49 protein-coding genes (1 of these 49 running past the window's edge) are annotated in these 57,671 nt (G+C 32.5%); 25 read left to right on the top strand and 24 right to left on the bottom strand.

Annotation, left to right across the window (positions count from 1 at the left end):
* Positions 1-399: 399 nt before the first annotated feature.
* The 4 genes from ABD816_RS10110 (at position 400) to ABD816_RS10125 (ending at position 4,433) form a co-directional block, all read left to right on the top strand.
* Complete coding sequence (locus ABD816_RS10110) at positions 400-1,671, top strand: hypothetical protein (protein WP_344927005.1); 1,272 nt, start codon at positions 400-402, stop codon at positions 1,669-1,671.
* Positions 1,672-1,703: 32 nt separating this feature from the next.
* A complete protein-coding gene (locus tag ABD816_RS10115; RefSeq protein ID WP_344927007.1) occupies positions 1,704-2,141 on the top strand; it encodes a hypothetical protein in 438 nt (145 codons plus the stop codon).
* Between the two features lie 520 nt (positions 2,142-2,661).
* Positions 2,662-3,924 (top strand): hypothetical protein, encoded by a 1,263-nt coding sequence (locus ABD816_RS10120; protein ID WP_344927009.1) that lies wholly within the window; start codon positions 2,662-2,664, stop codon positions 3,922-3,924.
* 62 nt (positions 3,925-3,986) lie between these two features.
* Positions 3,987-4,433 carry a hypothetical protein gene (locus ABD816_RS10125; RefSeq protein ID WP_344927011.1) on the top strand — a complete coding sequence of 149 codons (447 nt, stop codon included), beginning with the start codon at positions 3,987-3,989 and terminating at the stop codon, positions 4,431-4,433.
* Between the two features lie 250 nt (positions 4,434-4,683).
* On the opposite strand, the gene ABD816_RS10130 is transcribed toward ABD816_RS10125, so the two are convergent.
* Positions 4,684-5,478 (bottom strand): DUF2797 domain-containing protein, encoded by a 795-nt coding sequence (locus ABD816_RS10130; protein WP_344927014.1) that lies wholly within the window; start codon positions 5,476-5,478, stop codon positions 4,684-4,686.
* A gap of 123 nt (positions 5,479-5,601) precedes the next feature.
* On the opposite strand from ABD816_RS10130, the gene ABD816_RS10135 reads away from it, so the two are divergent.
* The gene (locus tag ABD816_RS10135; RefSeq protein ID WP_344927016.1) at positions 5,602-7,134 is read left to right on the top strand and encodes a GH3 auxin-responsive promoter family protein; all 1,533 of its coding nucleotides are present in this window, start codon (positions 5,602-5,604) and stop codon (positions 7,132-7,134) included.
* Between the two features lie 116 nt (positions 7,135-7,250).
* Here the strand turns inward: ABD816_RS10135 and clpX are convergent, their stop codons facing one another.
* The 8 genes from clpX to ABD816_RS10175 form a co-directional block, all read right to left on the bottom strand.
* A complete protein-coding gene (gene clpX / locus ABD816_RS10140) occupies positions 7,251-8,483 on the bottom strand; it encodes an ATP-dependent Clp protease ATP-binding subunit ClpX (protein WP_344927019.1) in 1,233 nt (410 codons plus the stop codon).
* Positions 8,484-8,573: 90 nt separating this feature from the next.
* Entirely contained in the window at positions 8,574-9,248 is a 675-nt protein-coding gene (clpP, locus tag ABD816_RS10145) for an ATP-dependent Clp endopeptidase proteolytic subunit ClpP (protein WP_344927021.1), read from the bottom strand.
* Positions 9,249-9,348: 100 nt separating this feature from the next.
* Positions 9,349-10,671: a trigger factor gene (gene tig, locus ABD816_RS10150; RefSeq protein ID WP_344927024.1), complete on the bottom strand. Its 1,323-nt coding sequence runs from the start codon at positions 10,669-10,671 to the stop codon at positions 9,349-9,351.
* A 158-nt stretch (positions 10,672-10,829) separates the two neighbouring features.
* Entirely contained in the window at positions 10,830-11,177 is a 348-nt protein-coding gene (locus tag ABD816_RS10155) for a phage holin family protein (protein ID WP_344927025.1), read from the bottom strand.
* 82 nt (positions 11,178-11,259) lie between these two features.
* Entirely contained in the window at positions 11,260-12,849 is a 1,590-nt protein-coding gene (locus ABD816_RS10160; RefSeq protein ID WP_344927026.1) for an SGNH/GDSL hydrolase family protein, read from the bottom strand.
* A gap of 7 nt (positions 12,850-12,856) precedes the next feature.
* A complete protein-coding gene (locus ABD816_RS10165) occupies positions 12,857-14,110 on the bottom strand; it encodes an OmpP1/FadL family transporter (protein WP_344927028.1) in 1,254 nt (417 codons plus the stop codon).
* Positions 14,111-14,231: 121 nt separating this feature from the next.
* A complete protein-coding gene (locus tag ABD816_RS10170; RefSeq protein ID WP_344927030.1) occupies positions 14,232-14,999 on the bottom strand; it encodes an alpha/beta fold hydrolase in 768 nt (255 codons plus the stop codon).
* Between the two features lie 9 nt (positions 15,000-15,008).
* Positions 15,009-15,722, bottom strand: a complete 714-nt coding sequence (locus ABD816_RS10175; protein ID WP_344927031.1) for a pyridoxine 5'-phosphate synthase — start codon at positions 15,720-15,722, stop codon at positions 15,009-15,011.
* A 96-nt stretch (positions 15,723-15,818) separates the two neighbouring features.
* On the opposite strand from ABD816_RS10175, the gene ABD816_RS10180 reads away from it, so the two are divergent.
* The 9 genes from ABD816_RS10180 (at position 15,819) to ABD816_RS10220 (ending at position 24,824) form a co-directional block, all read left to right on the top strand.
* The gene (locus ABD816_RS10180; protein ID WP_344927032.1) at positions 15,819-16,475 is read left to right on the top strand and encodes a CBS domain-containing protein; all 657 of its coding nucleotides are present in this window, start codon (positions 15,819-15,821) and stop codon (positions 16,473-16,475) included.
* Positions 16,476-16,512: 37 nt separating this feature from the next.
* Positions 16,513-17,397 (top strand): NAD kinase, encoded by an 885-nt coding sequence (locus ABD816_RS10185; protein WP_344927034.1) that lies wholly within the window; start codon positions 16,513-16,515, stop codon positions 17,395-17,397.
* 100 nt (positions 17,398-17,497) lie between these two features.
* Positions 17,498-18,184 carry a type IX secretion system protein PorG gene (porG, locus tag ABD816_RS10190; RefSeq protein ID WP_344927037.1) on the top strand — a complete coding sequence of 229 codons (687 nt, stop codon included), beginning with the start codon at positions 17,498-17,500 and terminating at the stop codon, positions 18,182-18,184.
* A 1-nt stretch (position 18,185) separates the two neighbouring features.
* Positions 18,186-18,923, top strand: a complete 738-nt coding sequence (gene uppS / locus ABD816_RS10195; protein ID WP_344927038.1) for an undecaprenyl pyrophosphate synthase — start codon at positions 18,186-18,188, stop codon at positions 18,921-18,923.
* 4 nt (positions 18,924-18,927) lie between these two features.
* The gene (locus ABD816_RS10200; protein WP_344927039.1) at positions 18,928-21,552 is read left to right on the top strand and encodes a BamA/OMP85 family outer membrane protein; all 2,625 of its coding nucleotides are present in this window, start codon (positions 18,928-18,930) and stop codon (positions 21,550-21,552) included.
* Between the two features lie 36 nt (positions 21,553-21,588).
* A complete protein-coding gene (locus tag ABD816_RS10205; protein ID WP_344927041.1) occupies positions 21,589-22,443 on the top strand; it encodes an OmpH/Skp family outer membrane protein in 855 nt (284 codons plus the stop codon).
* A gap of 44 nt (positions 22,444-22,487) precedes the next feature.
* On the top strand, positions 22,488-22,997 hold the full coding sequence (locus ABD816_RS10210) for an OmpH/Skp family outer membrane protein (protein ID WP_344927042.1): 510 nt from the start codon (positions 22,488-22,490) through the stop codon (positions 22,995-22,997).
* Positions 22,998-23,332: 335 nt separating this feature from the next.
* Positions 23,333-24,121 (top strand): glutamate racemase, encoded by a 789-nt coding sequence (gene murI / locus ABD816_RS10215; protein ID WP_344927043.1) that lies wholly within the window; start codon positions 23,333-23,335, stop codon positions 24,119-24,121.
* A gap of 187 nt (positions 24,122-24,308) precedes the next feature.
* A complete protein-coding gene (locus ABD816_RS10220) occupies positions 24,309-24,824 on the top strand; it encodes a hypothetical protein (RefSeq protein WP_344927045.1) in 516 nt (171 codons plus the stop codon).
* A 419-nt stretch (positions 24,825-25,243) separates the two neighbouring features.
* Here ABD816_RS10220 and ABD816_RS10225 read toward each other — a convergent pair whose 3' ends face one another.
* The gene (locus ABD816_RS10225; protein WP_344927046.1) at positions 25,244-25,978 is read right to left on the bottom strand and encodes a LytR/AlgR family response regulator transcription factor; all 735 of its coding nucleotides are present in this window, start codon (positions 25,976-25,978) and stop codon (positions 25,244-25,246) included.
* Between the two features lie 84 nt (positions 25,979-26,062).
* Complete coding sequence (locus ABD816_RS10230; RefSeq protein WP_344927047.1) at positions 26,063-28,342, bottom strand: tetratricopeptide repeat-containing sensor histidine kinase; 2,280 nt, start codon at positions 28,340-28,342, stop codon at positions 26,063-26,065.
* 143 nt (positions 28,343-28,485) lie between these two features.
* Here ABD816_RS10230 and ABD816_RS10235 point away from each other — a divergent pair, with 143 nt between their 5' ends.
* Positions 28,486-29,661 (top strand): vWA domain-containing protein, encoded by a 1,176-nt coding sequence (locus tag ABD816_RS10235; protein ID WP_344927048.1) that lies wholly within the window; start codon positions 28,486-28,488, stop codon positions 29,659-29,661.
* Positions 29,662-29,731: 70 nt separating this feature from the next.
* Positions 29,732-30,247, top strand: a complete 516-nt coding sequence (locus tag ABD816_RS10240) for a rhodanese-like domain-containing protein (protein WP_344927050.1) — start codon at positions 29,732-29,734, stop codon at positions 30,245-30,247.
* A 67-nt stretch (positions 30,248-30,314) separates the two neighbouring features.
* Here the strand turns inward: ABD816_RS10240 and ABD816_RS10245 are convergent, their stop codons facing one another.
* Positions 30,315-31,349 carry a PorP/SprF family type IX secretion system membrane protein gene (locus ABD816_RS10245; protein ID WP_344927052.1) on the bottom strand — a complete coding sequence of 345 codons (1,035 nt, stop codon included), beginning with the start codon at positions 31,347-31,349 and terminating at the stop codon, positions 30,315-30,317.
* 515 nt (positions 31,350-31,864) lie between these two features.
* Here ABD816_RS10245 and ABD816_RS10250 point away from each other — a divergent pair.
* From ABD816_RS10250 to ABD816_RS10290, 9 genes are all read left to right on the top strand, one after another.
* Complete coding sequence (locus tag ABD816_RS10250) at positions 31,865-34,540, top strand: TonB-dependent receptor (RefSeq protein WP_344927054.1); 2,676 nt, start codon at positions 31,865-31,867, stop codon at positions 34,538-34,540.
* Positions 34,541-34,727: 187 nt separating this feature from the next.
* On the top strand, positions 34,728-35,519 hold the full coding sequence (locus tag ABD816_RS10255; protein WP_344927057.1) for a class II aldolase/adducin family protein: 792 nt from the start codon (positions 34,728-34,730) through the stop codon (positions 35,517-35,519).
* Positions 35,520-35,641: 122 nt separating this feature from the next.
* Complete coding sequence (locus ABD816_RS10260; protein WP_344927058.1) at positions 35,642-36,487, top strand: bile acid:sodium symporter family protein; 846 nt, start codon at positions 35,642-35,644, stop codon at positions 36,485-36,487.
* 80 nt (positions 36,488-36,567) lie between these two features.
* On the top strand, positions 36,568-37,476 hold the full coding sequence (locus ABD816_RS10265; RefSeq protein WP_344927060.1) for a NifU family protein: 909 nt from the start codon (positions 36,568-36,570) through the stop codon (positions 37,474-37,476).
* A gap of 119 nt (positions 37,477-37,595) precedes the next feature.
* On the top strand, positions 37,596-37,796 hold the full coding sequence (locus ABD816_RS10270; RefSeq protein WP_344927062.1) for a dodecin family protein: 201 nt from the start codon (positions 37,596-37,598) through the stop codon (positions 37,794-37,796).
* A 152-nt stretch (positions 37,797-37,948) separates the two neighbouring features.
* Entirely contained in the window at positions 37,949-39,985 is a 2,037-nt protein-coding gene (locus tag ABD816_RS10275; protein ID WP_344927064.1) for a thioredoxin domain-containing protein, read from the top strand.
* Between the two features lie 391 nt (positions 39,986-40,376).
* Entirely contained in the window at positions 40,377-41,081 is a 705-nt protein-coding gene (locus tag ABD816_RS10280) for a hypothetical protein (protein ID WP_344927066.1), read from the top strand.
* A 519-nt stretch (positions 41,082-41,600) separates the two neighbouring features.
* The gene (locus ABD816_RS10285) at positions 41,601-42,305 is read left to right on the top strand and encodes a hypothetical protein (protein WP_344927068.1); all 705 of its coding nucleotides are present in this window, start codon (positions 41,601-41,603) and stop codon (positions 42,303-42,305) included.
* Positions 42,306-42,473: 168 nt separating this feature from the next.
* On the top strand, positions 42,474-43,184 hold the full coding sequence (locus ABD816_RS10290; protein WP_344927070.1) for a hypothetical protein: 711 nt from the start codon (positions 42,474-42,476) through the stop codon (positions 43,182-43,184).
* Here the strand turns inward: ABD816_RS10290 and tsaB are convergent.
* The 12 genes from tsaB to ABD816_RS10350 form a co-directional block, all read right to left on the bottom strand.
* Positions 43,138-43,800 carry a tRNA (adenosine(37)-N6)-threonylcarbamoyltransferase complex dimerization subunit type 1 TsaB gene (tsaB, locus tag ABD816_RS10295; protein ID WP_344927072.1) on the bottom strand — a complete coding sequence of 221 codons (663 nt, stop codon included), beginning with the start codon at positions 43,798-43,800 and terminating at the stop codon, positions 43,138-43,140. The genes ABD816_RS10290 and tsaB overlap by 47 nt on opposite strands.
* A 67-nt stretch (positions 43,801-43,867) precedes the next feature.
* Positions 43,868-45,154 (bottom strand): efflux RND transporter periplasmic adaptor subunit, encoded by a 1,287-nt coding sequence (locus ABD816_RS10300; RefSeq protein WP_344927073.1) that lies wholly within the window; start codon positions 45,152-45,154, stop codon positions 43,868-43,870.
* Between the two features lie 59 nt (positions 45,155-45,213).
* Positions 45,214-46,584: a TolC family protein gene (locus tag ABD816_RS10305; RefSeq protein WP_344927075.1), complete on the bottom strand. Its 1,371-nt coding sequence runs from the start codon at positions 46,582-46,584 to the stop codon at positions 45,214-45,216.
* A gap of 50 nt (positions 46,585-46,634) precedes the next feature.
* Positions 46,635-47,747 carry an efflux RND transporter periplasmic adaptor subunit gene (locus ABD816_RS10310; protein WP_344927077.1) on the bottom strand — a complete coding sequence of 371 codons (1,113 nt, stop codon included), beginning with the start codon at positions 47,745-47,747 and terminating at the stop codon, positions 46,635-46,637.
* 58 nt (positions 47,748-47,805) lie between these two features.
* On the bottom strand, positions 47,806-49,071 hold the full coding sequence (locus ABD816_RS10315; RefSeq protein WP_344927080.1) for an ABC transporter permease: 1,266 nt from the start codon (positions 49,069-49,071) through the stop codon (positions 47,806-47,808).
* Position 49,072: 1 nt separating this feature from the next.
* Complete coding sequence (locus ABD816_RS10320; RefSeq protein WP_344927082.1) at positions 49,073-50,320, bottom strand: ABC transporter permease; 1,248 nt, start codon at positions 50,318-50,320, stop codon at positions 49,073-49,075.
* Positions 50,313-51,014, bottom strand: coding sequence for an ABC transporter ATP-binding protein (locus ABD816_RS10325; protein ID WP_344927084.1), 702 nt, complete (start codon positions 51,012-51,014; stop codon positions 50,313-50,315). The genes ABD816_RS10320 and ABD816_RS10325 overlap by 8 nt, the downstream gene beginning before the upstream one ends.
* A gap of 475 nt (positions 51,015-51,489) precedes the next feature.
* Positions 51,490-53,814, bottom strand: coding sequence for a GumC family protein (locus tag ABD816_RS10330; RefSeq protein WP_344927087.1), 2,325 nt, complete (start codon positions 53,812-53,814; stop codon positions 51,490-51,492).
* Between the two features lies 1 nt (position 53,815).
* Complete coding sequence (locus ABD816_RS10335; protein ID WP_344927089.1) at positions 53,816-54,580, bottom strand: polysaccharide biosynthesis/export family protein; 765 nt, start codon at positions 54,578-54,580, stop codon at positions 53,816-53,818.
* Between the two features lie 96 nt (positions 54,581-54,676).
* Positions 54,677-55,396, bottom strand: a complete 720-nt coding sequence (locus tag ABD816_RS10340) for a WecB/TagA/CpsF family glycosyltransferase (protein ID WP_344927091.1) — start codon at positions 55,394-55,396, stop codon at positions 54,677-54,679.
* 121 nt (positions 55,397-55,517) lie between these two features.
* Entirely contained in the window at positions 55,518-56,750 is a 1,233-nt protein-coding gene (locus ABD816_RS10345) for a glycosyltransferase family 4 protein (RefSeq protein ID WP_344927093.1), read from the bottom strand.
* On the bottom strand, positions 56,743-57,671 hold the 3' portion of the coding sequence (locus ABD816_RS10350; RefSeq protein WP_344927095.1) for a glycosyltransferase family 4 protein. The gene runs 244 nt beyond the window's last position; only the last 929 of its 1,173 coding nucleotides appear in the window; its start codon lies beyond the right edge, outside the window; it ends in the stop codon at positions 56,743-56,745. Before ABD816_RS10350 ends, ABD816_RS10345 begins: the two co-directional genes overlap by 8 nt.

Genomic DNA, 57,671 nt, shown 5'->3' on the forward strand with positions numbered 1-57,671 from the left:
AGGTGGTAAAAGACTTAACTGATCTTGATCGTAAGTCTTGAAGATTACTTTGCGACTCATAATCTAAATTTACAAATAACCGAAATTTTATACAAAAAAAAGACTGCCTTTTTAGACAGCCTCTTTTTTTTATGCTTATTTCTTATTATCTTGATTGCGGGAAAACTAAAAAAGATTTAAAATTCAATTGGATAAAATTCATATTTTAACCCTTAAAACCCTGTGTCATATTATCATCTCGCAACATTTACCCATTTTCCGCAACATTTTTATTTTTAAAAATTACACTTTTTACACAATTAATTTCTTTAAGACCTGTTAACTATACCTTAACGTTATAGTTTTCTTTACAAGATTAGTGTTATAATTTTATAAAAAAATTAACAACCCCACAAAATTATGAAACCGATAATTTTATTTCAAACGTTTTTACTTTTAGTTCCTATCCTCATTTTTTCTCAACAAGATGTTCATGATAATCAAATGAAATGGTTAGACGGATGGACAAATTTTAGCCCTAATAAAACATTCTATCCGGAAGCTCAAGAACAACTTCCATCAATTATAGATACTGATTTATATTTGCCAAATACAACAACTTATCTTTTATCAGGTAATGTATACGTAACTAATGGAGCTACATTAACAATACAAGAAGGAACCATCATACGTTGTGATTCTAATATTTCTACGAGCCTTATAATTACTAAGGACGCTAATTTTATTGCTAGAGGCCTACAAGCACAACCCATTGTATTTACCTCAGACAAAGAATCTAAATCCAAAAAAAGTGGAGACTGGGGAGGAATTGTAATCATTGGATCAGGACATTCTAATGCCCCATCCGGAATTAATAATGTCGAAGGTGACTACCTTCCGCAATACTCATCGTATGGAGGAAATGACACTATAGAAACAAGTATCATAATGACTTATGTACGAATAGAATATGCTGGGCAAAAGATTAATTCATCAAAAGAACTAAATGGACTGTCATTATATACCGTTAACGCTTCCTCGATTATAAATAATATTATGATCAGTTATAGTGCGGATGATTCCTTTGAGTTTTTTGGTGGAACCTCCAAGCCATATAATTTAGTTTCTTATAAAGCGAAAGACGACGATTTTGATTTCACCTTAGGATATAAAGGAGAATTATATAATATTCTTGCGATAAGACATCCTTATATATCCGATATTAGTGGTTCTTATGCCTTAGAAGTTGATGGATATGAAAAAAAATCAGGGATGAGCTCTAAAGAGTCACTCTCATCAGTTAGCGTAAAAAATGCCACATTAATCAGTTTATCAGATAAAAATAATTACCAGCATACATTAGCTGCCATTTCATCTAAAAACCTTGCTAATATAAATATCACTGATTCTAAAATTTCTGGATTTGCGAATGTTGTCAAATTTGATAAATCGTATCATTCTTACGCTGACCTGGAACAGCATTTTTCTCTTGAAAATAGTGTTTTTAATGTGCATAATGGCACGGTAATGGTTACATATGAACCTAAAACCTCTCCTCATCAACTACTTAAATACAACATGTTTACCACTTATTTTAAGAGTGCAGAGGAGTTTTTGACAAACCCATTACACAATACAAACCCTAAATTCACATTAAAAGAATCAACAGACGATTATACTGTAATGCAATAAGTCTAATTTTTATTTTAATTAATAGTTAACAAATGAAGTCGATTACCATTTTTCTTATTTTTCTTTTTATCACTACCCTAAGTTTTGCTCAAACAGAAAAAAACATTTTTTTTAGTCAACGCACACTAATTACAAAATTTCATACCATCGATGAATTAGAAGGGTTAAAAAAAGGGCAACTTGTTAAGATTTATATAGAAAGAGCAAATGAAATCATTACAGTACTACCTTTTATAGCACTTACTAATGAATCTAATGTTAGTTTATCAGATATTGGTATTAAAGAAAATTCAGATAACTTAAAAACTCTGGATAAACATCACGAAACTACTACAGAGGCTTTTGAAAGTACTAGTAACATTATCTCAGAATTTATTCCTTATGCAGATACAGAGCGTATTATTTGGTCTATCCTATATTATGAAGATATAATTAAAAAAATTAGAATAGGAGTAAATGGCAATTTTTAAAAACTTCTTAACGTGATGATTATCACCTATTATTATAAATCCCAGTTATAAACTAAAGACCCTTTTTATCGTCAAAATACATGTATATTCCGATGTATTACAAGCATAAAAATATAAATGTTAGCTGTTATCTGACTTTTTTTGCTAAATAACTCTTCAGAAAATAAAAAATACTTAGTTTCTAACTTAAACCTTAAATAACTTATAAACATCTAATATACAGTTACTTAAAACTCGTAATTGATTTAAATAAAATTTTGAATCTTTAAACCGCCTTCACAAAACTGTTTTTTATTTCAAAATAACAGTTTTTGTAAAACCACTAAAAACCAATTACTTACAATTTTTAAGTAAGATTTATCCTCATAAATATTTGCCAAATTTTGCATTAATACCGACAAACTTACATATTATACGGTAAAAGCGTAAACATGTTTCCATAAAGCTTAGTATCTTAGCTATGCAAAAAAGGAGGACAGAAATTTCCTCCAATTTACAAACCCCAAAAAATAATACTTTTATGAAATCAAGATGCACTACTTTAATTTTATCTACTTTATTAGTTATTTCATTCTTTAATGTAAATGCACAGGATTTTGACCAAGACCACAACCAATGGACAAAAGGATGGACAAATTTTGATCCAAACACTACCAATTATCCAAAAGCAGAAGAAACTATTCCTACAATAATTGCCGATGATCTTTTTCTTAACAATGATGTCACATATTTATTATCAGGAAATGTATATGTGACAAGTGGAGCAACACTCACAATAGAAGATGGCACTATTATACGATGTGATCACGAAAATCCGGCTAACTTAATTATTACAAAAGGCTCTAAATTAATAGCTGTTGGATCAGAAATTTCACCAATTGTTTTTACCTCTAATAAAGCTCCAAAATCAAGAGCAAGTGGAGATTGGGGCGGTATAGTTATAGCTGGTTCCGGAAAAATTAATTCTGTTTCCGGAAATGGAACTATTGACAGCATTAATCCGCAGTTTTCTCTTTATGGAGGGACTGATGAGAATGAGCAAACTTCAATCATGCGATTTGTAAGAATTGAATTCCCTGGTCGTAAATCTCAATCCAATGGATTATCATTGTATGCTATTGGTTCATCCTCTATAATAGATAATATTATGGTAAGCTATTCTGGTCAGGATTCATTCAATTGGAATGGTGGAATTAATAATATTAGTAAAATGATTTCTTATAAAGCAGAAGACGATGATTTTCAAATATCTGAAGGTTTCAAAGGAGTACTTGACAACCTGATCGCTATACGTCATCCATATATTACAAGTCCAAGAGGATCTTATGCTTTACAAATTAACGGTTACAATAAGGATTTAGGATTAATCCAACCAACTGAATTAACTGATATCACAGTCACTAACTCTACATTTGTAAATTTATCAGATACTAAAAATTATATACACACTACAGCAGCTATTTCTGCATCAAACTCCGCCTTAATCTATATAAACAATAGTAAAATATCTGGCTTCTCTGACGTAGTTAAATTTGATCAGACGTACACATCATTAGCAGTGATAGAAAAATCATTTAATATGGATAATAGTTTTTTTAATATACACGGTGAAGGTGTGCAAGCTGCATATCAGCCTAACACTGGAGTTTTGAATGTCTTGAAGTATAATAGATTTACTCAAAACTTTGTAGATGTAGAAACCCTATTTTCTGATCCTCACAGCAAAGCCGTTCCAAAATTTGGACTTCAAAAGTCATTAAATGCCTATATGGTAATGAAATAAAAAACGGTACTACGTTTTTTAGTAACCTAAAATCGTAGTACCTTATAAAATAAAATGAGATCATGTTATATAATAAGTTAATCATTCTTTTATTGTTGTCACTAGGCGTACAAATATCTTTTGCTCAAAAGAGAGATGATGGAGTCTTTTTTATTAAAAAAGATCAAATAGTAAAATTTCATACTATCGGGGATTTAGAAAATCTAAGAAAAGGGGAATTAATAAAAATTTATCAAGATAGAGTACGCGAAATTATTACAGTAATTCCTTTTTTATCTTTAACTAACGAGCCTGATGTACGCTTAGATGACCTTGGCATCAAAGAAGATTCAGACCATATCAAAATTCTAAAGAAAAATACAGAAGCCATACAGGAAGCATTAATAACTACAGAAGAATCAATTGAAGAACTAATCGCCTATGCAGATACCGAAAAAATTATCTGGACTATTCTTTATTATGAAGATGTTATCAAAAAGATGAGAATAGGAGCTAACGGAAGTTTCTAAATACAACCACTGATAGAATAAAAAAGTAATTGACAAAAATATAGCCTGGCAGATAAACCTCCTCAACCCAAGCAAGGGCAAGAAGTATCAAAAACAAGACCGCTTCGCTATAAGAATTAGGAAATAAGACTTCTTTACCATGATTATATAAGCTACACCCAGACAGAGCCTTTAAGAATTCTGTTGATTAAATTACATAGAACGATTCATATTATATTTTCATCGATTTCAGAAGTTTTCAATCTTTAAATTAACCTATAGTCAATCCAACTACATACCCCTCACTATTACGCACATTAAATACCGTATCATCCTCAAAGATCAGGTATTGTCCTTTAACTCCCTTTAGAATACCAGAAAACACCGGTGTTTTTTCCAGATTTAAACTTTTCAATTTACTAGGATACTTAAGTACAGGAAAATCAATTTCTGTCTCTTTATTAGTTGCGATAAAATATTCCTGAGCTTCTTCTGGTATAAAAGCTTTAAGACGATCACGATATGCTATTAGATCTGCATCTTCGATCTCATTTTTTAACATTTTCCTCCAATTAGTTTTGTCAGCTACGTGATCTTTTAAAGCTACCTCAGTAATTCCTGCAAGATATCTATTTGGAACTTCTACAATCTCTATCGCTTCGTGTGCTCCCTGATCGATCCAACGAGTCGGAACTTGCGTTTTACGTGTTACACCTACTTTGACATTACTAGAGTTTGCTAAATATACTATATGAGGTTGCAATTGCACTTTTTTCTCATATGCAAGGTCTCTATCTTCCACATCCAAATGTGCTGTACTCAGTTCCGGACGCATGATCCAATCTCCTACCTGAGGTTGTTTATAAAAATCATCATAACAATATCCTTGTCTATATATCTTTTTATTCTCTCCACAAGCTAAACATTGATATCCAATGAATTTTATAGAAATTTTCTTATTTAACAACTGATTGATATGAATAAAATCTGATTCAAAAACCAAGTAATATTGAATTGGAGTTCCAATTTCTGTTTTCATTTTAGTGAGAACACCATGGTATTGCATAAAAAGAGGTAGTTATACGTTAAACTATAAAAAGAATGTAATTAATTTACTATTTTAGTTTCCAACAAACGTTGGCCACACAATCAAATTAATATTAATTAAAGTCTAAAGATACATCAAAAAATGCCAATCCCTATAGTTAATTCTATTGCCAGCTGGTTTTTAAAAAAGCGTTTTCATCAAATGGAACTTTTCCTAAAGTATCCTAATGAGGTTCAATTGGAACTACTTCACCTATTATTAGAAACAGCTAAAAATACAGAGATTGGGAAAACATATGACTTTTCGTCCATTCATAATTATGAAACGTTTAAAGAACGCATCCCCGTGCGATCTTATGAAGATTATGAGGACATGATAGAACGTAGCCGATTAGGAGAACATAATATCTATTGGCCTACCCCAATTAAATGGTTTGCAAAATCCAGCGGGACTACAAATGCTAAAAGCAAGTTTATTCCAGTCAGTCAGGAATCATTGGAAAACTGTCACTACGCTGCAGGAAAAGATCTTTTATGTATGTACCTCAACAACAATGAAAACTCTAAACTTTTTACAGGAAAAAGTTTACGTTTAGGAGGTAGTAAAGAGCTCTACAAAGAAAATGGAACCTCTTTTGGAGATTTATCAGCTATAATAATTGACAACATGCCTTTTTGGGCAGAATATAGCTCAACACCAAGTAGTGAAGTTTCTCTGATGAGCGACTGGGAAATTAAAATGGCCGCTATTGTACAAGAAACCATTCAGGAGAAGGTTACCAGTCTGGCAGGTGTTCCATCCTGGATGCTTGTTTTATTGAATCAAGTTTTAGAGACAACTGGGCAGGATAGCATTTTTGAAATATGGAATCATCTGGAAGTTTACTTTCACGGTGGCGTAAGTTTTGAACCCTATATTGATCAATATAAAAAAATATTACCCAGAGATTCTTTTAGGTATTATGAAATCTACAATGCTTCTGAGGGATTTTTTGCTATTCAGGATCGTAATGAATCATCAGAATTACTCCTAATGTTGGATTATGGAATTTTTTATGAATTTATCCCCATGGATACGTATAAGAGAGAGTCCGAACATGTAATCCCCTTGAGTGAAGTTGAAATAGGAAAAAACTACGCTATTGTTATTACTACGAATGCCGGACTATGGCGATATAAAATTGGAGATACTGTACGGTTTACTTCTATCAACCCGTATAGAATTAAAGTATCGGGTAGAACTAAACATCATATTAACGTTTTTGGAGAAGAACTCATCATTGAAAATGCCGAGGAAGCTTTAAGAAAGACAACTAAAGAAACCAATTGCGAAATAGTAGATTATACTGCTGCTCCTGTTTTTATGGAAGGAAAAGAAAAAGGTGCTCATGAATGGATGATTGAATTCAAGAAGCAGCCTGAGGATCTCCAAGAGTTTGCATGTATTCTGGATCAAAATCTTCAGAGCATCAATAGTGATTACGAAGCTAAAAGACTACATAACATCACTTTAAATCCTCTGAAAATAAATCAGGCAAGGTCTCAATTATTTTATGACTGGCTAAAAAAGAATGATAAGTTAGGCGGTCAGCATAAAATACCCAGATTATCTAATTCCCGAAAATATCTGGATGAATTGATACAGTTAAATCGGTTGAACACTATCAAAGTATAATACCCGATTACGTTAAACAAAAAAACCTGTCAAGTCTTTTGAAACTTGACAGGTTTGGATATTTTAGACACATAAGATTTATTACATCTCTTAAAAAAGCCTACTTTTATATTCCTTTAAGAAACTGCCTTTAACTTATTAATAGTAGCTCTATTCAGTTTATTTTCTGCGTAATCCTTTGTTACTGTAAACTCTTTTTCTTCACTTTCTGGCATCTCGTACATCGCATCGGTTAAGATAGCTTCGCATAAAGAACGTAGCCCTCTTGCTCCTAACTTATACTCTACCGCTTTTTCTACAATATAATCCAACGCATCTGGTGTCACCGAGAACGCTATATTATCCATTTCAAAAAGCTTCTGGTACTGTTTTATAATTGCATTTTTCGGCTCCGTTAGAATCGCTCTTAAGGTTGCTGCATCCAGTGGATTCATATATGATAGTACCGGGAGACGTCCAATTATTTCAGGAATTAACCCAAAATCCTTAAGATCCTTTGGTATAATATATTGTAGTAAATTATCCTTTTCGATAGCATCTTCATTTTTAGAAGCACTGAATCCCATGGCTTGCATATTTAAACGTTTTTGTATAGCATTTTCAATACCATCAAATGCCCCTCCAGCTATAAAAAGAATGTTCTCTGTATTTACCTCGATAAATTTCTGATCCGGATGTTTACGACCTCCTTTTGGGGGTACATTTACAACAGTTCCTTCCAATAATTTAAGTAATGCCTGCTGCACACCCTCGCCAGAAACGTCTCTCGTAATACTAGGATTATCTCCTTTACGTGCTATTTTATCAATTTCATCAATAAAAACAATTCCTCGTTGCGCTTTTTCTAAATTATAATCAGCTGCCTGCAGTAAGCGCGTTAAGATACTTTCTACATCTTCTCCTACATAACCTGCTTCAGTCAACACCGTTGCATCTACTATTGCTAATGGTACATTAAGCATTTTTGCAATCGTTTTAGCTATAAGCGTTTTACCAGTACCGGTCTGACCAACCATAATGATATTACTCTTTTGGATCTCGATATCATCCTCTGTAGTAGGCTGCAATAATCGTTTATAATGATTATAAACAGCTACTGCCATCACTTTCTTAGTAAATTCCTGCCCTATAACATAGTCGTCCACAAATTTCTTTATAGCCATAGGCTTTCGAAGCATTAATTCATTGCTCAACTCGCCCGTATCCTCATCTTTTGCTTCTTCTACGACGATACCGTGCGCTTGCACAATACATCGATCACAAATATGAGCGTCTAAGCCAGCAATTAATAAATTTGTTTCAGGCTTTTTTCTTCCACAAAACGAGCATTCTAAATCTTCTTTCGGCATAATTATTTAATTCAAAAAAAAAAACATTTTTCTATCTGATAGAAAATTAAAAGGGAACCAACAAAGGAATCCTTATGATTTTTTATTTTACTATTCTCTTGTTAAAATTTCATCAATCATTCCGTACTTGAGCGCCTTATCAGCTTTCATCCAATAATCTCTATCACTATCTTCATAAACCTTATCATATGTCTGCCCAGAATGCTTGGCAATAATCTTGTATAATTCTTCTTTTAATATCAGAATCTCACGTGCAGTAATTTCTATATCACTAGCCTGTCCCTGAGCTCCTCCGAGTGGCTGATGAATCATCACCCTGCTATGAGGTAATCCGGATCGTTTTCCTTTTTCACCAGCACACAATAATACCGCTCCCATTGAAGCAGCCATCCCAGTACAAATAGTAGCTACATCTGGTTTTATAAACTGCATTGTATCATATATTCCTAGACCTGCATACACACTTCCTCCCGGAGAGTTAATATAAATCTGTATATCCTTTGTAGAATCAACACTCTCCAAAAATAAAAGTTGAGCCTGTATAATATTAGCTACTTGATCATTAATTCCCGTTCCCAAAAAGATGATCCTATCCATCATCAAGCGTGAGAATACATCAAAAATTGCCACATTCATCTGGCGCTCTTCGATAATATTAGGAGTCATCCCTACAGGATACATACTACTGATAATTTTATCATAATAGTTACTGTTAATTCCCTGATGTTGTGTAGCGTATTTTTCGAATTCTTTTCCGTAATCCATATGTTCTTTTTCTGAAATTTATTTTTATAAAAAAGGCGTTAACCAAAACATGATTTAACGCCCTAAATATAGGTATAAATTCCTTATTAGTATCTCTAGATTATTTGTAAACTTCCTTTATAAAATCATCAAAAGAAACTTCTTTGGTTTTTAATTTGACGTTCTCCTTGTAAAATCCTAACATTTTCTGACTCATCAACTGTTCAGAAATTCTTTTTACTTCTTCTTGATTCGATAAAATTCTGGCAGCAATATCTTCCAGTTCCTTATCATCAGGAGATGTTTGTCCAAATTGAGCCATTTGACCTTTGATTAAATCTTTAGCAAAATCTTTTAATTCTTCAAAAGTAACTTGTAAATTATTATCTGTAATTATTTTTCCTTCTATCAACTGAAAACGTAATCCTTTTTCACTTTTTTCATATTCTTCCTTCGCCTGATCTTCTGTCAACTCCTGTTCTCCAGTTGCTTTAATCCATTTTTGTAAAAATGCCGCTGGCAAATCAAATTTAGTATTCTCCAGTACGCTCTCTGTAACATCATTAAGCAACTGCTGATCAGATTGCTGAACAAATTGGCGTGCAGCATCTTCCTTCATCTTTTCTTTAAGCTCTGCAACACTTTTTACAACATCTTTACCATAAATTTTATCAAAAAATTCCTGATCTAATTCTGCTAATTCCTGCTTATTTATTTCTGAAATCGTGAAAACAACTTCAATATTTAGGCCTTCAGCATCATCACGTTCAATTTTTAAAGCATTTATTAAGTCTTGGTCATCAGCAAATAAACCTTTAGTTTTTAATGTAATAACATCTCCTACTTTAGCACCAACAAATTTTTCAAGATTTTTCTTTCCTTTAATTTTATCCAGTGTAATCGTAGTCTGATTATCTATTTCTTTCTCTTCATTGACAAACGTCCCACTAATCGTATCCTCCTTGCTTGCTGTCTCCTGAGGGATTAATTTACCATATTGCTTCTGTGTTGTCTTAATTTGATTTTCAATCATTTCATCACTCGCAACAATGGTATAGTGTGTAATCGCTTTTTTACCATTAAATTGTATATCAAATTTTGGCGCAAGACCTAATTCAAAGGCAAAAGAATAATCATCAGTATCCCAATCAAAATTCTCTTGTTCTTTTGGTAATGGATTACCTAAAACATCTAACTTTTCTTCTGTCAGATATTTGTTTAATGCATCCTGTAGCAACTTATTCACTTCATCTACCAAAACCGCTTTTCCGTACTGCTTTTTTACCAATCCCATAGGCACATGACCTTTTCTAAAACCAGGAATATTGGCATTCTTACGGTAATCTTTCAGGATTCCTTCTACTTTATCAGTATAATCTTCTTTTGCGATATCTACTGTAACTACAGCATTCAACTCGTCTAATTGCTCTTTTGAAATATTCATTATCTCTTCTTTTTTGGACAAAAAATTGGGTTGCAAAAGTAATACTTTTTTACATCCCAACAAAGTTTTAACTCCTTGAAAAACAGTATGTGCTTAGTTAAGTTGAACCTTATGATTAGTCCATCCTCTTATTTTTAAGTGAACATCCAATAAAACCTTTACTTTTTATCTTTCTCCAAAACCCCATATAATATAGATTGCAACACTGATAATAAAACACTAAATATCAACGCCCACAACCATCCATTAACACTAAATCCACTAACAAAATAATCTGCCATTTTTATAATAACGATATTAATAACTAATAAAAACAACCCTAATGTGATGATAGTGACAGGCAGTGTAAAAAAGACAAGTATTGGCTTTATAATTGCATTTAAAATTGCTAGAACTACTGCTACAATAAGTGCACTCATATAACTATCAACCCCTACACCAGGTAAAATGGAAGCTAGTAAAAAAACAGCCACTGCGCTTAATAACATTTTCAATAAAAATCTCATAACACAAATTTATGAATTAAATATAATCAAAAAAACCTGCCAATTACTTAGCAGGTTTTTATATAACTAAAATTTATAATATTTAATTCACTTCATTGCTCAAGGTAATTGTTCCATAATCAGATGGATCTACTCTTGGCAGTTTAGCACCATATGTCGTCTGTATTGCATCAAGCAATTGATTTGCGGTAAATGCATGAGCTCTTGGTGAAGGATGCACTCCATCTAATGTAAAAGCACCACCTGTAGCAAAAGTAGAAGTAATTATTCCTCCATTAATCTCAATTCCTCCATTAGCAACCTGTTCTAGGTCTGATGCTGAGTCATAAAAAGCTAAGCCATTTGCTGCTGCCAGACTCTGGATAGTTGCGTTATAAGAAGCTCTCGCACTTTCTATTGCAGCTTGTTCTGATGGTATCAGGACATATTGATCTGCAAGTGGTAATGAAACCCCTTCTACAGAAAATTGACCTGCCATCTCTTGTGACAATCCAAAACCAACTAATTCTGCAAATCTATCTGTGTTTAATTGACCTATAACACTAGAGCTAGGAAGAACTAACAAGTCTTCTGCTGTAGCTTGTCTAGCCTGACCAAACTGCGCTGCTAAAATTGGTGCCAAAGGACCAAAACTTGGGGTTAATACAGTAGTCAAAGTAGCAGTGATATCGGTAAGTGATTCATCTTTTATAACAACAGCACTTGCAGCAGTTTCTGAAAAAACAATAGATCTTTCAGGAACTCCAATAAAAGCAAACGCTTGGTTTAATCCAGCATAAACTTCATTAAGCGTTGATATTTGAGGTCCAAAATTAGGGTCTAAAGGACTTAATGGATCATAAGGCACTGTTGTAAAGAACGGAAGAGAAGTTACACTAGCCAAATTCAAAAGGACACCCTTTGCTCCATTTGCAGTAAGCTTTGTAACCAATTCCTCATAAGCTCCTGCGAAAACTAAATTATTAGTAATATCATTACCACCGTAAGTAGTAGGATCAAAATTTCCTGCTTCATTCTGATCAACCCCAATACCTCCAGAGGTTGCATAGCCAAGAATATCATTATTACCTATCCATAAACTAAAAAATGTTGGATTCTGAGAAACCGCATCTTCAATCACAGAAGCGGTTGGAGAAGAAGCAATTCTTACAAAATAAGGATTTGAAAGACCTGATGCTACTCCAGCAATATTACCATACCCGGCAGCAGCAGCAGTTAAATGAAAACTTTTTGCTCCCGGCACTCCCATATTATTAAAAGGACCTGCCAAAATATTTCCTATTTCGGTTGTTGGACTAGCACCTGTATAACGTGCAGGACCCGGATTCCCATCCTCATCAAAAGCTAAAACCAACCTGTTTTCCAGAATCTGAGTACCTCCTAACAAAGCACCACCTGTATTATCTGATACAAATGGAGTTGTAAATTCTCCTCCACCTGCTAATGCAAATTGTTGTGAAAGTATATTCGCATACGAATTCTCTTGTCCTGTAATATATAATCCACCACCACCATATCCGGCAGTAATTGAATTACCAAGAGCTACATAATTAGAAAAGTCTGCTGATCCGCTATCATAAGTTCCTTCATCCGAAATCGGATTATCAAATTCTGGCTCACAAGCGACAAGACCTAACGCCAAAATTGCTAAATATTTTATAGTATGTTTCATCTTCTTATTATAATTTATAAGTTAAACCAAGACCCGGCGCAAAAGCACTAGATTTATAAGTACCTCCAAAAGATTCTGTACCTCCAGTTGCATTCGTACCAAAATCGTACGATTCATCGATTTCCTCAAATCTAAGATAGAAGAAGGAAACATCGATACCTAACTTAGGTGTGATCGCATAGCTGAAACCTCCGGAATATCCATCAGAATCATTTCTAGGCGTTTCTGGTGCAAAAAAACCTGATTGTACCGGGGTTTCATCTCTATAATATCCAGCTCTAAGAGTAATTTTAGAGGTAGCTTCATATTGCAAACCAAAACGATATACCGATGAATTTTTATAATTACGTGGATTTACTGATGGCTCAACACCGTTACCAAACTGTATATCTAAAGATTCATATACACTCCAGTATTGTCTGTTATAATCAAATGCAAATAGCCACTTATCGCAAAATTCATAAGAAATACCTACTGTCAATTCTGCTGGTAATGGCAATTCTGCATCAAAAGTAGTGGTTCCATTAGCAGGAACCCCAGGAGAATTAGGGAAATTAGCAAAGGTAGCTTCTCCCCCTTCTGCTTCTAAAATGATTTCACTTCGATAACTAAATCCAATTCTAAAATTTTCAGAAGGATTAAACATAGCACTTAGACTCCATCCAAAATTGGTAACCCCAGAGTCGTCTACCGTTATATTAGAGCGATTTCCTTCAAAATCGCTTGTTGTTCTATTTGCATTACGATTAAAATTAACTGAACCTGATACAAATATAGGCCCTCCTCCAATACTAAAAAACTCGGATAGTTTTATACCAATAACTGGCTGAATATAAATTGCTGATAAGTCTATATTATTGATTAAATGTGATCCTGCCCAGTCTGTAGGCCAGGTTACACCACTACCATAAGGAGTATAGACTCCTAGACCCAGCGCCAACCAATCATTTACTTTATAAGATCCATACACATTAAGCGGTGTCCCTACTCCATTATCAGTTTCTGCAGAAACCCCTAATGCTTCATTTTGAAAAATAACATCAGTAAAAATTCCACTGGCACCAACACTTACGTTTAATTTATTCTCTAAATAGACAAGACCCGCCGGATTAAAGAATACCAGCTCCGCACTGTTTACCACAGCTACACCCGTATGCCCCATAGCCATAGCACGCTGACCTTGCACACTGACTCTATATCCACCTGCATAGGTGACAAAGGTCACCAAAGCAAACAGAACTAATAATAGTTGTTTTTTCATAATTAATAAGTATTGTTTAATTTAGTTTAGGATATTAATAATATAATAATTCAAATTTAATGTAAAATAACAATTATACAATAAATTGATTAAAATATTATGCATACATAGGATTTTTCCATCAAATTTTAAGAAAATCAAATACTCGCATTAAAAATTCTGTCGGATTTTCAGCGTGTAACCAATGCCCCGCATTTGTAATTTCTTCTATTTTCGCATTTGGAAACTGTAGCAGAATCCTTGACTCATCTTCTTTTAAAATATAATTCGACTTACTCCCTTTCAAAAAGAGAGTATTCCCATTAAATATAAACTTTTTTGAAAGCTCCACACCAATCTCAGATGAATTTTTTATCAATGCCTCTAAGTGAATTCGAAGTCCTAACTGTTCTTTCTGTTTCCAATATACATTTTTCATCAGAAATAAGCGCACTCCAACTTCTTTAATATACTGACTTAAGGCATCATCTGTGGCTGCTCTTGTCTTTAGCACTTCAAAATCTAACGAATCTAACCCATCCAGAATATCTTGATGATGTAATGGATAATATTTAGGGCCTATGTCTGCAATTACTAATTTATTAATCGTGGCTGGGTACGTCGCTGCAAATAGCATCGCTGTCTTGCCCCCCATAGAATGACCTAAAAGTATAATATCACTTAAATTACGATCTGTACAATATTCTAAAACATCAGTTACCAGTAACTCATAATTAAATTCATCACTGTGCGGACTGCGCCCATGATTGCGTTGATCCAGTAAATGCATTTGATATCCTTTTTCTGATATCTTTTTTGCAATGGATTTCCAATTATCGCCCATTCCCAGAAAGCCGTGAAGAATTAAAAAGGGCTTCCCTTCTCCAAAGACAGTAGCGTGTAATTTCATTTATACAACTTATTTAAGTTTATGTAAATACATATTGATTACGTTCTCCAGACCAAGATACAAAGACTCACTAATCAATGCATGACCAATCGACACTTCTAATAACTCTGGCACATTATCTTTAAAAAATTTAATGTTTTCTAAGGAAAGATCGTGACCTGCATTCACACCAAGACCTAGATCAATTCCTAATTGTGCGCACAAAGCGTATGGCTTAATAGCATCCATATCTCCTCTACTATATCCTTGAGCAAAAGCTTCGGTATATAATTCAATTCTATCTGCACCAATTTCACATGCTCCCTCAATCATATCTTTAACAGGATCAACAAAGACAGAGGTTCTTATATCATTTCTTTTAAATTCTGAAATCACTTCTTTCAAAAATCCGGCGTGTTTTTTAGTATCCCAACCAGCATTGCTAGTGATTGCATGTTCTTCATCAGGAACTAATGTTACCTGAGTTGGCTTCACTGCCAGTACTAAGTCTGTAAATTTAGGTATAGGATTTCCTTCTATATTATATTCTGTATGGACCACAGGCTTTAAATCATAAGCATCCTGATATTTGATATGCCTTTCATCTGGTCGGGGATGTATTGTGATTCCTTCTCCTCCAAAACGTTGAATATCTGAAGCAACTTTAAGCAAATCTGGTGCATTACCACCTCTAGAATTTCGTAATGTTGCTATTTTATTGACATTAACACTTAATTTTGTCATAGTTTTTGATATACCTTTTATGAAAAAGCAAAAATACGAACTTGAATGTGCCTTGTTGCATATTTTTGATTAATTTGCAATAAAAAGCCCCAGATAATGAAGACGAACTTATACATAGTAAACGAAATTGCTCCATTTAAAACGACAACCGTAGTTGGAGATGCGCAGACATTATTTAATGAACTTACATACACTCATTTTCCTGTGTTACATGAGAACATTTATATTGGCTGTGTCTCTGAAGCTGATATTAGATGTTTTGATGTTGAAAAAACATTAGAACACTACAGGTACGCTACGGAAGGTTTTTATGCAAGAAATGATGCTAATTGGCTGGACACACTAGAATCTTTTGCGCAAAACAACACTAATATTATGCCGGTTCTAGACGATGACAACACATATCAAGGTTTTTTTGAATTAAGAGACATTATGAACATGTTTAATCAAACTCCTTTTTTAGGCGAACCTGGGAATATTTTAATTGTAGAAAAAGGAATTTCTGATTACTCTTTTAGCGAAGTTGCCCAAATTGTAGAATCCAATAATGCCAAGTTATTGGGAGTATTTATTTCTAATATTGAAAACGATGTAGCCCAAATTACATTAAAAATTAACGACAGTGATATTAATAATATAGTTCAAACATTTAGACGATACAGCTATAACATCATATCTAAACATCAAGAAGATTCGTTCTTAAACAATTTAAAAGAACGCTCTTTATATCTAGAAAAATACTTGAATATTTAGTAGTATAACTTAATCCGTTAACACACATCACATCAAAATGAAGATAGGTATTTATGGTCAGTTCTATCACGAAAACTCCGGGATATACATTCAACAATTACTAGAAACACTGGACAAAAACAATGTAGAAGTTGTTATTGAAAAAAACTTTCTAGAACTCATTAATCTTCATGATGATATTGATAAGACATATTCTCATTTTAGTACATTTGAAGAGTTAGATGGTTCTTATGATCTTTTCTTCAGTATTGGAGGTGACGGAACAATCTTAAAAACCATCACATATGTACGTGATCTGGGTATTCCAATTGCAGGTATTAATACAGGAAGATTAGGCTTTCTGGCTACTATCCAAAAAGAAGAAATCAAAGATAGTATTGATCTAATCCTTCACAATCGGTTCTATGTTTCTCCAAGAAGCATTGTAACTATTGAAACAGTTCCGCAAAATGATGAATTTGGAGTGTTAAATTTTGCCATGAATGAAATAGCGGTAAGTAGAAGAAATACAACATCTATGATAACGGTTCACACTAGTCTTAATGGTGAATTCTTAAATTCATATTGGGCAGATGGATTAATCGTCGCGACCCCAACTGGCTCGACAGGATACTCTTTAAGCTGTGGCGGTCCCGTTATGATGCCAGATGCTGAAAGTATGGTTCTAACACCTATTGCTCCTCATAATCTAAATGCCAGACCTCTAGTAATTCCCGATAATCAAGAAATAGAATTACAAATATCCGGAAGAGAAGATACTTATTTAGTATCTCTGGACTCAAGAATTCACACATTACCCAATGACACCACAATCAGGATAAAAAAAGCTCCATTTAAAATTAATATGGTCATTTTAGAAGATGGTAGTTTTATAAAAACCCTTCGAAAAAAGATGCTGTGGGGTGAAGATAAACGCAACTAGACAATAATTTACCGTAAAAAGTGTTTTTAATTTCATACTATTTTACTCAAATTCTTGTGTACTAAAGTTAATTGTTATATTTGCAAACTTTTGAAAATCTATGAGATACTTAGCATCCTTCTTATTTGTTTTAATTTTTATGACATCGGCCACCTCACAAACCTATGAAGTGGGGCTTATGCTTGGTGGCTCTAATTATATTGGTGACGTAGGCAAAACAACTTACATTGCTCCAAATGATATTGCGGTTGGCGCCATTGGAAAATGGAATCGAAGTAAGAGGCACGCCTTTAGAGCTTCCTTTTTGTATGCCGAGTTCAATGCAGATGATGCCAATGGAGACGAAAGAAGAAAAGCCAGAGGGCTAAGCCTTTCTAATTCTGTGAAAGAATTATCCGCAGGATTAGAGTTTAATTTTTGGGATTGGTACCTATATGATGGCACACCACAGTTTACTCCATACCTCTATACAGGTGTCACTGTATTTAATTATGGAGCAAAAGCGATAGACGTCAATGATGACTCGGTCATTAAAACCTATGAAAACCGATGGAATTTTGCAATCCCAATGGTCGTTGGCATCAAAAAGACACTGGGACGTCGTTTTGTATTAGGCGCTGAGATCGGTGCACGATATACTTTTACAGATAATCTTGATGGAAGTAATCCCGGAGAAGGGTTTGAACAAAATAAATTTGGTAATCTTGATAATAATGACTGGTACGTTTTTACCGGAATAACATTATCATACACATGGGGAAGAATTCCATGTTTATGTGCATTTTAAAATGATTAATAAAGAACAACTTAATACCAATATACCAAAACACGTAGCCATCATTATGGACGGTAACGGTCGATGGGCAAAAAACAAAGGTTTTTTCAGAGCTGTTGGCCATGAAAATGGATCTAAAGCAGTTAAAGAGGCTGTAGAAGCTGCTGCGGAAATAGGAATTAAATATTTAACCCTATATGCATTTTCTACTGAAAACTGGAACAGACCAAAACTCGAAGTACAGACGCTAATGAAACTTTTAGTGAGTTCTTTAAAAAAAGAAATAAAGACACTGCAAAAAAATAAAATTCGATTAAATGCTATTGGAAACTTAAAAGCATTACCAGAAAAAGCGCAAAAAGAATTATTGGAAGTCATTGAAAACACTAAGAATAATGACCACATGACCTTATCATTAGCACTTAGTTATGGCAGTCGTGAAGAACTAATAAAAACTATTCAAGAAATAAGTATTAAAGTTAAAAATAATGTAATTTCGCCACATCTTATAAATGAAGGAGTCATTAATGAGCATTTGTATACCAAAGATCTACCAGATGTAGATTTATTGATACGTACCAGCGGAGAACAACGTATCAGTAATTTTCTATTATGGCAGATAGCGTATGCAGAATTATATTTTACAGAGATATTATGGCCGGATTTTAAAAAATCAGATTTATTTGAAGCCATTTTAAATTATCAACAAAGAGAGAGAAGATTTGGAAAAACTAGTGAGCAGCTTAGTTAAAAAGATGTCAAAAAAATTACCCATTACGTATTTTGCATTCATTGCTTTTTTAACAAATACAATAATACTTTCAGCACAAAACTTACCAAGTGTAAACGGAAAAGAGTATATCATTGGAGGCATCGAAGTTACAGGAACTACAACTTACAATGAAAATACTGTTATTACTTTTACAGGTCTAAAAAACGGCGATCGAATTCTTTTACCAGGAGATCGGATAAGCAAAGTAATCAAAAAGCTATGGGATCTGGAGCTATTCAGTGATATCAATTTATACATTTCCAGAATTGAAGGTGAAACTGCATATCTGGAAATTAATATCCAAGAAGTTCCCGAACTTAAAGAAGCCAGAATTGAAGGAGTTAAAAAACGGAAAGCAGAAGATCTTATAAAAGATAATAGCCTAACTCCTGGAGCTAAAGTAACCGAAAATCTCATTACCACAACTCGCAATTTTATTATCAATAAATATCGTAAAGATGGCTTTCTTAATACTAAAGTTGTGATCAATACAAGCCCGATTAAAGATACCGTTCCAACTAACAAGGTAAACATGTTAGTACGAGTAGATAAAGGAGACCGAGTTAAAATTGATGAAATCAATGTGAATGGAAATTCTCAATTGACTAATAATAAAGTTCGCGCAGCGATGAAAAACACAAAGCGCAAAAAATTCTGGAGATTCTGGAAAAGATCGAAATATATCAAAGCAGATTATCAGGAAGATAAAGAGAGTATTATTAGTAAATATAAAGAAAAAGGATATAGAGATGCTAGAATCATAAAGGATTCTCTAATAATCAAGAGCGATAATAGTGTAGCTTTGAATCTCGATATTGAAGAAGGGAAAAAATATTACTTTGGTAACATTACCTTCTTAGGAAACAGTGTATATACGGATCAACAATTAGCCAGACAATTAGTCATTAAGAAAGGTGATGTGTACAATGGAGTGCTTTTAGAGAAGCAAATCGCTGATAACTCAAAACCCGATGCTAATGATTTAACAAATCTATATCAAAACAACGGGTATTTGTTCTCTAATATTGATGCTGTAGAAACAAATGTAAAGAATGACACACTTGATTTTGAGATTAGAATCAGAGAAGGAAAATTAGTTCATTTTAATCATATCACGGTAACTGGTAATGACAAAACCAATGACCACGTTGTATATAGAATCCTTAGAACAAAACCAGGACAGACATATAGCAAAGACCTTGTTGTAAGAACCGTTAGGGAAATAGGTCAATTAGGATTCTTTGACCCTGAATCTTTAGAACCGCAATTTCAAAATGCAGATCCACAAGCAGGAACCATTGATATTAATTATCCTGTTGTAGAAAAAGGAGCAAGTCAGATTGAACTACAAGGAGGCTATGGCGGCGGTGGTTTTGTCGGAACTCTAGGATTAGCATTTAGTAATTTTTCAATTAGAAATATTTTTAACAAAGAAGCATATAGCCCTTTACCTATGGGAGATGGTCAAACACTGCGTGTAAGAGCTCAAGCCAGTCAATTTTTCCAAACCTATAGCTTATCCTTTGTAGAACCTTGGTTAGGAGGAAGAAGGCCTTTTCAACTTTCTACATCCATTTCACATACAATTCAATTTTTATTTAACAGTTTTACTGGTGACGTAGACCGGGATAGCAAATTCCTTATAACAGGAGGTTCTATTGGTGTTGCAAAACGATTAAACTGGCCAGACAACTACTTTACACTATCACAAGCAGTAAGCTTGCAGCATTATAATCTAAAAAATTACAACACAAGTCTTTTTACTTTTGGTGATGGTTTTTCTAACAATCTTGCATATACAATAGGAATAAACAGAAATAACACTTCTGTAAATCCAATATTTCCTACAGCTGGTTCTGATATTAATCTAATTGCTAAATTAACACTACCCTATTCAATCTTTGATGGTGTAGATTATGTACAATTAGCAGAAGACAGACAAGAATTAGTTGATGATAATCCTGGGATTATTAACAGCCCGTCAACATATCCGGATGCCTATGAAGAAATCGGTGAAATTGATCAGAAACGTTTTAACTGGCTTGAATATTATAAAATAAAGTTTGATGCCGATTGGTATACCAGTCTAACCAGAATTGGAAAAAATCCTCTGGTTTTAAAAACAAGTGTCGAGTATGGGTTTCTGGGAGCATATAACCAAAACAGGGGAGATATTCCTTTTGAACGCTTTTTTCTTGGAGGAAGTGGATTAGGCGCTACAAGTCTTGATGGAAGAGAAATTATAGCTCTTAGAGGGTATGAAGATCAATCTGTAATACCATTGAGTAGATCAAACGAAGTAAGTTCTGGAGATGATGGGGCAACAATTTATAATAAATATTCGTTAGAACTTAGATACCCGATAACCCTGAAGCCTTCTGCATCTATTTATGTGTTAGGTTTTATGGAAGGAGGGGCATCTTATGATAGTTTTAAAAACTTTAATCCATTTCAATTAAGCCGTTCTGCTGGAGTAGGTATACGTATATTTATGCCAGCATTTGGTTTACTAGGTTTTGATTATGGATATGGATTTGACCCTACACCAGGAACAAATAATGGTCCTAGTGGATGGCAGCCACATTTTATCATAGGACAGCAATTTTAATTTTGGCACGATTATTTCTATAAACAAAACAGCGTTATGAAAACAAAAGCTCTTTTAGTAATAGCTACTATTATTTGGTTATCTCTTTCCAATACTGCCAGTGCACAGAAAGGAGTAAGAATCGGATATATCGATATGAATTATATATTGGAAAACGTACCCGAATATAATGAAGCTTCTGGAGATTTGGAAAAGAAGGTTCAAAAATGGAAAGTAGAGATAGAGGCAGAACTAAAGGAAGTGGAGCAAATGAGAAAAGATCTCAATAATGAACGTGTGCTTCTCACTAAAGAATTAATAGAAGAAAGAGAAGAAGATATTTTATTTAAGGAAAAAGAAATTTTAGAATACCAACAAAAAAGATTTGGACCAAATGGAGATCTCTTTATTCAGAAAAAAAGATTAGTTCAACCGGTCCAGGATCAAGTTTTTATAGCCGTTCAGGAAGTTGCAGAAAACGGTAACTATGATTTTATTTTTGACAAATCCGCAGATTTAGTAATGTTGTATTCTGCTAATAGACATGATATCAGTGACAAAGTGCTATTAAGAATCAATAGAGCTTCTAAAAGAAAACAAATTGATGGTAAGTCAGAGAAGAAAGCAGTAGAAAGAGCCGAAAAAAGAAACGCTGAACAAGAAAAAGTAGTCACAGAAAGAGAGGAAGCCGTAGCAAAAAAACAATCAGAAAGAGACAAACTGCTTGCTGAAAGAAAAGCAATCAGAGATTCTATTAGAGAGTCGAAGAAAAAAGAATTTGAAGCCAGAAGAGCTCAATTATTAGAAGACCAAAAAAGAAAGAAAGATTCTATACAAAATTTAAAAGAACAATTAAAAGAAAGTACTCCGTCTGATAATGATGGCGAAGTAGAAGAAAGTGAAGACAATTAGAATCATCAATTATTAAATTTATAACATACTTAATATTACTTAAAATGAAAAAGTTTAGAACACTATTAGTAGCTTGTGCATTAACACTAGGAGCATCAAGTTTCGTAAATGCTCAATCAAAAATAGCACATATAGCATCTCAGGAGCTAGTAGAATCTATGCCTGCTTTTAAAGCGGCAAAAAGTGAAATCGAAAAGCTGAACAAAACATATGAAGCCGAAATAAGAAACATGGTTTTAGAGTTACAGAATACAGTAAAACGATATACACAAGAAGCTGAAACAAAAACAGATGAGGAAAATCTAAAAAGACAGCAGGAAATCCAAACTAATGAAAAGAGTATTGGAGAATATAGACAAAATGCGTTACAAGATCTTCAGAAAAAAGAAGTGGAACTTATGAAACCCATCTATGAAAAAGCACGTACTTCTATCCAAAAAGTATCCAGAGCTCAAGGGTTTCAATATGTTTTAGACTCTACTACCGGTACAGGAGTAATTTTAGCTGATGGAAAAGACCTTATGGCAGATGTAAAGAAAGATTTAGGTATTTAATAAAATACTTTTAAATATATGGAGAAGCAGTAAACAAAAGTTTACTGCTTTTTTTGGTTTCTACCTTTATTCTATGATTATAAAGCAAATTTCTTTTAAAGTATTTCAAAACTATTGATTAAAATTAGTAACATAGATTCCATATTTTCATCCAAAAACAAATTTTATAATCATTACGTGCGATAGTAAATAGAGTCAAAAGACTATCAGAATATTCTGAAATATGATATATGATTGAAAAGAAAGAATTTTATATATTTAATTGATTTGAGAAATAGTATAATACTTATATTTAAAAAAACTCTGTTTTATCGCAACCACATCAATTCTAAATAATGAATAATCAAGCTATAGGTATTTTTGATTCTGGTATTGGTGGAACTTCTATATGGCAAGAAATTGCAATTGCACTCCCATACGAAAACACAATTTATCTTGCTGACAGTAAATATGCTCCCTATGGAAAACGTAGTGCAGACGAAATTATCAAACTAAGCATCAGAAACACAGAAAAACTAATTGATTTTGATTGCAAAATTGTAGTCGTAGCTTGTAATACCGCTACCACTAATGCTATAAAAGTACTCAGAGAACGTTTTAGAATACCTTTTATAGGAATAGAGCCTGCGATAAAGCCTGCCGCATTACAAACAAAAACACATAAAATAGGAATCCTTGCTACCCAAGGTACGCTATCCAGCGAACTCTTCGCTTCTACCTCTGATCTGTACACAGATACTACTGAGATTATTGAAGTAGTAGGAACAGGACTCGTAGAACTTATTGAAGACGGTAAAATTCACACTCCAGAAATGCTATCGCTACTTACTTCTCATTTACAACCTATGATCAAAAAAGATATTGATCATCTTGTTTTGGGATGTAGTCATTACCCATATTTACTTCCTGTTTTAAAAAAAATACTTCCAAAAAATATTCAAATTATAGATTCCGGAGAGGCAGTAGCAAAACAAACCAAAGTAATTCTCTCAAAAAATAATTTATTGAATACAAATACCCATGAGGGAACACACACATTTTATACTAATAAGACGCTAGCTATATTAGAAGGTATTTTAAAAAACAGCACAACAACCGTCAATATCAATTATCTCAAATATTAAAAAAGTAAGATTAACACTACAATTTTATTTAAAAATTATACAAAAAGTTAATTTTATCGAATTTTAACACTTTTAATCGTGTATATTTTCAAAATTTTTCTTTTATTTGGAATAATTAATTAACTGATTATCATGATTTTACGCTTGACACATTAGTTACAATTACTTATCCCCTAATTCTGTGATGATGAAAAAATGTTTTTTTATTCTTTTAGTATTATCCTCCACTACCCTACTTACTGCACAAAATGATGTTAAAATTGATGGTCGATTAAAACCTCATTTAGATCAGTTTTTTAAATATTGTGATCAATATAAAATCGACTATTATGATAAGTTGTTTAAACTTAAAAATATAGATATTGTAGACACTTTACATGTAGCTCCAAATGCCTCTACTTTAGGCATGGTAACACGTGATAAAGACAATAACATAGAGAATATTATAATCAATTGGGTTGCTTTGCTGGATGATGAAATTCTTAAAGTTGTAGCCTTTCACGAATTTGCACATTACTTCCTCGAATACAAAGGGCATATTTGTGATGATTGTGGCGAGATCATGGCCGTGGTAAATTCCAGCTATTTTGATATTGTAAGGGATTGGGATCATCAGGTAAAAACATTATTTGAAGACTCTCCCGTTTACAAACGACGTAAAACGGTTGCATACTTAGATACTGACAAAACTTCTGGTAATTAACTAAATTCAAATAATGAACCACCTTGACTCAAGGGTTCTATATGTCATAAACAAAACCGCTTCGCTACAAGAATCAGGAAACAAAACTCCTTTATTCTGATTCTATGTGCTACACTTATGGCAAAGCCTAGAGGAGTTCTACTGATTAAAACAGTCACAAAATTAGGTTCATTACTTGTTAATTTTTACACCTTATTATGGCTCAACTCATATTGTTGTTTTTCAATTTAGTAACAGCATTCACTTGCAAAAAAGAATTTAGCGTCTTTACTTTATTTTTAAAATCTAATTAGTTGCTTATCATTTCTGACCAACAAATAATTTACAACATCAGACTGTGCGGAATATCCTGTCTTAAAACCATATGTAATCAATGTAAAATAATATTAAGTCTATAATGTCAACCCTACAAAGTCTCATTATTTGAAATAGTCCAGTAGCTTACCTTTTTTAGAAGAAGAAACTAAAAGCTCTTTACCAGAAGATAACACAACACTCCCACCTTTTCCTTTTCTGTATCGCACTATACAACTCACATTAACTAGAAAACTTTTATGGATTCTAATAAAGCCTTCATCTGTTAATGAATCTTCAAAATATTTAAGCGTTTTACTAACTAACTTCTGCCCCTTTTCTAAAAAAATCTTAGTATAATTATCATCTGCCTGACAGTATAATATATCCGAAATTTGTAAAACTTCAAAACCATCTTGTTGGGGTATTGTGATTTTTCCCTCTGTTTTTGCAGATACTTTGGGAACTAATACTGTGTCTTGCAACTCTTTCTCTCTTTCTTTAATATGTGTAACGTGATCCACAGCTTTGATTAGATTATCAATAGCAATTGGTTTTAACAAATAATAAGTTGCTTGGGCATTTAATGCATCCACTGCATAATGATCATAGGCAGTAACAAAAACAGTCTCAAAAGTTCGATCAGGTACTTGCTCTAATAGATCAAAAGCATTGCCATAAGGCATTTCTACATCCAGAAATAATAGATCAGGATTATGAGACGATAGTAATAACAGAGTCTCTTGTACACTTGCAGCTTCTCCTAAAACAGTTACAGATGGACAATATTTGTGTAAGTAATTTTTTAATATAGAACGGCTGTTTAATTCATCGTCCACTATAATTGCAGTTAAATTCACAGTTGTAAGTTTAGTAGTATTATTTATTCAGAATCAACTTTTATAATCTATATTTAGAAAACCAGTCAATCTTTATCATTTAATTTATGCACTCTTCTTAAGTATTAATTTCACCTGAGTTCCTTCTGTATTATTATCTAAATCCGAAATAAAAACATCTACTTTATCCTTATACATTTTATTAAGAATAGAAATTCTATTTTGAATATTGCTCATCCCCTGTGATTTTTGTTTTTTCTGGTTTACTGTTTTTAAAGCTTTAGATTTTTCTCTTCCGATACCCGTATCCCTCACTATTATTTCTAAGCTATCAACTGTCAATTTGTTAATATGGATTGACAACAATCCTTTTTCTGATTTATACCGCAACCCATGCCACACAGCATTCTCCACATATGGCTGTAATAACATAGGTGGAATCATATAATCACTAATACTTATATCTGGGTCTATAATTATTTCATATTCGAACTTATCCTGAAATCTAAAATGCTCTAACTTAACATACAATCGCAACAATTCGATTTCTTTTTCTAAAGGAATAAAATCTTCCTCACTATTTTCTAAAACCGCTCTCATCAGTAAAGAAAAATCTGTCAAATACTTGTTTGCCGCACGCTCATCACTGGTAGCAATAAAAGTATTCACAGAATTTAATGCATTAAAAATAAAATGAGGATTCATTTGAGATCGAAGTGATTTTAGCGCCAATAGATTATTAGCATATCGTTGCTGTTTCATATTTCGATACATAAGATATGCCGCTAAAAGTAGCAGAATCATTAAACCCGCTAACGCATAAATTATAATTTGTTGTTTTACGCTTTGCTGGTTCGCTAATTCCTGAGATTGAAATGCCAGTTTATACCTACCTTCATTAAGCTCTCTATCTTTTTCAAGAGTCGTAATACGGTTTGCTTTTTTTGTAAGTTCTCTACTAAAAAGATTTGCCTGTGATATTTCCTGTTCTTTCTGAATATATAGCTTATCTACAATAACTTCATACTCCTCAAAAGCTTCTGAAGCTTTTTTTAGCTCTCCTTTTTCTCTATACACCTCCCCAAGTTTACGGGTAGCATCTTTTTGCACTACTAAATCATTTTCTGATGCGGCCTTTTTAATACTTTCTTCTAGATAAGGTATTGCCTCGTCATACTCCGATTGTGCAGCAAAGGCATTTGCTATCTTATAATTTTGAACTTGAGATGTGATTGCTCTATCTTCTGCCAATACAGGTGAAGGTGAACTTAATGAATTCTCTTCCTCTTCCGTAATCTCCTCAATATCTTCTAGCGCTTCCTTTCTGTACTGTATTTCTTTATCAAAACTACTGCTCTTATTATAGAAATCTGCTGCTTTTGCTCTTTGAATTGCAGATGTTTTTTTACTTTTTCGACTAGCCAATTCTACAGAATTTCCTAAATATTCTTCTGCTTTTCTTAGACTACCCTGATCTTGTAATACGTCTGCAAGTTTAGAATTCAAATTTATAACAGCCTCTTCCTGATTCTCCTTCTCAGCTAAAGACAATGCATTGTTATAATTTTTTATTGCTTTTGATTTTTCTTTTAATCCATTATAACTATCACCTAAACCTTCAAAGACGGTTATCTTTTGTAGGGAGTTAAGTTGTGTTTTTTGTAATGTTGTAAAAGTCTGTAAGGACTCCTGATAATTTTTATTCGCCAGGTAAGCTTTACCTAACTTTATTTTTACTTGTTCATTAAATCTATTTTCAATACTAATTACATAATTATCTATTGCTAAATCCGGCTGATTCCAATACAAATAAATATCAGCTAATGTTTCATACAAAGTAGCTTTTTTCTTTTCAGCAGCAGAATCCTCATCTCTTATAGCTTCTAATGCCTTAGTAATATATTCTATACTAATTGCAGCATCTTTATTTAATGATTTTTTTGCCGCCTGCAGATTTTTAACATACGTTTCTTCATTAACTCTTTTTACATCTTTACTTATCCCAGAAGATATGGGGCTATCTTCTACCAGAATATCAATTCGTTGATCATCCTTTACCGTATAATAAACCGTTCTAAAGCTATCATGACTAATCACGAGTTCATCTCCTATAGAAACTTTTATTCTAAAATCTCCAAAAGCATCAGTTTGAGCCATACGTTTTCCAAGAACCCTTATATCCACATTATTCATTGGTTTTTGAGTACTCTTTTCTTTTACAGATCCCTTTATAGTCACCACCCGTTCCTGACTAACACCTAGTACAGAAACAAACCAACATAGGAACATTATCAACCTACTACTTTGTATCACATCTAATTTCATCAAGGTAAACTTAGTCCATTTAAATGAAAAATTAAAATCGCCAAGTATTGAAACTGGCACTTTTTAACCACTTTACATAAAATATAGTCTACCTTCCTCATCCAGAGAATACGTTTACGCATCGAAGTTCCTTATTCACTCATTATCAATTTTCACCTACAAAAGTTCCTATTACTTTTAACTCAAATTAAAAAAAGAATATTATGAAGATGATTGGATATTGGAGCATTTTATGTGTATTAATAGTATCAGTTTCTTGTAGAGCAGAAAATAGAAAAAAAAATGATCTGTCTTTTGCTAATGAAACCTCACATCAAATTTATACCGCTAAAACAGATCCAAATACGAAAAATATACAAGTAGCATTATTATTAGACACTAGTAATAGTATGGACGGTCTTATTGATCAGGCAAAAGCACAACTATGGGAGATCGTAAATGAGTTATCATATGCTTCTTGTGGGGATTATAAAATAAAATTACAAATCGCCTTATATGAATATGGTAATGACAATCTAACACCATCAGAAGGCTTTGTGAGACAAGTGCTTCCTTTCTCTGAAGATCTGGATGAGATATCCAAAGAATTATTCTCATTAACAACTAATGGAGGAAATGAATACTGTGGTAAAGTAATCAATACCTCTATTAATCAATTAGATTGGAAAAAGAATAATGATCATCTAAAACTTATTTTTATTGCAGGAAATGAATCTTTTACTCAAGGACCTGTTAACTACAAAAACGCAGCTACAGATGCTGTAGAAAAAGGGATCACTATTAATACTATATTCTGTGGTAACTACAAACAAGGCATAGAATCACATTGGAAAAACGGAGCAGATATCACCAAAGGAGAATATAGCGCGATTGATCACAACAGAAAGACCATACATATTATAACACCTTATGATGATATCATTCTACAATTAAACAAGAAATTAAACAACACCTATATTTATTATGGGAATGAAGGCTCTAAAAAAAGAAGTCTGCAAGCTGAACAGGATATCAATGCACGATCTTATGGCGCAGCAAATGCAGTAAGCAGAACGATTAGTAAAAGTTCTGGTTTTTACAAAAATGAAAGCTGGGATCTTGTAGATGCCAGCACAGATAAAGATTTTGAACTGGAAGAAATTTCTGAAGAGCAGTTACCTGCTGAGCTAAAAAACAAATCTACTGTGGAGCTAAAAGAACATATTAATCAAAAAAGTAAAGAGCGAAAGCAGATACAAAATGATATCCAGGAATTAAACAAAAAACGTTCTGATTATATTAAAAATAATAGTAAAAAGGATGAAACCAGCCTAGAAACAGCTCTTTTAAATGCAATCAAGACACAAGGAAAAAGAAAATCTTTTACTTGGGAGAAATAAGAACTTATCTCCCACACTTATCACTATCAATATGCGAGAACATTATATTACGGACACTTAAAAAAATAGTATGACAAAAATTATAAAAATCGGTATCTTAATCTTATTAATTCCTATATCAATTATGGCTCAAAAAAAAGAACAATTACCCGAATCTAAAGTTGACTATGACTCTTTTTTAACCATTTCTGAAGAAGTTCAAAAATACAGAACCTCACGGATGGTCACTATTGATGAATTTCTGGAGTATCTAAAAGATGAACATACATTGTTATTAGATACTCGATCTGAAAAAGCGTATACGCAGAAACATATAAAAGCCGCTGTACATCTTAATTTTTCTGATTTTACAGAAGAGAAATTAAAAAAAATAATTCCTTCTAAGAATACAAGGATACTGATTTACTGTAATAATAACATTGATGGAGACACACTTCATTTTGCTTCGAAAATGATGCCGCTGGCTCTCAATATTCCCACATTTATTAATCTATATGGGTATGGATATAAAAACATCTATGAATTAGGCGCTCTGGTTCCTAGTACTGATAATAGATTAATATTTAGCGGCACTGAGGTAAAATAAGAATTTTAAAAGGTGTATGCGCTAAAACGCATATGACCTCTGCCTATTTTCTAAAATTATATAACTTTTAGTTATTTACTGCCGGACAATTACAATTCCAACGCTCTTTACGTTTACCGAAATCGTAACCAAGTGTTAATTGATGAAAACCTCCATTAGTCAACACCACAGAATTAGATTGATAACTATATGTATATCCAACCATCCAATTTTTATAATTAACGCCTAAAAATGGTGTAATATATTGTAATTTCTGACTTTCTATTTCTACACCAGTCTGCGAAAACTCTGCACCATCCAGACTTCTTCGATATGACATACCTCCCCATAGAGTTGCTAATTCCCCAAAATCTTTATAAACCTTTATATTAGCATCTATTGAACTTTCTTTTGTTTGATCTGTAGCCTGATACAACATGGAAGGTTCTAAACTCCAGGAACTAGCACCTAATCCAAATACACGACCTAAAGAAAAGATATATCGTCGTTGATTATTAGAGTCAGCTACAGAAACGTTAGGATCATCTGTATTATCAAAAGTTGTTCTGGCAGCAGGTAAAAAATTCTTTACGGTAAAATGTGCAAACCATTCTAAATAATGATACGACATCCCTGCATCCAGATTAAAATATCCATCTTTTTGAATTCTGTCCGTAATGATAAAATCACCTGGATCTGATGGATCTTCTAAACCTACCAAATCTAAATTAGATTGAATAAAAGCACCACTCATACCAAAGGATAACATATTAAGATCTGTACGATCTCTGGAAAACAAAAGGTGATAGGCAAAAGTAGCGTATACTCCCGTCTGCGAAAATCGTCCATTTTCATCCTTATAAATAGCACCACCCAGACCTACTTTATCTCCGGCGCGAAAAGCAATATTAGCAGATTGCGTATTTGGAGCATTATCAATATCAAACCATTGTTGTCGCGCTGTTAGTCTTATTTTATTGGCATTAGAAGCACCAGCCATAGAAGGATGGACTAAAAATAAGTTATCCGAAAGATAATCTGCAAACACAGGAATTCCCTCTTGAGAAAAAGTAAATTGCGAAACTAGTAGGATAAAAAAAATATAATATTTTTTCAGGTTCATGTGGGTATTATCTTTTTATGGGGCAAAAGCTAGGACACCAATATACTAACTTAAAACTACTAATAATAGTTAAATATTGTAATACCAATATATAATTTACTAATAATATATGATTCCAGCTAGGCTCAAATATATAAATTTTTCTAATAACACCTATTTAATGATTAAAAACGCTATCGAGTAATTACTAACCAAAAAGGAAAAAAATACAAAAATTAAAGAGGTAAGTACCGCTATTATAATTATATAAAGGGAAAAATTAATCATTTCCTTCTGATTAATATAAAATTATTCCCCAACTAAAAACAAGACTTAAACGCTTATTTGACATAATTTTAAGTATTACAACCTGCTTTTTTTGCACTTTATCGATAAAAAAAGCGAAAATTAGTTGTTTTTTATAAAAAAATAAATACTTTTGCCGGAAAATTAAAACATTTAATTTTTGTTAACAAATTAATAAAAACTGTACCTTTAAGTACAAATGATTGAAATAACTTCTAAAACTTGAACACATGAAAACGATTACTTTAGCAATGATGTTGCTATTTACAAGTGTCATAACATACGCCCAAACGACAGTCAAGGGTAGAGTCATTGACGATACCGATCAACCCATTCCACTCGCTAATATTACCTTAAGAGGTATGTCTAGTGTAGGAACAGTAGCTGATTTTGATGGATTCTTTGAATTAACAATATCCGAAACACTTCCATTTGCTTTAGTTGCATCCAGTGTGGGATATGAATCAAACACTGTGGAGGTTACCAGTAGCACAGAAGATTTAGTTATCAGACTTAGCCAAGGAACAGAATTAGATGTAGTGGTTATTTCTGCTTCCAGAACACCTGAACGTATTTTTGAATCACCGGTTAGTGTAGAACGTTTTGGAATTAAAGAAATCAAAAATACAGCCGCTGCAGATTTTTATAGCGGTTTAAGTAATTTAAAAGGAGTAGATGTTAATACAAACAGTTTAACGTTGCAATCTGTAAACACTAGAGGTTTTACAACATTAACTAATACACGTTTTGTGCAATTAGTTGATGGTATGGATAATTCTGCACCTTCACTTAATTTTGCATTAGGTAACCTTTTAGGAATGTCTGAGCTAGATGTAAATAGCGTAGAGATTTTACCTGGAGCATCTTCTGCTTTATATGGAGCCAATGCCTTTAATGGTATTTTATTTATGACTAGTAAAAACCCTTTTGATCATCAAGGAATTAGTGGTTATTTAAAAGGAGGAATCACCTCTCAGGAAGCTGCTGGAGACAATGAATTTTATGATTATGGTGTGAGAATGGCGCATGCATTTTCTGACAAATTTGCAGCAAAAGTAAATTTCTCTCATTTACGAGGTACAGACTGGTTAGCAGCAGACTACCAGGATTTATCTAACCCCGGCGCAGACAGATCTGATCCAGGATATGATGGATTAAATGTGTATGGAGATATTGTAGGGACTGAACTACCTTTTGGAATAGGATATGTATCTAGAACAGGTTATAATGAAGAAGATCTAAATAACAATCAAGCTGAAAGTATTAAATTTGATGCAGCTTTGCATTACAGACCTTTTGCAGATGATTTTGAAATCATCTATAACGGAAAAATTGGTACAGGAAATACTGTTTCTCAGGATGCAAATAAAACTGCTCTACGTAACTTCTTTGTACAACAACATAAATTAGAGGTTAAAAACAGTAACTTTTTTCTAAGAGGATATCTGACAGAAGATAAAGCTGGAGATTCTTATGAATTGAGACTTACAGGGATCAATATTAACAATCGCTGGAAAGAAAACGGACAGTGGTTTAATGAATATGCTGGAGCATACCTTCAGGCTATTGGCGCTGGAGCTGATAGTGCTACTGCTCACGCAGGTGCAAGAGCCTTTGCTGATACGGGTCGTTTTCTTCCTGGTACAGTTGAGTTTCAAAACGCTTTCAATGACGTAACAAACGATACTGATTTTGGAGGAACTGGATCTGCTTTTAGAGATAATTCTAAATTTAAGCACGCAGATGGTAATTACAACTTCTCACATATTACAGGAGATATTGTTGATGTACAAGTCGGAGGTTCTTATAGAGAATATAAGTTAAATTCTTTTGGAACTATTTTTACAGATGCAGATGCCCCTATATATTACTCTGAATATGGTATATATACACAACTTCAGAAAAAAATATTAGATGAGCGTTTAAAACTTACAGGATCCATTCGTTATGATAAAGCTGAAATTTTTGATGGTAATTTTTCTCCAAGAATTTCTGTTGGCTATACACTAGGCGAAGCTAGAAATCATAATATTCGTGTTTCCTACCAAACTGGATTCAGGAATCCGGCAACTCAGGATTTATATGCTGGATTAGATACTGGAGCACTAATTGCATTAGGATCTGCACCTGACAACTTAGACAGATACCGATTTACCGATGAAAATGGTAATACTATTACAGGTAGAGATGCTTATGAAAACTCATATTCACTAGAGTCTGTGCAAAACGGAGCTCCTGTACAAGCAGATATAGATATAGTTGAGCCAGAAAAGGTTAGAGCATACGAATTAGGATACAGAGGAAAATTAGGAACTCTAAGTGTAGATGTAAGTGGATATTACAACCAGTATACTGATTTTATCTCCAATGAAAATGTAATCGTACCATTATTTGGATCTGTAGCTGATGGATCTGCACTTGCCGCACTACAAACTGATAATATTAGAGTTTTTTCTGCATCTACGAATTCTGATGTAGATATCAGTTCATATGGTGTCAATGCAGGAATTAATGCTAAAGTATTATCCAAGTTAGATGTAGGAGTAAATTATACCTATGCTAAACAAGATTTTGATCAGGAAGATGATCCTGATTTTAGAAGTAATTTTAATACTCCAGAGCACAAGTTTAAAGCTTCTGTAGGTAGCACCAACTTATTTAATAACTTCGGGTTTATGACCAACTTAAGATGGAGTGATGCATTTTTCTGGCAAGCTGATTTTGGTGATGGAACTATTGATTCTTATACTGTATTAGACGCACAGATTAATTATAGAATCCCTGCTTTAAAAGCAACTCTAAAAGCAGGAATGAACAATATTTTAGGTGATGAATATGTTACAGCTATAGGATCTGGATTTATTGGATCTCAAGCATATATAGGATTATCTATAAATAATCTATAGATATTTAAGGTAATCTTAGAATTCTGAGATGATACTATAAATATCACTACACACCTCATACTTACATTTTCAGATCAGAAAATTAAAAATGAGTTTACATAAGATAAAACCTGTTTGAAAATTTTCAAACAGGTTTTTTTAAACGCTAAAGGATAATAATTGATCGTATAATTTTTAAAATATAGTTATGGCAGTACCTAATCCACCCTTAGAGATGTTCCCTAAAAACACTCCATTCCCTCCCACATTTAATGATATTGAAAAAGAAAGAGCTTACCTCAAAAAGAAACTTACCGGAGCCTTTAGAATCTTTGGTAAATTTGGTTTCTCAGAAGGTGTTGCAGGACACATTACTGTACGTGATCCAGAACTTACAGATCATTTTTGGGTAAACCCTTTTGGACTTTCATTCAATCAGATACAACCTGAACACCTTTTACTAGTTAATCATCAGGGAGATGTCGTAGAAGGAAATCTACCACTTAATAAAGCAGCTTTTGCCATTCATTCTCAGATTCATACCGCTCGACCTGATGTGATAGCAGCAGCCCATGCACATTCTGTATATGGCAAAACATTTTCCACCTTGGGAAGAGAACTAGCACCCATCACACAGGATGCCTGCGCATTTTATAAAGACCATGTTTTATTCAATGATTATTCAGGTGTCGTAAATGAATTAGAAGAAGGCAAGAGAATTGCCAAAGCTTTAGGTGATAATAAAGCAGCGATATTACAAAATCATGGATTAATGACCGTAGGAAATTCTGTCGATGAAGCCGCTTGGTGGTTTGTAACTATGGAACGAAGTTGCCAGGCAGAATTATTAGCGAGACAAACAGGTGAAAAATTAATTGAAATAAATCACGAAACCGCAATGAGAACTCGTGCAGAACTTGGTTTTCCATTAGCAGGGTATTTTCAGTTTCAACCAATGTGGCAAGACATCAGTGCTAACTTAGATTTTCTGAAAGTATAATGCATCTCAGTAATCTTATTTATTCATAAAAAACCGGATTGTCAACACTTCAAGAATCACTATTGTTTTACTTGAAAGGTAAAAAGAAAAACTTATAAACATTTTTATACATAATTTACAAAATGAACGGAACAACTACCCTAATTATAGGAGCTGCATTAGCAACTATTATGTTTGGCATGGGACTTTCTCTAACTGTTGATGATTTTAAAAGAATCTTAAAAAACCCAAAAGCTGTACTATTAGGACTTTCTAATCAGTTACTATTTTTACCTATAATTGGATATCTGTTAGTCTCTACCTTAGAACTAAGCCCAGAAATTTCAATAGGCATTATGATACTAGCATCATGTCCAGGTGGTGCAGTCTCTAATATAGTAGTAAATCTGGCAAAAGGAGATCTTGCATTATCCATAACTTTAACAGCTATATCGAGTATTATAAGTATTTTCTCCATCCCTTTTATTGTTCTGTTTGCACTTTTAGAATTTGCCGGAGAAGGAGAAAAAATATCACTTGATGTCCTACAAATGATAGGGCAACTCATTGTAATTGTGATACTCCCTGTCTTTACTGCAATGTTTATAAGAGCAAAATCACCAGAATTTGCTTTAAGAATGGGAAAAACAGTTCGCATTGCTTCTGTTTTTTTACTAGTATTAATAACTGTCGGACTGTTAATCAAGGAACGAAACAATATTATCCCTTATTTCCTGCAAGCAGGAATACCAGCTATGCTACTTAATTTAACAAGCCTGGGGTTAGGCTATATAACCGCATATTTGATACAGTTAAAAAAGCCTCAAGCAATAACTATCGCTGTAGAATCAGGAATACAAAATTCTGCTTTAGCTATGACCATTGCAATTTTAACCTTACAAAAATCAGAATTGGGTATCGCAGCAGCAATATATACGCTGGTTATGTACATATCGGGCTTTATGGTCATCATATTAGGACGTAGGTAGCCTATTTTCTAATTATGCCAGATAAGAAATATATAACATAAAAATCGCTGTACTTTTTAGTAAATTTGTAAAAAAAGAATATGGAAAAGAATTTTGAAATAAAAATAGAGCCTACCTCTAATCCCAGTATTATAAAATTCGAAACAAATTATTTCCTAACTCAACATACTAGTTATGAATATGAAAATATAGATCAAGCCAAGAATTCTCCTCTTGCTCAGCAATTGTTCTATCTCCCTTTTGTAAGAAGAGTATTTATTGCACAGAATTTTATTGCAATTGATAAATTTGATATTGTAGAATGGAATGATGTACAAGATGAAGTTGCCGAACAAATAAAGAAATATCTTAATACCGAGCAAATTGTTATTAGTGAATCAGAAGATACCATCAAAAAAACACCGATAACTATTTACGCAGAAAGCACGCCTAACCCTGCTGTACTTAAATTTGTAGCAAATAAAAAATTAGTAACCAGTGGTCATGAATTTAAAAACATTGATGACACCAAAGAAGCTCCTTTAGCCGAAAAATTATTTCATTTCCCCTTTGTCAAAGAAGTATATATTGATGAAAATTATATTTCTATTAATAAGTATGACATGGCAGACTGGAATGACATTACTCTAGAGGTCAGAGAGTTTCTCAAAGAATATCTCGAACAAGGCAAGGAAGTGCTATCTGCAAATGCTACAACCTCGCAAAGTGAGGTACAAAAACAGTCAGATCACGATTTTGATAAATTAGATGAAGTATCTAAAGATATTATAAATATCATTGAAGAATATATCAAACCGGCTGTAGCTAGTGATGGAGGGAATATTATGTTTGACTCTTATGATCCGGTAAGCAAAGGTGTAAAAGTTATTTTGCAAGGCGCCTGCAGTGGCTGCCCATCCTCTACAATGACTTTAAAAAATGGCATAGAAAACATGTTAAAAGAAATGCTTAAAAATAAAGTTGAGTTTGTAGAAGCAGTGAATGGATGATTTTTTAACAACGACACAAAACATATTCTTATAATTTTTAGATGATTATTATCAAATAACCAAAGTATCTTGTATCTTACCAGTACTTTTTATAAAATATTAATCTAAAAATCACTAAAATGGCCATTGTTAAAGTTATAGAAGTAATTGCTAGTTCAGAAAAGGGCTGGGAAGACGCTACCAGAAATGGAATAAAACAAGCAGGAAAAACAGTAAAAAATATTTTATCCGCTTGGGTTTCCGACCAAAAAGTTATTGTAAAAGATAATGAAGTAACTGAATTCAGAGTAAATTTAAAAATCTCATTTGAGATAAAATAAAGATTTATTTTATATTTATGAAAAGCATCCTGATATTGTTGGGATGCTTTTTATATTTTTAAGCGGCATTAAAATATTAAAAAGTGAAATACTCCTTCCTCGTCATTATAGCATTTTTATTTATCACTTGCACCAGTCAAAATAAGCCTCCAATGGAAACACACGAATACACAAATGATTTGATTCATGAAACTAGCCCATACCTTTTGCAACATGCACATAATCCTGTAAACTGGAAGCCTTGGGGAGAAGATGCTCTGGCCCAAGCTAAAGAAGAAAATAAACTGATCATTGTAAGCATTGGGTATGCAGCATGTCATTGGTGCCACGTTATGGAACACGAAAGTTTTGAAGACCCAAAAGTGGCAGAGACGATGAACAGTAACTATATCAACATCAAAGTAGACAGAGAGGAACGTCCGGATGTAGATCAAGTATATATGAGTGCGGTTCAACTAATGACTGGAAGCGGCGGTTGGCCTCTTAATATGATTACCTTACCCGATGGACGACCGGTTTGGGGAGGTACCTATTTTCAAAAAGGAAAATGGGTAGAAGCACTCAATCAGGTTTCTGATTTATATAACAAACAACCAGAAAAACTCTTAGAATATGCAGAAAAATTAGAGCAAGGCATCAAAGCTGTTGATATTATAGAAATCAACACTGATAAAATCAATTTTAACACAGCCTTTATAGAAGATGCAGTAAAAGAATGGAGTTCACATTTTGATCACCAACAAGGAGGCACCAAAAGAGTCCCCAAATTTATGATGCCTTCTAATTATCATTTCTTACTAAGATATGCACATCAAACTAATGATGATGAACTATTGGATTATGTAACGAATACGCTAACAAGTATATCTTTTGGAGGTGTTTATGATCATATAGGCGGAGGGTTCTCGAGATATTCTACAGATGACAAATGGCACATTCCACATTTTGAAAAAATGCTCTATGACAACGCACAATTAGTAAGTTTATACGCAGACGCTTATTTAGTTTCAAAAAACCCATGGTATAAAAAGGTTGTATATGAAACTTTATCTTTTGTTTCCAGAGAACTTACCAATAAAGAAGGAGCTTTTTACTCGTCTCTTGATGCTGATAGCAAAACCACAGAAGGTGAGTTAGAGGAAGGAGCCTTTTACGTTTGGAAAAAGAATGAATTAAATAATTTACTAGGTACAGATTACGCTCTGTTTTCTGATTACTACAATGTAAATTCTTATGGTTTTTGGGAAAAAGAAAATTATGTACTAATAAGGAAAGAAGACGATACAACGTTTATGAGTCAGCACGGCTTAAATTCTGATCAATTAAACTCAAAAATCAAGAAATGGAAAGAAATACTACTTGCTGAACGTGAAAAACGCTCCAGACCAAGATTAGATGATAAAACCTTAACTTCATGGAATGCATTAATGCTTAAAGCTTACCTGGATGCTTATCGTGTCTTTGGGGATGAAAAGTTTTTAAATATTGCTTTACGTAATGCTGATTTTATAAAAAACAAACAATTACAATCAGACTATTCTTTATTACACAATTATAAAGAAGGAAAAAGTAGCATCAACGGATACCTGGAAGATTATGCATCTGTTACGGATGCTTTCATTACTTTATATCAAAACACATTTGATCCACAATGGTTGCATATATCTGAACAACTGACCCAATATACATTCAAACATTTTTATAGCCCCAAAAAGCAACTATTTTATTTTACTTCAGATATCGATCCAAAATTGATTACACGTACCATTGAATATACAGATAATGTAATCCCGGCTTCTAACTCTGTAATGGCAAAAAATCTGTTTTTACTATACCATTATACAAACAATAAAAAATATTTGGATACCAGTAGGCAAATGCTCCACGGTATACAACCTCAAATAAGTAAATATGCCTCTGGTTATTCTAACTGGCTAGATCTAATGCTAAATTATAGCGAAAAATATTACGAAATAGTAATTGTAGGTAAAGAGCTACAACTACTGTCTAAAAAGCTAAATACCTTTTACATTCCAAATAAACTAATAGCTGGTAGTATTTCTGATTCAGAGACACCGCTATTAAACGGGAGGTTTTCTGAAGGTAAAACCCTTGTATATGTATGCGTTGACAACACTTGCAAGTATCCTACAGAAGATATAAATAAAGCTATATCTTCAATGGATTGAATGAGAATAATATATTTACAGTATCTTATTATAGATTATTTATAATTTTTATGAAATAATGATATTTTAAAAATTATTTCAATTTTTAGAATGAAACCGGTAACTATTCGGGCTAAAATTTTTAAAAAAAAATGATGATTACTAAAAAAAATAGCGAATAATGCTTTTAAATTTATCATATATTCAAAAAAAACATGAAAAAATAAATTTTTAACAATTCACCACATATTCTTTACTTTTTCTATATTTTACAAGGGTTTAACCGTAAAATCATGATTTAAAAACAGTATCAAAATTAATATTTTCTAAAAAGTAACGTTGTTTAACCCTAAAAACTAAACATTTAATCGATTATTATTTGTATATTTACCTAACCTAAAATAAACAAATTATGAAAAAAATATTACAAATCACATTTTTACTAATATCCCCCATTTTATTTGCACAACTTCCTCAATCCTTATTAAAAGTAGCAGAAGAGGTTCCTAATTTTGATGAATATACCGGATCAGTGTATCAAACATCAAATTATAAAGATGCTAGTTTGATTGATGAAAAATCTGGCACGTTTGAAGCAAAACTTAAATATAATATCTACTCGGATGTTTTAGAATTTAAAAACAGCTCAGGAACTTATGAAATTGTTCAGAATAAAACGACTCATGCAAGAATAGGTGAAGATTATTTTTATTTCTGTGAATTCAATGATCAGAGAGGTAGAGATAAATCTGGATATTATGTTCTTGTAGAGTTAACAGATAACTATAGAATTTATAAAAAGTATTCTATTAATGTAGTAAATCCTCAAAAAAGAAATACTCCAAGTGGCACTGATACTCCAGGTAAGCTTGCTGCAGAAACTCGATATTTCTTAGAGCAGAATAATATGATAATGGAGCTTCCTATGAATAAAAAAGAAATATTGATAGCACTAAGTGATAAAGAAAGTGAGCTAAGCAATTATATTAAAAAAGAAAAAATAAAAGTAAGAAAGGAAGAGGATCTTATCAGACTTGTCTCTAGGTATAATGCACTAAAAAGTTCTTCAACAGGTCCATCAAGAAGCTTATTAAGTAGTAATGGAAATAGGAACTAATCCAAAATAGACAATCTTTATGTTAACTGCACTAAATTAGTGTCACCAAATAATCTGGTGACACTTCTATTTAAATGAAATATAGGAGTACAACTCTCACACTTTTGCTAAAGTTTATTGAATAATCAGTTAAATTTATCTTAAACTCAAAAAGCTGATAATTTTTAAATTCAAGCTATCTTAGAACTCAACTCAATAAAAGTAACATATTACTATCTAATTATAATATTGATGCTATTTTCAAAAGTTAAATTTTTAAGAAGCAGTTATTATTTAACAATTAAAAAAAGTCAATATACATCATAATATCAATAAGTTATACTATTTTTACCGCCCAAATTACTGTTTTTACATACTTACAATATGTAAAATCTTTAATATAATTAATAAAATTCATAGAAAAGCTTTAAAAAAAATATAAAGTACTGGTAAATTGACAATTATAATGCTATTAATCCTTCATTGTTTGTCCTTTAACCTTTTTTAAATTAAATTTACTTGAATATAAATCATAATACTGTGAGAAATTTACTACAAATTCTAGTTTTACTAGTTTCCCCCGTTTTGTTAGCGCAACTTCCTCAATCATTATTACAAACTGCTAAAGATGTTCCTTTGTTTGATGGCTATCAAGGATCCATATACAAAACTTTAGGATATCGAGATGCAAGTCTTATAGATGAAAAATCCGGAAGTTTTGACGCACCACTTCGGTATAATATTTACTCTGATTTAATTGAGCATCAGAAGGGTAATGAACAGTTCGCAATTGTTAGAAATAAAACAACACACGCAAGAATAGACGGAGAATATTTTTATTACTGTGATTTTAAAAACCAACGAGGAAGTGATGTACCCGGATATTTTGTTCTTATAGAGTTACACGATGACTATAGAATTTATAAGAAATATAGTATAGATGTTAAAAAACCTCAACAAAGAAGTACTCCAAGTGGAACAGACACTCCTGGTAAATTAGCAACTAAAATCACCTACTTTCTGGAAGAAAATTCTGTTATCATGGAATTACCTTTGGATAAAAAAGGAATATTAGGTGTACTCAGTGATAAAGAGACAGAGCTAAAGGAATACATAAAAAAGGAAAAAATAAAAGTTAGAAAAGAAGAAGATCTTATCAGATTAGTATCTAGATATAATGCATTAAAAAGATCTGAATCAGGTCCTTCTGGAAGCCTTTTAAGCAGTAATGGTAGTCGAAACTAAGGCATATTACTTTATTTTATACAAAATTAAAAATACCTTCTTCAAATTCAAAACCATTTTTTGAAAAGTTAAAAATCACTATTTTAAGAGTAATTAACATGTTTCAACCTAAATATTTGTTTTTCGTCGACAAAAATATTATATTGCACTAAATTAAAACTCTTTATTGTGAGAAATTTACTACAAACCTTATTCTTACTGGCAACTACTACCCTATTTGCCCAATTACCAGAATCCATTATAGAACCATCTAAAGAGGTAGATCTATTTGATAACTACAAGGGTTCAATTTATAAATTAAAAAAGCATAAAGAAGCAAGTATTACCGATGAAGCGTCCGGAACTTTTAATGGAGAACTAAATTATAACATCTACTTAGATATTATAGAATACGTTAAAAATGATAATTTATTTCAGATTGTTAAATCTCCATCTGTTTATGCTAATATAAAAGGTGATTACTACTATTATTGCAATTTTAAAAACTCAAGAGGTCAAAAAAGACAAGGATATTATGTATTAGTAGAGTTAAGTGATAATTATAGCGTCTACAAAAAATATACGCTTAAAATAACACCTCCCGATGAATTAGATGTTGATCCTATGACTGGTGGTATTCCTCCAGGATCTATAAAAACTTTAACCTCTTATTATCTTGAAGAAAATGGTGTCATTCTAGAACTACCCGTAGGAAAAAAAGACTTACTAGCTACACTTAGTGATAAAAAAAATGAATTGGAAAAATATATTTCATCAGAAAAGATCAACCCTAAAAAGGAGGAAGATCTGCTAAGGTTAGTTTCCAGATATAATGCTCTAAAAAATAGCGATACTAACCCAACACGAAGTCTTTTAAGTAATACGGATCAAAATAACTAACATTTTCGTATTCCTCTTTTAAATATTTAGAAAAACTTATAATTGCCATCTCCTTAGCAGATGGCAATTTTTTTTCTATAAACTTTGCATTTTTATGATTACAAATTCCAGAGAATTTTTTAACTCCATTCCCTATAAAATACGTCGTATTTTTTTGTAAATATTCTTCAAACGAATGTTCTGATAAAATCTCAGCTTCCGTTTTCCTTATTTCTACTAAATCATCAGAAAATACCGACGAATATACTTCCATTCTGCGGGCATCCAGCATAGGTATAATATATCCTCCATCTTCTATTATTACTTGCGAGGCAAGTGATAACAACGTAGGCACAGATAACAAGGGTATATCTAAAGCATAGCATAATCCTTTTGCTGCTGAAACACCTATTCTTAAACCAGTATATGATCCTGGGCCTTTACTAACAGCAATAGCACTTAAATCTGTAAATGAGATATTGGCTTCTTTTATGATTTCATCTATAAACTGATGTAACCTTTCTGCATGAGAATACTCTGCACTATAATCTTCTTTTATAGTTTGTACTACTCCATTTTTAGCTAAAGCAACAGAACAATTGGTTGTAGAAGTTTCTATACACAAAATAAATGTCATATCATTCTTTTTGCAGCAAAGGTAGACCAATTATTAAACTGAAAAAATAACTTCTATATTAAAATCATTATTCCTTTTTGGATACTTTTTCTTTTCCTGATTTTACAATAACTTTATCTCCAGCTTCTAAAGTCTTAGTAACAACATTATATGGCCCTATGATTACCTCTTCTCCCACCTCTAATCCTTCAGTGATCTCTATATGACTATCATCTTGAATACCTGTTTTAATAACTCTTAAAGCAGCTTTTTCACCTTCTTTAACAAAAACACATTCAAACTTTTTATCAGCTGTATTGCTTACAACTTTTCCTGCAGTTCCTTTTTCTTTACTAATAGTATCATTTTTAATAACAATAGCACTTATAGGAACACCAATTATTTGTTGTTTTCTATTTGTAATTATATCCACTGTTGCAGTCATGCCAGGTCTAAATGGAGAATAATTTGCCGCTTTATCTATTAATAAATCTGCATATGAAGATTCAAGAATTCGTACTTTTACTTTAAAATTAGTCACTTGATCGGCGCTAAGAGAAGTCTCTGCAGAATTAGCTATTTCAGTTACCTGTCCCTTAAATTCTTTCTTAAGATAGGCATCGACTTCAACAATAGTAGAATCACCAACAGCAACTTTGACAATATCATTTTCATTAACATCTACCTCTACCTCCATATTCTTAAGATTTGCCACTCTCATAATCTCTGTACCGGCCATTTGCTGGGTACCCACTACACGCTCTCCTAACTCTACAGACAGTTTAGAAATCGTACCATTCATTGGAGCGTAGATAGTTGTTCTACTTAGATTATCCTTAGCTTCATTTACTGTAGCTTGAGCACTTCGTACATTATAATATGCTGATTTTTTAGAAGCTTCTGCAACTTCATAAGCAGAGACAGAACGATCCCATTCTGCTTTAGAAATCACTCCTTTTTCAAACAGCCCTTTATTACGATCATAACTTAATTTTGATTCTTTAAGACTCGCTGCTGCTTGTTCAAGAGAAGCTCTTACATTCTCTAACGTTGCCTGAGACCTATTTAGTCCTGATTGTATAATATCAGGATTGATCCTAATCAATACATCTCCCTTCTTAATCTCCTGCCCTTCTCTAACCTCTAATTCTATAATCTCTCCAGATACTTCTGATGAAAGTTTTACCTCCACTTCTGGTTGGATTTTACCTGTAGCAGAGACCGTTTCGATAATCTCAATCTTTTCAATTACAGATAATTCAATTTCTTTTGCGTTACCATTATCACCAAACCATCCTGCCTTTTTTCCAACAACAAGTGTTATTATCAACAACACGCAAATGCTCACTATGATTAGTATAGTTTTTCTACTCATAACCTACTTAATAAATAATTATAAACTAATATGTAACGGTTACTATGACACTGTTCACTTTATAGTTTAATATCTGCTAATTTAATTCCAAAATAAAGCTCTAACACTTTAATCTTAAAAATATAATCAAATTTAGCTTGTACAGCATTACTTTGCGCGTTTTCTAGTCTGAATTTTGACTGACTAAAATCAAAAGCATTGGTAAGTCCTACATCATATCTGTCTTTTGCATATTCATAGGCTCTTTCCTGGGCTTTTACGGAGACTTTTGAAGCTTCATAGGCTTTTGCCGAACCCTTTGCATCTAAGTACGCTTGATACACATTACTATCTAAATCAAGTTCTGCTTGCTCCAATTGAAAATCCGCACTTTTGATATTAATTTTACTTCTTTTAACCGCATTTCTAACAGAAAACCCATTAAATATTGGAATAGAAAGAGACAAGCCATAAGAGATCCCATAGTTATCAGAAAACTGATCAAAAAATGGTGCTGCTCCTACAGTCATAGGCACTCCCATATCATCAAAAACTATCCCTTCTGCATCAGATTCTGTAGTACCAATACTAAAAGAACCTGTAAGTGATGGGTAATAGTTTCCTCTCGCTATTTCTAAATCTTTTTCTGCTAACAATTTATTTTGTTCTGCAATCTGCACTTCATATCTGGATGTTCTTGCTGTAGACCTTATTTCTTCTATCGATTTATCTAAAATTTTTGAAGAAGGCTCCAAATATTCTTGTTCTGCAATATCAAATTTTTCATAATCTTTAATTAATAATGTTTGTGCTAAACTGACGCGAGCAATTTGCACTGCATTTTCTGCCTGTACAATACGAGTAATCTCATCTGATGAAGTAGCTTCTATTTCTAATAAATCTCCCTGAGGTAAGACCCCTGCCTCTACTAGATCAGTGGTTCGCTTTAATGATTCTAGCGTAATATCGTGCTGCTTTTCTATTACTTTCAATGATTCTTTATTTAACAATAATTGTAAATAACTGTTAGCTACAAAAAGAGCAATATCATCTTTTGATTTTCCTAAATTATATTGACTCAATAATTGGTTTAGCTTAGCTCTCTGAAATTGCCGCACATTTCTAAGTCCGTCAAACAAATTGATCTCTGCACCAATTCCATAATTAGAACTCCTAAAAGTTTGCGTTCTATTTGTTCCTGAGATTGGATCAGCACTCAATCCTGAGCTCCAAAAATTAGAGGCAGATGCATTTAAACTAGGTAAAAAATTACCGATTGCGTCACTCTTATCTATATCTGCAGACTCTATATTTAAAGCAGATTGTTTAATTGTTATATTATTTTCTATCGCATAAGCCACACATTCTTGTAATGTCCATCGTTTTTCTTGCGATATAGCCTTCCCGATTCCCATAAAAAGGAATCCTAAAATTAAAATATTGATTCTCATAACCTATTTGTATACTATTGATTGATGTTGTTACAGAAAATTAAAAAAAATTAATTTTCAAATTCTGGCTTTTTGATCTGATTCCAGACTTTCACTTTATCTTCTTTGGTAATTCCGCTTTTTATTTCAACATTAATTCCATCGCTAATCCCCAGTTCCACATCCCTTTTTTGGAACTTCTGATCTCCCATATCGATTTCTACAAATGGCTTTTTTGTGTCGGTATCATATTGTATCAGTGCTTCTTTTAGCGACATCACACTATCCACCTTTGCTAAAATAATAGAAGCATTAGCACTCAATCCAGCTCTTATAAAAGTAGTATCTTTCTTATCCAAGGTACCTCTAATCTCAAATTGTACAGCACCATTTTCCTCCAACCCTTTTGGCGCTATATAATCTAGAGTAGCATTGAATTTTTTATCTTCTATCGCACCTACTGTTATCTCTAAAGGTAACTTCTCCACTATTTTGCCAACTTCACTTTCATCCACCATTCCTTCAAAAATCATTTGCCCAATATCAGCTACGGTAGCAATGGTAGTACCGTCATTAAAATTATTTGATTCAATTACTTGATTTCCTTTTTTTACAGGTACCTCTAACACCATCCCTGTAACTGTAGACCTTATCAACGTATTCGCAGCACTCCCTAGTCCTCTAGCAGTTCCGGTTTTAACGATCTGATAATTTTGTCGAGCAGCATCATAGCTTTGTTTAGCCTGCTTATACGCTACGTCTACTCCATCAAACTCATTAGCAGAAATAACTCCTTTATCAAATAACTCCTTCTGACGAGTATAAAGCTTTTCTTGATTTTCTAAGTCAATTTTTGCTGATGACATCGCATTCTTACCGCTTTGTAATGAGGAAACATTAGGAATAACCCTAATCTTAGCGATCAAGTCTCCAGATTTCACCTGTTCCCCAGCTTCTATATAAATCTCTTCTATAATACCAGAAATATTAGGCTTGATTAATACCTCTTCTCTTGGAACTATGCTACCTGTAGCTACTGTTTTTTTAATAATAGTTTCTGTCGTTGGTTGTTCTGTTTTAAAGGTAACTGGATTTTCTTTATTCTTCTGATATAAATAATATAAAGAACCTCCAAAAACGAGGACGATAAGTAAGAGAATGACAACAGTTATTGTTTTTTTCATAGGATATGTGATTTAGCATAACTACTTACATTAGTTATTCTGTTTTGATTGATATTAATTATTCTGTCCTTAATGCGTCAATAGGTTTTGTTCTAATAGCTACTTGTGCAGGAATAAAACCAGCTAAAAGTCCACTTGTAATCAGTATAAAAAGTGCCACAAATACAACGGTAAGATCTACACTTGGATTTGCAAACATTGTATCCTCACTTGCAGGTGCTCCATCCAGTAAGGAATTAACTAAGAAAATTAACCCCGTAGATGCTACAATACCGGTCATACCAGAAATTATTGTTAAAAAAATTGATTCTAATAAAATCTGACCTCGGATTGCCCAAGGAGAAGCTCCCAGCGCTCGTCTGATTCCGATTTCTTTTGTTCGTTCCTTTACTACAATAAGCATAATGTTACTAATCCCTATTATTCCAGAAAGTAACACCAATACTCCCACAAAATAAGCTACTCCTTTTAATGCAATAAATAAACCATTAATTTTTTTAAATTCTTTATAGAGGTCAAAGTTTCCTACAGCTCTGTTATCCTCTGGATGAATGTAATGATTAACTTTTACCACATCAATTACTTTATCCTTTAGACTTGTAATCGAATTGTCATCTGTAGCTGTTATTGCCATCCACCCTACATTATCTGCACTATTAAAAGCCTGCGCATAGGAAGTAAAAGGAACAAAAATTTCATTTTGACCTTCTTCAGGGTTTCCATTATTAGATTTTTTAGTATAAGTTCCGATCACCATAAAATTAACACCTTGTATTTTTATATAATCTCCAATCGGTTCTTCTTCTGGCGTAAATAGTTCTTTCTTTACACCCTCACCAATAATCGCTACTTTACGTGCATCTTCAATATCTCCATAATTGATAAATCTACCAGAGGTGATATTAATAGGATCCTGTTTTATAATTTCCGGGTAATCTCCATATACGTTAAAAGCCCCAGAATTAAGACCTCTTACAACATTATTAGCACCCCCAAAACCTCCCAATTGATTCCTAGGAGAAATGTATAACAATCCAGGAACTTGTTCTCTAATCGATGCCACATCATCAATTTTAAAATTAAAACGTCTTCCTTTGGGCAATCCTTTATAAGGTCTGGAAGCCACTTGAGTCCACATAAACATAGTATTAGTAGCTATGTCACCAAAACCTTGCTTCACTCCATTTTCTAATCCCTTACCAGCAGCTAACAAAATAACCAGTATAAATATTCCCCAAAACACTCCAAACGCAGTAAGCAAAGTTCTAAACCAATTTGCAGTAAGTGCTTCTAAAATTTCGTTCCAACGGTCTCTACTAAACATATTATTCGTCTCTTAATGCTACAATAGGTTTGATTTTTGCAGCTCTCCATGCTGGAAACAATCCTGCCATAGCTCCTGCAAATACTAAAATAAATACGGTAGAAATTGCCACGTTAAAATTTACAGAAGGATTCGCGATGAATTCTGTTTCTATCATAGGTCCTACTAATTCTAACAATATTAATCCAAATATCAATCCTGTAAAGCCTGCAACAGCAGTTACAAAAATAGATTCCTGTAAGATCATACCGACAATAGACATTGGTAAAGCTCCTAAGGCTTTACGAATCCCAATTTCCTTTGTACGTTCCTTCACAATAATAAGCATGATATTACTTACTCCTACAACCCCAGCAATAATAGTACAAATACCGACCCACCAGAAGAAGGCATTAATCATAAAGATTAGGGCATAAAAGCGTTTTGCATTTTCTAATGAATTATTTACACCAATTGCTGCCTCATCACTTGGCGCTATAATGTGTTTAGATTTTAGATATGATGTCATAGACTCCACGAAGCTTTCAGATTTATCTACGGCTACATCAAAATTTTCTTCTGGTTTTAAGGTGAAAGTTAATAAATCTACTCTAGCCCCATCTTTAAATACTTTAGCATATGTTGATGCTGGTATTAAAGCTTTTTGTTCCTCTCTATCTCCTCCTTTATCACTAAAAACTCCTACTATTTTAAAAGGAATATCATTCAATGTTATATATAATCCTATAGGATTTTCCTTATTTTTAAATAAATCTTTTTTAATTTTATTACCAATAACAACTATTTTAACCGATTCTTCAATATCTTTTTGATTGACAAACCTACCTTCAATCATAGATTCATTTTCTATAAACTGAAATCCTGGATAAATCCCTTCTATTCGATAACTTCCAGATTCTTTACCATGAGAAATTACTCCATTCCAATTTCTCCCAACAGAAGATTTATACTCAATATCATCCTTATGCTTTAATTGGACAAAATCATAATCTTCTTTTGTCATATGAAAATCCCTTCCAGGATTCATACCTTTATGTTTTACTGTTGTAGGTCGTGTCCATACCCAAATACTATTAGATGCATCATCCTCAAAAGCCTTAGAAATTCCATTTTCCATCCCTTTTCCGACTCCAAGCAAAATCACTAATATAAATATTCCGGATGCTACAGAAAGCCCCGTAAGAAAGGTGCGCAATTTATTTTTGCTTATTGCTTCAAATATTTCTTGCCAACGCTCAATATTAAACATTTGCTTTTGCTTTTACTTGCACAACAGTTGTATCATCGATAATCACACCATCTTTAAGATTAACAATGCGCTTACTCATATGAGCAATATCATCCTCGTGGGTTACGATTAAGATTGTTTTTCCTTCTTCATTAATCCCTTGAATAAGTTCCATCACCTCATAGGATGTTTTAGTATCCAAAGCTCCTGTAGGTTCATCTGCTAATAAAACTTTTGGTTCAGAAGCTAGCGCTCTGGCAATCGCAACTCGTTGTTTTTGTCCACCAGAAAGTTCATTGGGCAAATGCGTAGCCCAATCTGCTAATCCAACTTTTTCCAGATAATGCATGGATTTTTCCATCCGTTCTTTTCTTTTGATACCTTGATAATATAATGGCATCCCTACATTATCCAATGCATTTTTATAAGTGATAAGATTAAATGACTGGAATATAAAGCCTAGAAATTTGTTTCTATATCTGGCAGCAATTTTTTCATTTAGGTTTCTAATTGGTAATCCGTCCAATGTATAAGATCCTTCATCGGCTTCATCTAACATACCTAATATATTGAGTAAAGTAGATTTTCCTGAACCAGAAGACCCCATTATAGATACGAGTTCTCCTTCTGATACGTTAAAATTTATGCCCTTAAGTACATGAAGCGAATTACTCCCCATTTGATAGGATTTATGCAAATCTTTAATTTCAATCATACTAGTAATTTGAGATGAATCAGATACTTTTTTGAGGAGATACAGTACTAATATAATAATTGATTTTTGTGATCATCCCTATTGACCACTCATTTATTTTAGTACATCAGCATAACCTCTCTGGATAAGACAATGAAGATACCTATTTCGTTACAGGACATTATGTTAGAAATATGTTAAAAATTTAAGTTTTTATTTTAACAAGGGAATAGAAGTAATTATTTGCGAATCAATTATATCATTTTCTGTTTATCAATAAGATAAATGTATCTAATTTTAAAATTATTTTATGCCAGAAGAGCCATAGAAAAGAATTGAATTATAAAATTTTACACAGATGTTAATTTAAGTATATAGATACTTTATAAACATACTCGAGGATTTATAACTATGAAAATAGTTATATAACCTGTATACCCAGTCATCTCTATAGGCTATAGGTACTAATCATATGATTTACATGTTAATTACTAATCTATTTCACACCATAACCATATTCATAACCATAATTATAACCAACTCGTTTATCAAATTTTACATCATTAAGTACAAATGCCATATTCTTCAACTTTTTCGTAGTATATAATTCTTTTGAAAATTGAATAAGACGCTTATCCGTAAAATTGGATCTGGTAATAAATACAGTAACATCTGCATGATTAGACATTAATAAAGTATCTGCTACCTGAACCGTTGGAGCAGTATCAACAATCACATAATCATAATGATCCTTTGCAAGAGTTATAAATTTATCAAAGTTATCTCCTGCTATAAGTTGAGCGGGGTTAGGAGGGATAGGTCCTCCAAAACAAATCTCCAGAAATGAAGTTTCTTCTTGTCCTTTATAGATACAATCTCTCCAAGTAATTTCTGCATCATGAAGAAAATTAGATAACCCTATCATATTCTTATCCGTTTTAAAATAAGTATGAAGCTGAGGATTTCTTAAATCTGCTCCAATGAGAAGTACTTTCTTTCTTAAGCTTGCAAATGCCATTGCTAAATTGATAGCTACAAATGTTTTACCTTCTCCTTTGACCGCAGAAGTTACAAATACTACCTGACTCATATCATCCTCCTTATTAGGCAAAAGGTAGTTAACATTAGTACTCAAAATACGAAATGATTCTGCCTGTGCAGATCGCTCATTAGTATTAAAAAAATTAGTTGCATTTTCTAAATACGGAATTTCCGCCAAAATTGGAATTTCACCGCTTAATTTTTCTAGATCTGCTTTTGTTTTTATTTTAGTATCAAACGAATATTTAGTAAAAAAGAAAGCCAAAGGTATAAATGTGCCTATAATTAATGAGATTGCCAAAATAATAGGCTTTTTTGGAGAAACAGCACTAAGACTTGTTAATCCATAATCCACAACTTTAACTGAAGGTGCAGTAACTGCAAAATTTATAGCGGCTTCTTCTCTTTTTTGTAATAATAATAAGAACAGGTTTTCCTTAATCAGTTGTTGCCGTTCTATAGATCTGAGTCTTTTTTCCTTTTCCGGAAGCTTTGAGAAAGATGCTCCCGCAGCATTTTCCTGTCTTTTTAATTGCCTTAGAGAAACACTTAATTGGTTTTGATACGTATTTACAGTATTATTAATATTTTGTTTTGCCGTCTCTATTTGAGAAGAAAGTAATCGCACAGCAGGATTGTTTTCGCCAGCACTCACTACTAGTTTTTCTCTTTGTAGTACGGCCTGATTATACTCAAAAATTAACCCATTAATATTTGCATTTTCCACTCCTATATCAGCTGGTAATAAACTAAAGTTAGACTGATTATTTAATGTATTCTTTAATAGTTTTGATAATTCAATTTGTGTTTCAATTCTAAAAACTTCACTCTCTGCAAGAGTTTTACTCTCAATTGTCATTCCTGCATCGGCTTCAATATAAGATAGATTATTAGACTGTTTATATTCCTTCTTATCTACCTCTATAGAATCTAATTCTTCTGATAAATACAAAAATCTATCATCTATAAAATCTAATGTACGTTTTGAAACTAGCTGACGATCAACAATACCATCCTCATTAAATTTAGCTATCAATTCATTCAAAATTCCTTCTGATAATTTCGAACTCTCATTTTTCATTTTAATAGATAAAACATCACTTTTACTACTTAGAGGTTCAACATCTATTTTTCCCATAAGTTGAATAACTGCTTTTTTCTTGTTGTCTATTTTTATCAAGAAACTTTTATCATTTTCCTCTTTAAGATTAATTTTTTTATTCACTTTTACCTCAATAGGAAAACGCGTATTCATAAAAACTTTAGCAGTAGCACCATCTATAGTAACTGTTTCATCTTGTTCATTGCTTATTTGAATCAAACCATCATCCACTTGAACCTTATAGACAATTGAATTCTTAATACTATCTTCAAGAAAAAGTTTTGATATTAAAATTGGAGATTCAAAAATTTGTCTTGTTTTTAGATTTCCAACCTCATAATATTTAACATCTAAACCAAGAGAAGTTACTACCTGATCTATTAATCTGTATGAGGTGATAACAGCAATCTCATTATCCAAATTGATTTTAGACCCTCCGCCTAAAAGAGATAATGCATCTTCAGCTATATCAAAATCTTTAGAATCATCAATGATTTTAATCTTTGCTTCAGAAGAATAAATTACCGGGGCATATCGGATATATAAAAAACCGATCAGCAAACAAAGAAATATTGAAAGAATAAACCAAGGCCATTTATCTAAATATTTATATAAATTTTCTTTTAAAGATAAAGAATCATCTCCTTCAGTATCTAAAACATACATAGGTTCCTTCATATTAGTTGGTAATTAAAACTACAGAGGTTAACAATAAAGAAAGAATTGTAAGTACAATTCCTGCATTTCCAATAAAACCAGCACTTTTCACCTTAGTATTATTAGGGTTTACCACGATCACATCATTAGGTTTAATATAATACAAAGAACTGTTTATCCAATCTGTAGTAGTGAGATCAATATGGTTGATACTTCTTATACCATTTTCTTCTCTAATCAATAATATATCATTTCTTTTACCTACAATAGTCAAATCTCCAGAATATCCTAATGCTTGAGGCAGAGTGATTGTTTGTTCTGTAAAACTAAAGGTGCCAGGTCTCATTACTTCTCCCAAAATAGTCACTTTAGCATTTAACAATCTAACATTTACAGTAGCATCTTTTAAATGACCACCTTCTTCTAAACGTTTTGTAATGTCATTTTGTAAAGAATCTGTAGTCATACCTTTTGACGAAATTTCTCCTAAAACAGGAAAATCAATAGTATCATCTTCTGACACTAAATACCCTTGTAATTTTAGAGCTTCAATACTAAAAGTACCTCCTCCCAATGTGGGAAGGTTGTAAGGTATTGAGGCTTCGGGTATAGGGGTAGTAACAATAATACTGAGAATATCATTTGGCTGAATTTTAGAATTCTCATAGACAATATTTTCTACATTATAATTCTCAGCATCCTGAAAATACAGTATTTTTTTCTTACTGACACAAGATTGGGTGAACGCTAGAATGATTAGTAATATTATGCTATTTTTATACATCATATTTTTTCAATAAAAGTTTCAAATTATAGTAAACATATTTGAAATTCATTAATTCTTAATCTTTTTATTTTTTTGATAGTACATTAAGCAACCTTGTCATCTTGATATCCTTAATTTATGTTTTAAAACTTCAAAAATAAATTTTGGAGTAGATACCAGATTACGTTCTGCCAAACGTTTAGGTTCTTTTAAGAAACGAGGAAGCCATTCCAATCCCATTTTTATCCAAAAACTACCAGGTCTTTTGATAGTTCCCGCATAAAAATCAAATACAGCTCCAATAGAACAGATTATATCTGTAATTAACTTATCTTTATTTTCAAATGCCCATTTCTCTTGTTTGGGCGCTGTCATTCCAACAAATAACACTGTAGGTTTACAAGCATTAACTGCTTCAATCATTTTTGCAGAATCTTCAGAGCTAAATTCCTGTTTGTAAGGAGGTGAATAACTATTTACCTCTACATTAGGATACTCTTTTTTTATTCTGTCTTTAATCAGCTTCAACGTTTCTTCTGCCGCACCCAAAAAGAAACAAGATCCATTTACAGCATTTAGATGATTCATTAAATGAATAAATATATCAAAACCAGCAATTTTTTTAATCTTTTTCTTATTTAAAACTTTAGATGCCCAAACAATACCTATGCCATCTGGAAGTAATATATCTGAATTCTGAAGAACATATTTAAAATTCTCATCTATTTTAGTAGTACAATAGCTATGTGGATTGATGGTATTTATAATACGATTATTTCTTAAATCTATATCATCAATAGTTTTATCAAAAACCTTAAACCCTAACAAAAAATTCATCTATAACAATTTTGTATTGTAAATTTTATTCTAATTCTTAAAACTTGTAGCGCTATTTAGATAACAATTATTCTCTATAAACGGTTTTTTTATACTTTTATCTTTATAACAGCTCTTTAAATTACATCAGACATTTCTTATAAATATTATATAACTTCTCTCCTTTTTCATTCCAATAATAATCCTTTATCTTAACCTTACATCCATTTTTTATGTATTGGAGTTTCTGAGGATGTTCAATAAGCTCATCAATTTTCTGACTAAACATTTGGATACTACTGGAAACATTTTTAAGCGGTATTTTAACTCCACAGGTTTCATCAATTACATTTCCAAAACCACAAGTGTCGTGGCACATTACCGGAGTGTCCGCCTGCAATGCTTCAAAAACCACAGTACTGGTTGCATCTAAAACGCTTGTAAAAAACAACATATCAGCATCTGCAATTACTTTTTTAGTTTCATCATTAGGAATTCCGCCGTACCAATCTACATTATTTAGTCCCAAATTTACGGCTAAGGTTTTACAACTATCAATATTAGGACCGTCTCCTATAACTTTTAATACTAACTTATTCTGGTATTTAGATTTAGCAATTGATTTTAGTGCGATAGGAAGAGCTTTTCTACCCGCTATGAGGCCTACCCAAACTAAAACCAATTTATCGTTTTCAAGTTTCGGTTTATGATCTATTACTAATTTATGTGCTCCTGTTTCTGATAATAAAATAGGAGGTTTTTTGGTATACTTAGATACTATTTTATCTCCTGAAGGCGTTGCCAAAATCACAAAATTTGCTCTCTTATAAGCTTTGAGAGGCCTTACTAAAAAATGCATTTGTAATTTATTAATTACATTTCTCGCAAAATAAAAGATCTTATCTCTAAAATTTAGTATTGAAAAAAAAGAATAAGGAAACTGATTATATCCACCAACTGGCCCAAATACAAATGGAATATCTTTAATACGCCATAAATAACCAGGTTCTCGGTATCCTATCATATTGAGTTGATGTATAATATCGAAAGATTCTTTCTCTATCATGGATTCTGCCACATTTAATGCCTGTTTTTGCCACTTTCTATAATAATTATAAAAACTAGCCGACCCCTGCTTCCAAAACAATTCTCTTCCTCTCTCTCCAATATCTACATAATGAAAATCAGGAATAAATTTGACATCAAGCTCTGAGACCACTTCCTCAATATCATTTTGAAAGTACGATTCAGTAATAACCGTTAATTTACAATAATTGCTTGTACTTAACACCCAATTCCATCCCATACCTATCTCTGAACCCCATTTAGGTCCGCAGGCAAAAGCTGATACTAATATTTTTAAAGGTTTAGACATTCTTACAAATTTGATCAAGTGCTTTAGTAATGCATATAGATTGAAATTCTGGATTATACTTTTGTTTAATCATATTTTGGCAATTGGAACGTATTTCTTCTTTATTATATTTATGACCTATCCATTTCTTAATCTTTAACACCATATCATTAAAGTTATTGTATTCAAAAAAGGAACCACTTACACCTTCTATTACAGCTTCCACTTCTGGATTTTGATATCTAAAATCATTATGAGTCAATACTGGAACGCCGTAGGCTAATGAATGTATGCAATTGAGTCCCACATTACCAGGAGACATCATTAAATCTGCCATAGCAAAATATGGTGCAATTTCTTTTTCACTATAGAGTGCCCCCGTAAAGTGTATTTGATCTATCAACCTATTGTCTTTGCAATAATTCTCCATCTTATTTTTTTCTTCACCTGCCCCTATGAAAATACAATTAACAGTTATAGAAACTTCTTTAAGGCGATTCATTACTTTTAAAATATCCATAACTCCTTTATTTGAAGCCAATCTACCAATAAAAATGAGGGTGAATTTATTTGAATCTTTAAATAATTTATGTTTCGCGGTCTTAACACCTTTGAGGTTTAATTGTTCGAGAATCTCGAACTGTTCATCAGATTTTAAAGAATTATAGATTACATGAACATTGTCTGGGTGATATCCATCCCTAATCATGTTATCTCTTTGAAAATGTCCATATAAAAATAAGCCATCTCCTAACCATTTAAACAGTATTTTTCTCAAAAATTTTTTTATCCCTCTATCTAAACCTCTATTGCCGTGCGTCCAATAAACTACTTTTTTACCTCTTAATTTACAGAGAAATGCGAATAACCATATGGGATAATGAGCTATGGCTCCTTCAAATACAAAAACCTTAAATTTAGATTTAAATATTTCTGAAAGTA

The sequence above is a fragment of the Aquimarina addita genome, from assembly GCF_039539305.1.
Taxonomy (GTDB): domain Bacteria; phylum Bacteroidota; class Bacteroidia; order Flavobacteriales; family Flavobacteriaceae; genus Aquimarina; species Aquimarina addita.

Excerpts from the sequence above, each read along its gene's own strand:
- ABD816_RS10110 (WP_344927005.1), top strand. The coding sequence starts at position 400 with ATGAAACCGATAATTTTATTTCAAACGTTTTTACTTTTAGTTCCTATC.
- ABD816_RS10115 (WP_344927007.1), top strand. The coding sequence starts at position 1,704 with ATGAAGTCGATTACCATTTTTCTTATTTTTCTTTTTATCACTACCCTA.
- ABD816_RS10120 (WP_344927009.1), top strand. The coding sequence starts at position 2,662 with ATGAAATCAAGATGCACTACTTTAATTTTATCTACTTTATTAGTTATT.
- ABD816_RS10125 (WP_344927011.1), top strand. The coding sequence starts at position 3,987 with ATGTTATATAATAAGTTAATCATTCTTTTATTGTTGTCACTAGGCGTA.
- ABD816_RS10130 (WP_344927014.1), bottom strand. The coding sequence starts at position 5,478 with ATGCAATACCATGGTGTTCTCACTAAAATGAAAACAGAAATTGGAACT.
- ABD816_RS10135 (WP_344927016.1), top strand. The coding sequence starts at position 5,602 with ATGCCAATCCCTATAGTTAATTCTATTGCCAGCTGGTTTTTAAAAAAG.
- clpX (WP_344927019.1), bottom strand. The coding sequence starts at position 8,483 with ATGCCGAAAGAAGATTTAGAATGCTCGTTTTGTGGAAGAAAAAAGCCT.
- clpP (WP_344927021.1), bottom strand. The coding sequence starts at position 9,248 with ATGGATTACGGAAAAGAATTCGAAAAATACGCTACACAACATCAGGGA.
- tig (WP_344927024.1), bottom strand. The coding sequence starts at position 10,671 with ATGAATATTTCAAAAGAGCAATTAGACGAGTTGAATGCTGTAGTTACA.
- ABD816_RS10155 (WP_344927025.1), bottom strand. The coding sequence starts at position 11,177 with ATGAGATTTTTATTGAAAATGTTATTAAGCGCAGTGGCTGTTTTTTTA.
- ABD816_RS10160 (WP_344927026.1), bottom strand. The coding sequence starts at position 12,849 with ATGAAACATACTATAAAATATTTAGCAATTTTGGCGTTAGGTCTTGTC.
- ABD816_RS10165 (WP_344927028.1), bottom strand. The coding sequence starts at position 14,110 with ATGAAAAAACAACTATTATTAGTTCTGTTTGCTTTGGTGACCTTTGTC.
- ABD816_RS10170 (WP_344927030.1), bottom strand. The coding sequence starts at position 14,999 with ATGAAATTACACGCTACTGTCTTTGGAGAAGGGAAGCCCTTTTTAATT.
- ABD816_RS10175 (WP_344927031.1), bottom strand. The coding sequence starts at position 15,722 with ATGACAAAATTAAGTGTTAATGTCAATAAAATAGCAACATTACGAAAT.
- ABD816_RS10180 (WP_344927032.1), top strand. The coding sequence starts at position 15,819 with ATGAAGACGAACTTATACATAGTAAACGAAATTGCTCCATTTAAAACG.
- ABD816_RS10185 (WP_344927034.1), top strand. The coding sequence starts at position 16,513 with ATGAAGATAGGTATTTATGGTCAGTTCTATCACGAAAACTCCGGGATA.
- porG (WP_344927037.1), top strand. The coding sequence starts at position 17,498 with ATGAGATACTTAGCATCCTTCTTATTTGTTTTAATTTTTATGACATCG.
- uppS (WP_344927038.1), top strand. The coding sequence starts at position 18,186 with ATGATTAATAAAGAACAACTTAATACCAATATACCAAAACACGTAGCC.
- ABD816_RS10200 (WP_344927039.1), top strand. The coding sequence starts at position 18,928 with ATGTCAAAAAAATTACCCATTACGTATTTTGCATTCATTGCTTTTTTA.
- ABD816_RS10205 (WP_344927041.1), top strand. The coding sequence starts at position 21,589 with ATGAAAACAAAAGCTCTTTTAGTAATAGCTACTATTATTTGGTTATCT.
- ABD816_RS10210 (WP_344927042.1), top strand. The coding sequence starts at position 22,488 with ATGAAAAAGTTTAGAACACTATTAGTAGCTTGTGCATTAACACTAGGA.
- murI (WP_344927043.1), top strand. The coding sequence starts at position 23,333 with ATGAATAATCAAGCTATAGGTATTTTTGATTCTGGTATTGGTGGAACT.
- ABD816_RS10220 (WP_344927045.1), top strand. The coding sequence starts at position 24,309 with ATGAAAAAATGTTTTTTTATTCTTTTAGTATTATCCTCCACTACCCTA.
- ABD816_RS10235 (WP_344927048.1), top strand. The coding sequence starts at position 28,486 with ATGAAGATGATTGGATATTGGAGCATTTTATGTGTATTAATAGTATCA.
- ABD816_RS10240 (WP_344927050.1), top strand. The coding sequence starts at position 29,732 with ATGACAAAAATTATAAAAATCGGTATCTTAATCTTATTAATTCCTATA.
- ABD816_RS10245 (WP_344927052.1), bottom strand. The coding sequence starts at position 31,349 with ATGAACCTGAAAAAATATTATATTTTTTTTATCCTACTAGTTTCGCAA.
- ABD816_RS10250 (WP_344927054.1), top strand. The coding sequence starts at position 31,865 with ATGAAAACGATTACTTTAGCAATGATGTTGCTATTTACAAGTGTCATA.
- ABD816_RS10255 (WP_344927057.1), top strand. The coding sequence starts at position 34,728 with ATGGCAGTACCTAATCCACCCTTAGAGATGTTCCCTAAAAACACTCCA.
- ABD816_RS10260 (WP_344927058.1), top strand. The coding sequence starts at position 35,642 with ATGAACGGAACAACTACCCTAATTATAGGAGCTGCATTAGCAACTATT.
- ABD816_RS10265 (WP_344927060.1), top strand. The coding sequence starts at position 36,568 with ATGGAAAAGAATTTTGAAATAAAAATAGAGCCTACCTCTAATCCCAGT.
- ABD816_RS10270 (WP_344927062.1), top strand. The coding sequence starts at position 37,596 with ATGGCCATTGTTAAAGTTATAGAAGTAATTGCTAGTTCAGAAAAGGGC.
- ABD816_RS10275 (WP_344927064.1), top strand. The coding sequence starts at position 37,949 with ATGGAAACACACGAATACACAAATGATTTGATTCATGAAACTAGCCCA.
- ABD816_RS10280 (WP_344927066.1), top strand. The coding sequence starts at position 40,377 with ATGAAAAAAATATTACAAATCACATTTTTACTAATATCCCCCATTTTA.
- tsaB (WP_344927072.1), bottom strand. The coding sequence starts at position 43,800 with ATGACATTTATTTTGTGTATAGAAACTTCTACAACCAATTGTTCTGTT.
- ABD816_RS10300 (WP_344927073.1), bottom strand. The coding sequence starts at position 45,154 with ATGAGTAGAAAAACTATACTAATCATAGTGAGCATTTGCGTGTTGTTG.
- ABD816_RS10305 (WP_344927075.1), bottom strand. The coding sequence starts at position 46,584 with ATGAGAATCAATATTTTAATTTTAGGATTCCTTTTTATGGGAATCGGG.
- ABD816_RS10310 (WP_344927077.1), bottom strand. The coding sequence starts at position 47,747 with ATGAAAAAAACAATAACTGTTGTCATTCTCTTACTTATCGTCCTCGTT.
- ABD816_RS10315 (WP_344927080.1), bottom strand. The coding sequence starts at position 49,071 with ATGTTTAGTAGAGACCGTTGGAACGAAATTTTAGAAGCACTTACTGCA.
- ABD816_RS10320 (WP_344927082.1), bottom strand. The coding sequence starts at position 50,320 with ATGTTTAATATTGAGCGTTGGCAAGAAATATTTGAAGCAATAAGCAAA.
- ABD816_RS10325 (WP_344927084.1), bottom strand. The coding sequence starts at position 51,014 with ATGATTGAAATTAAAGATTTGCATAAATCCTATCAAATGGGGAGTAAT.
- ABD816_RS10330 (WP_344927087.1), bottom strand. The coding sequence starts at position 53,814 with ATGAAGGAACCTATGTATGTTTTAGATACTGAAGGAGATGATTCTTTA.
- ABD816_RS10335 (WP_344927089.1), bottom strand. The coding sequence starts at position 54,580 with ATGATGTATAAAAATAGCATAATATTACTAATCATTCTAGCGTTCACC.
- ABD816_RS10340 (WP_344927091.1), bottom strand. The coding sequence starts at position 55,396 with ATGAATTTTTTGTTAGGGTTTAAGGTTTTTGATAAAACTATTGATGAT.
- ABD816_RS10345 (WP_344927093.1), bottom strand. The coding sequence starts at position 56,750 with ATGTCTAAACCTTTAAAAATATTAGTATCAGCTTTTGCCTGCGGACCT.